61 protein-coding genes (1 of these 61 cut by a window edge) are annotated in these 55,081 nt (G+C 75.0%); 25 read left to right on the top strand and 36 right to left on the bottom strand.

The annotated features are described in order from the left end of the window. Window positions 1-37: 37 nt before the first annotated feature. Entirely contained in the window at window positions 38-787 is a 750-nt protein-coding gene (locus HOP40_RS19185; RefSeq protein WP_205347333.1) for an HAD-IIA family hydrolase, read from the top strand. Window positions 788-833: 46 nt separating this feature from the next. On the opposite strand, the gene HOP40_RS19180 is transcribed toward HOP40_RS19185, so the two are convergent. Then, entirely contained in the window at window positions 834-1,229 is a 396-nt protein-coding gene (locus HOP40_RS19180) for an STAS domain-containing protein (protein WP_172160521.1), read from the bottom strand. Between the two features lie 113 nt (window positions 1,230-1,342). Next, window positions 1,343-2,377 (bottom strand): NAD(P)-dependent alcohol dehydrogenase, encoded by a 1,035-nt coding sequence (locus HOP40_RS19175; protein ID WP_172160519.1) that lies wholly within the window; start codon window positions 2,375-2,377, stop codon window positions 1,343-1,345. 60 nt (window positions 2,378-2,437) lie between these two features. Between HOP40_RS19175 and HOP40_RS19170 the strand changes: the two genes are divergently transcribed. Both HOP40_RS19170 and HOP40_RS19165 read left to right on the top strand, forming a co-directional pair. Next, entirely contained in the window at window positions 2,438-3,007 is a 570-nt protein-coding gene (locus tag HOP40_RS19170; RefSeq protein WP_172160517.1) for a TetR family transcriptional regulator, read from the top strand. A gap of 98 nt (window positions 3,008-3,105) precedes the next feature. Then, on the top strand, window positions 3,106-4,944 hold the full coding sequence (locus HOP40_RS19165; protein WP_172160515.1) for an AAA-type ATPase lid domain-containing protein: 1,839 nt from the start codon (window positions 3,106-3,108) through the stop codon (window positions 4,942-4,944). A gap of 54 nt (window positions 4,945-4,998) precedes the next feature. On the opposite strand, the gene HOP40_RS19160 is transcribed toward HOP40_RS19165, so the two are convergent. Beyond that, window positions 4,999-6,042, bottom strand: coding sequence for an alcohol dehydrogenase catalytic domain-containing protein (locus tag HOP40_RS19160; RefSeq protein WP_172160513.1), 1,044 nt, complete (start codon window positions 6,040-6,042; stop codon window positions 4,999-5,001). Window positions 6,043-6,218: 176 nt separating this feature from the next. On the opposite strand from HOP40_RS19160, the gene HOP40_RS19155 reads away from it, so the two are divergent. From HOP40_RS19155 to HOP40_RS19145, 3 genes are all read left to right on the top strand, one after another. Then, window positions 6,219-6,947 carry a (Fe-S)-binding protein gene (locus HOP40_RS19155; protein WP_172160511.1) on the top strand — a complete coding sequence of 243 codons (729 nt, stop codon included), beginning with the start codon at window positions 6,219-6,221 and terminating at the stop codon, window positions 6,945-6,947. Between the two features lie 160 nt (window positions 6,948-7,107). Continuing rightward, the gene (locus HOP40_RS19150; RefSeq protein WP_205347332.1) at window positions 7,108-8,556 is read left to right on the top strand and encodes a lactate utilization protein B; all 1,449 of its coding nucleotides are present in this window, start codon (window positions 7,108-7,110) and stop codon (window positions 8,554-8,556) included. A gap of 82 nt (window positions 8,557-8,638) precedes the next feature. Continuing rightward, window positions 8,639-9,253: a LutC/YkgG family protein gene (locus HOP40_RS19145; RefSeq protein ID WP_172160507.1), complete on the top strand. Its 615-nt coding sequence runs from the start codon at window positions 8,639-8,641 to the stop codon at window positions 9,251-9,253. Window positions 9,254-9,256: 3 nt separating this feature from the next. On the opposite strand, the gene HOP40_RS19140 is transcribed toward HOP40_RS19145, so the two are convergent. Next, complete coding sequence (locus tag HOP40_RS19140; RefSeq protein ID WP_172168584.1) at window positions 9,257-10,594, bottom strand: MFS transporter; 1,338 nt, start codon at window positions 10,592-10,594, stop codon at window positions 9,257-9,259. Between the two features lie 165 nt (window positions 10,595-10,759). Here HOP40_RS19140 and HOP40_RS19135 point away from each other — a divergent pair, with 165 nt between their 5' ends. Next, window positions 10,760-11,233, top strand: coding sequence for a MarR family winged helix-turn-helix transcriptional regulator (locus HOP40_RS19135; protein ID WP_205346818.1), 474 nt, complete (start codon window positions 10,760-10,762; stop codon window positions 11,231-11,233). A 29-nt stretch (window positions 11,234-11,262) separates the two neighbouring features. Here the strand turns inward: HOP40_RS19135 and bluB are convergent, their stop codons facing one another. The 5 genes from bluB to HOP40_RS19110 are packed head-to-tail and all read right to left on the bottom strand — an operon-like array spanning window position 11,263 to window position 15,169. Beyond that, on the bottom strand, window positions 11,263-11,898 hold the full coding sequence (bluB, locus tag HOP40_RS19130) for a 5,6-dimethylbenzimidazole synthase (protein WP_172160505.1): 636 nt from the start codon (window positions 11,896-11,898) through the stop codon (window positions 11,263-11,265). Window positions 11,899-11,909: 11 nt separating this feature from the next. After that, window positions 11,910-13,085: an MFS transporter gene (locus HOP40_RS19125; RefSeq protein WP_172168580.1), complete on the bottom strand. Its 1,176-nt coding sequence runs from the start codon at window positions 13,083-13,085 to the stop codon at window positions 11,910-11,912. A gap of 20 nt (window positions 13,086-13,105) precedes the next feature. After that, window positions 13,106-13,867: a GntR family transcriptional regulator gene (locus HOP40_RS19120; protein ID WP_172160496.1), complete on the bottom strand. Its 762-nt coding sequence runs from the start codon at window positions 13,865-13,867 to the stop codon at window positions 13,106-13,108. Next, window positions 13,864-14,754 (bottom strand): SMP-30/gluconolactonase/LRE family protein, encoded by an 891-nt coding sequence (locus tag HOP40_RS19115; protein ID WP_172160494.1) that lies wholly within the window; start codon window positions 14,752-14,754, stop codon window positions 13,864-13,866. The genes HOP40_RS19120 and HOP40_RS19115 overlap by 4 nt, the downstream gene beginning before the upstream one ends. Before the next feature lie 10 nt (window positions 14,755-14,764). Next, complete coding sequence (locus HOP40_RS19110) at window positions 14,765-15,169, bottom strand: hypothetical protein (RefSeq protein WP_172153785.1); 405 nt, start codon at window positions 15,167-15,169, stop codon at window positions 14,765-14,767. A gap of 55 nt (window positions 15,170-15,224) precedes the next feature. Here HOP40_RS19110 and HOP40_RS19105 point away from each other — a divergent pair, with 55 nt between their 5' ends. Then, on the top strand, window positions 15,225-15,476 hold the full coding sequence (locus HOP40_RS19105) for a type B 50S ribosomal protein L31 (RefSeq protein WP_172160492.1): 252 nt from the start codon (window positions 15,225-15,227) through the stop codon (window positions 15,474-15,476). On the opposite strand, the gene HOP40_RS19100 is transcribed toward HOP40_RS19105, so the two are convergent. Together HOP40_RS19100 and HOP40_RS19095 are read right to left on the bottom strand one after the other, a co-directional pair. After that, entirely contained in the window at window positions 15,455-15,658 is a 204-nt protein-coding gene (locus HOP40_RS19100; protein WP_172160482.1) for a hypothetical protein, read from the bottom strand. The two genes, HOP40_RS19105 and HOP40_RS19100, sit on opposite strands and share 22 nt — an antisense overlap. 14 nt (window positions 15,659-15,672) lie before the next feature. Continuing rightward, window positions 15,673-16,566 (bottom strand): metallophosphoesterase family protein, encoded by an 894-nt coding sequence (locus HOP40_RS19095; protein ID WP_172160480.1) that lies wholly within the window; start codon window positions 16,564-16,566, stop codon window positions 15,673-15,675. A 94-nt stretch (window positions 16,567-16,660) separates the two neighbouring features. On the opposite strand from HOP40_RS19095, the gene HOP40_RS19090 reads away from it, so the two are divergent. Then, complete coding sequence (locus HOP40_RS19090) at window positions 16,661-17,965, top strand: cytochrome P450 (RefSeq protein WP_172160478.1); 1,305 nt, start codon at window positions 16,661-16,663, stop codon at window positions 17,963-17,965. Further along, window positions 17,962-18,339 (top strand): PPOX class F420-dependent oxidoreductase, encoded by a 378-nt coding sequence (locus HOP40_RS19085; protein ID WP_172160476.1) that lies wholly within the window; start codon window positions 17,962-17,964, stop codon window positions 18,337-18,339. Before HOP40_RS19090 ends, HOP40_RS19085 begins: the two co-directional genes overlap by 4 nt. A gap of 430 nt (window positions 18,340-18,769) precedes the next feature. On the opposite strand, the gene HOP40_RS19080 is transcribed toward HOP40_RS19085, so the two are convergent. Then, window positions 18,770-19,228, bottom strand: coding sequence for a MarR family winged helix-turn-helix transcriptional regulator (locus tag HOP40_RS19080; RefSeq protein WP_172168578.1), 459 nt, complete (start codon window positions 19,226-19,228; stop codon window positions 18,770-18,772). A 59-nt stretch (window positions 19,229-19,287) separates the two neighbouring features. On the opposite strand from HOP40_RS19080, the gene HOP40_RS19075 reads away from it, so the two are divergent. Then, window positions 19,288-19,659: a cupin domain-containing protein gene (locus HOP40_RS19075; RefSeq protein WP_172160474.1), complete on the top strand. Its 372-nt coding sequence runs from the start codon at window positions 19,288-19,290 to the stop codon at window positions 19,657-19,659. 4 nt (window positions 19,660-19,663) lie between these two features. Here HOP40_RS19075 and HOP40_RS19070 read toward each other — a convergent pair whose 3' ends face one another. Then, window positions 19,664-20,695 (bottom strand): phosphotransferase family protein, encoded by a 1,032-nt coding sequence (locus HOP40_RS19070; RefSeq protein ID WP_172160472.1) that lies wholly within the window; start codon window positions 20,693-20,695, stop codon window positions 19,664-19,666. A gap of 94 nt (window positions 20,696-20,789) precedes the next feature. On the opposite strand from HOP40_RS19070, the gene HOP40_RS19065 reads away from it, so the two are divergent. Next, complete coding sequence (locus HOP40_RS19065) at window positions 20,790-21,272, top strand: SRPBCC family protein (RefSeq protein WP_172160470.1); 483 nt, start codon at window positions 20,790-20,792, stop codon at window positions 21,270-21,272. An 897-nt stretch (window positions 21,273-22,169) separates the two neighbouring features. Here HOP40_RS19065 and HOP40_RS19060 read toward each other — a convergent pair. The 3 genes from HOP40_RS19060 to HOP40_RS35505 all read right to left on the bottom strand — a co-directional run bounded on the left by HOP40_RS19060 (window position 22,170) and on the right by HOP40_RS35505 (window position 24,168). Further along, window positions 22,170-22,574, bottom strand: a complete 405-nt coding sequence (locus tag HOP40_RS19060) for a DUF3037 domain-containing protein (RefSeq protein WP_172160468.1) — start codon at window positions 22,572-22,574, stop codon at window positions 22,170-22,172. Next, window positions 22,571-23,407, bottom strand: coding sequence for a HipA family kinase (locus tag HOP40_RS19055; RefSeq protein WP_240157148.1), 837 nt, complete (start codon window positions 23,405-23,407; stop codon window positions 22,571-22,573). Before HOP40_RS19055 ends, HOP40_RS19060 begins: the two co-directional genes overlap by 4 nt. Before the next feature lie 86 nt (window positions 23,408-23,493). After that, complete coding sequence (locus HOP40_RS35505) at window positions 23,494-24,168, bottom strand: DoxX family protein (protein ID WP_205346817.1); 675 nt, start codon at window positions 24,166-24,168, stop codon at window positions 23,494-23,496. Window positions 24,169-24,495: 327 nt separating this feature from the next. On the opposite strand from HOP40_RS35505, the gene HOP40_RS19045 reads away from it, so the two are divergent. Next, complete coding sequence (locus tag HOP40_RS19045; RefSeq protein ID WP_240157147.1) at window positions 24,496-25,707, top strand: threonine synthase; 1,212 nt, start codon at window positions 24,496-24,498, stop codon at window positions 25,705-25,707. Here HOP40_RS19045 and HOP40_RS19040 read toward each other — a convergent pair. Then, entirely contained in the window at window positions 25,704-26,093 is a 390-nt protein-coding gene (locus HOP40_RS19040; RefSeq protein ID WP_172160464.1) for a hypothetical protein, read from the bottom strand. The two genes, HOP40_RS19045 and HOP40_RS19040, sit on opposite strands and share 4 nt — an antisense overlap. A gap of 72 nt (window positions 26,094-26,165) precedes the next feature. Here HOP40_RS19040 and HOP40_RS19035 point away from each other — a divergent pair, with 72 nt between their 5' ends. From HOP40_RS19035 to HOP40_RS19025, 3 genes are all read left to right on the top strand, one after another. Continuing rightward, window positions 26,166-26,942: an ROK family protein gene (locus HOP40_RS19035; RefSeq protein ID WP_172160462.1), complete on the top strand. Its 777-nt coding sequence runs from the start codon at window positions 26,166-26,168 to the stop codon at window positions 26,940-26,942. Window positions 26,943-27,010: 68 nt separating this feature from the next. Next, entirely contained in the window at window positions 27,011-28,648 is a 1,638-nt protein-coding gene (pgi, locus tag HOP40_RS19030; protein ID WP_172160460.1) for a glucose-6-phosphate isomerase, read from the top strand. A 13-nt stretch (window positions 28,649-28,661) separates the two neighbouring features. Next, window positions 28,662-29,366, top strand: coding sequence for a phosphatase PAP2 family protein (locus HOP40_RS19025; protein WP_172160458.1), 705 nt, complete (start codon window positions 28,662-28,664; stop codon window positions 29,364-29,366). 50 nt (window positions 29,367-29,416) lie between these two features. Here HOP40_RS19025 and HOP40_RS19020 read toward each other — a convergent pair whose 3' ends face one another. Further along, the gene (locus HOP40_RS19020) at window positions 29,417-30,112 is read right to left on the bottom strand and encodes a DUF899 domain-containing protein (protein ID WP_172160456.1); all 696 of its coding nucleotides are present in this window, start codon (window positions 30,110-30,112) and stop codon (window positions 29,417-29,419) included. Between the two features lie 28 nt (window positions 30,113-30,140). Continuing rightward, complete coding sequence (locus tag HOP40_RS19015; protein ID WP_172160454.1) at window positions 30,141-30,665, bottom strand: TetR/AcrR family transcriptional regulator; 525 nt, start codon at window positions 30,663-30,665, stop codon at window positions 30,141-30,143. Window positions 30,666-30,711: 46 nt separating this feature from the next. Between HOP40_RS19015 and HOP40_RS19010 the strand changes: the two genes are divergently transcribed. Then, window positions 30,712-31,317, top strand: coding sequence for a pyridoxamine 5'-phosphate oxidase family protein (locus tag HOP40_RS19010; protein ID WP_172160452.1), 606 nt, complete (start codon window positions 30,712-30,714; stop codon window positions 31,315-31,317). Here HOP40_RS19010 and HOP40_RS19005 read toward each other — a convergent pair. Further along, entirely contained in the window at window positions 31,220-32,419 is a 1,200-nt protein-coding gene (locus HOP40_RS19005) for a LuxR C-terminal-related transcriptional regulator (RefSeq protein ID WP_205346816.1), read from the bottom strand. The two genes, HOP40_RS19010 and HOP40_RS19005, sit on opposite strands and share 98 nt — an antisense overlap. Before the next feature lie 89 nt (window positions 32,420-32,508). On the opposite strand from HOP40_RS19005, the gene HOP40_RS19000 reads away from it, so the two are divergent. Continuing rightward, window positions 32,509-32,991, top strand: a complete 483-nt coding sequence (locus tag HOP40_RS19000; RefSeq protein ID WP_172160450.1) for a cupin domain-containing protein — start codon at window positions 32,509-32,511, stop codon at window positions 32,989-32,991. On the opposite strand, the gene HOP40_RS18995 is transcribed toward HOP40_RS19000, so the two are convergent. Next, complete coding sequence (locus tag HOP40_RS18995) at window positions 32,988-33,782, bottom strand: Fpg/Nei family DNA glycosylase (RefSeq protein ID WP_172160448.1); 795 nt, start codon at window positions 33,780-33,782, stop codon at window positions 32,988-32,990. The two genes, HOP40_RS19000 and HOP40_RS18995, sit on opposite strands and share 4 nt — an antisense overlap. A 57-nt stretch (window positions 33,783-33,839) precedes the next feature. Between HOP40_RS18995 and HOP40_RS18990 the strand changes: the two genes are divergently transcribed. Further along, entirely contained in the window at window positions 33,840-35,627 is a 1,788-nt protein-coding gene (locus HOP40_RS18990; protein WP_172160446.1) for an NHL domain-containing thioredoxin family protein, read from the top strand. Window positions 35,628-35,631: 4 nt separating this feature from the next. Here the strand turns inward: HOP40_RS18990 and HOP40_RS36620 are convergent, their stop codons facing one another. The 3 genes from HOP40_RS36620 to HOP40_RS18975 form a co-directional block, all read right to left on the bottom strand. After that, window positions 35,632-36,858 carry an NlpC/P60 family protein gene (locus HOP40_RS36620; RefSeq protein ID WP_338053021.1) on the bottom strand — a complete coding sequence of 409 codons (1,227 nt, stop codon included), beginning with the start codon at window positions 36,856-36,858 and terminating at the stop codon, window positions 35,632-35,634. Between the two features lie 112 nt (window positions 36,859-36,970). Continuing rightward, on the bottom strand, window positions 36,971-37,612 hold the full coding sequence (locus HOP40_RS18980) for a response regulator transcription factor (RefSeq protein WP_172160444.1): 642 nt from the start codon (window positions 37,610-37,612) through the stop codon (window positions 36,971-36,973). Beyond that, on the bottom strand, window positions 37,609-38,853 hold the full coding sequence (locus HOP40_RS18975) for a sensor histidine kinase (protein ID WP_240157146.1): 1,245 nt from the start codon (window positions 38,851-38,853) through the stop codon (window positions 37,609-37,611). The genes HOP40_RS18980 and HOP40_RS18975 overlap by 4 nt, the downstream gene beginning before the upstream one ends. 190 nt (window positions 38,854-39,043) lie before the next feature. Between HOP40_RS18975 and HOP40_RS18970 the strand changes: the two genes are divergently transcribed. After that, window positions 39,044-39,448 carry a PASTA domain-containing protein gene (locus HOP40_RS18970; protein WP_172160440.1) on the top strand — a complete coding sequence of 135 codons (405 nt, stop codon included), beginning with the start codon at window positions 39,044-39,046 and terminating at the stop codon, window positions 39,446-39,448. Between the two features lie 50 nt (window positions 39,449-39,498). Here the strand turns inward: HOP40_RS18970 and HOP40_RS18965 are convergent, their stop codons facing one another. The 4 genes from HOP40_RS18965 to HOP40_RS18950 all read right to left on the bottom strand — a co-directional run bounded on the left by HOP40_RS18965 (window position 39,499) and on the right by HOP40_RS18950 (window position 41,739). Further along, entirely contained in the window at window positions 39,499-39,936 is a 438-nt protein-coding gene (locus tag HOP40_RS18965; protein WP_172160438.1) for a type II toxin-antitoxin system VapC family toxin, read from the bottom strand. Continuing rightward, window positions 39,933-40,223, bottom strand: a complete 291-nt coding sequence (locus HOP40_RS18960; RefSeq protein ID WP_172160436.1) for a FitA-like ribbon-helix-helix domain-containing protein — start codon at window positions 40,221-40,223, stop codon at window positions 39,933-39,935. The genes HOP40_RS18965 and HOP40_RS18960 overlap by 4 nt, the downstream gene beginning before the upstream one ends. Before the next feature lie 96 nt (window positions 40,224-40,319). Continuing rightward, window positions 40,320-41,105 (bottom strand): enoyl-CoA hydratase/isomerase family protein, encoded by a 786-nt coding sequence (locus tag HOP40_RS18955; protein WP_172160434.1) that lies wholly within the window; start codon window positions 41,103-41,105, stop codon window positions 40,320-40,322. Between the two features lie 10 nt (window positions 41,106-41,115). Then, window positions 41,116-41,739: a DUF1707 SHOCT-like domain-containing protein gene (locus tag HOP40_RS18950; protein ID WP_172160432.1), complete on the bottom strand. Its 624-nt coding sequence runs from the start codon at window positions 41,737-41,739 to the stop codon at window positions 41,116-41,118. Window positions 41,740-41,848: 109 nt separating this feature from the next. Between HOP40_RS18950 and HOP40_RS18945 the strand changes: the two genes are divergently transcribed. The 3 genes from HOP40_RS18945 to HOP40_RS18935 all read left to right on the top strand — a co-directional run bounded on the left by HOP40_RS18945 (window position 41,849) and on the right by HOP40_RS18935 (window position 44,815). Beyond that, the gene (locus HOP40_RS18945) at window positions 41,849-42,355 is read left to right on the top strand and encodes a hypothetical protein (RefSeq protein WP_172160430.1); all 507 of its coding nucleotides are present in this window, start codon (window positions 41,849-41,851) and stop codon (window positions 42,353-42,355) included. Window positions 42,356-42,365: 10 nt separating this feature from the next. Then, window positions 42,366-43,535: a CaiB/BaiF CoA transferase family protein gene (locus HOP40_RS18940; protein WP_172160428.1), complete on the top strand. Its 1,170-nt coding sequence runs from the start codon at window positions 42,366-42,368 to the stop codon at window positions 43,533-43,535. A gap of 122 nt (window positions 43,536-43,657) precedes the next feature. Continuing rightward, complete coding sequence (locus HOP40_RS18935) at window positions 43,658-44,815, top strand: acyl-CoA dehydrogenase family protein (protein ID WP_172160426.1); 1,158 nt, start codon at window positions 43,658-43,660, stop codon at window positions 44,813-44,815. On the opposite strand, the gene HOP40_RS18930 is transcribed toward HOP40_RS18935, so the two are convergent. From HOP40_RS18930 to ctaC, 5 genes are all read right to left on the bottom strand, one after another. After that, window positions 44,812-45,735 carry a PfkB family carbohydrate kinase gene (locus HOP40_RS18930; protein ID WP_338053020.1) on the bottom strand — a complete coding sequence of 308 codons (924 nt, stop codon included), beginning with the start codon at window positions 45,733-45,735 and terminating at the stop codon, window positions 44,812-44,814. The two genes, HOP40_RS18935 and HOP40_RS18930, sit on opposite strands and share 4 nt — an antisense overlap. 5 nt (window positions 45,736-45,740) lie before the next feature. Next, window positions 45,741-46,697, bottom strand: coding sequence for an ADP-ribosylglycohydrolase family protein (locus HOP40_RS18925; protein ID WP_240157145.1), 957 nt, complete (start codon window positions 46,695-46,697; stop codon window positions 45,741-45,743). Continuing rightward, a complete protein-coding gene (locus HOP40_RS18920; RefSeq protein ID WP_240157144.1) occupies window positions 46,694-47,212 on the bottom strand; it encodes a cysteine hydrolase family protein in 519 nt (172 codons plus the stop codon). Before HOP40_RS18920 ends, HOP40_RS18925 begins: the two co-directional genes overlap by 4 nt. A 236-nt stretch (window positions 47,213-47,448) precedes the next feature. Then, window positions 47,449-47,847, bottom strand: coding sequence for a cytochrome c oxidase subunit 4 (locus HOP40_RS18915; RefSeq protein ID WP_172160414.1), 399 nt, complete (start codon window positions 47,845-47,847; stop codon window positions 47,449-47,451). Between the two features lie 9 nt (window positions 47,848-47,856). Then, window positions 47,857-48,813: an aa3-type cytochrome oxidase subunit II gene (ctaC, locus tag HOP40_RS18910; RefSeq protein ID WP_240157143.1), complete on the bottom strand. Its 957-nt coding sequence runs from the start codon at window positions 48,811-48,813 to the stop codon at window positions 47,857-47,859. Between the two features lie 161 nt (window positions 48,814-48,974). Between ctaC and asnB the strand changes: the two genes are divergently transcribed. Together asnB and HOP40_RS18900 are read left to right on the top strand one after the other, a co-directional pair. After that, complete coding sequence (gene asnB / locus HOP40_RS18905; RefSeq protein WP_172160410.1) at window positions 48,975-50,894, top strand: asparagine synthase (glutamine-hydrolyzing); 1,920 nt, start codon at window positions 48,975-48,977, stop codon at window positions 50,892-50,894. Between the two features lie 52 nt (window positions 50,895-50,946). Further along, window positions 50,947-52,347, top strand: a complete 1,401-nt coding sequence (locus HOP40_RS18900; protein WP_172160408.1) for a carboxylesterase/lipase family protein — start codon at window positions 50,947-50,949, stop codon at window positions 52,345-52,347. On the opposite strand, the gene zwf is transcribed toward HOP40_RS18900, so the two are convergent. The 3 genes from zwf to HOP40_RS18885 form a co-directional block, all read right to left on the bottom strand. Continuing rightward, complete coding sequence (zwf, locus tag HOP40_RS18895; RefSeq protein WP_172160406.1) at window positions 52,344-53,864, bottom strand: glucose-6-phosphate dehydrogenase; 1,521 nt, start codon at window positions 53,862-53,864, stop codon at window positions 52,344-52,346. The two genes, HOP40_RS18900 and zwf, sit on opposite strands and share 4 nt — an antisense overlap. A gap of 46 nt (window positions 53,865-53,910) precedes the next feature. Then, a complete protein-coding gene (locus HOP40_RS18890) occupies window positions 53,911-54,837 on the bottom strand; it encodes a carbohydrate kinase family protein (protein WP_172168568.1) in 927 nt (308 codons plus the stop codon). A 128-nt stretch (window positions 54,838-54,965) separates the two neighbouring features. Further along, on the bottom strand, window positions 54,966-55,081 hold the end of the coding sequence (locus HOP40_RS18885; RefSeq protein WP_172160404.1) for a HesB/IscA family protein. 247 nt of this gene lie beyond the right edge of the window; only the last 116 of its 363 coding nucleotides appear in the window; the start codon falls outside the window, past its right edge; it ends in the stop codon at window positions 54,966-54,968.

Below are 55,081 nucleotides of genomic sequence, written 5' to 3'. Positions count from 1 at the left end.
CGGCGCCGTGCCCGAACCCAAGCCGGTTGAGTGCTGGATGACCGATATGGACGGTGTCCTCGTCCACGAGGGACGCCTCATCCCCGGCGCCGACGCGTTCATCGGCCGCCTCCGCGAGACCGGTCGGCCGTTCCTGGTCCTCACCAACAACTCGATCTTCACCCCGCGCGACCTCCAGTTCCGGCTGCGCAGCAGCGGCATCGACCTGCCGGTGGAGTCGATCTGGACCTCGGCGCTCGCCACCGCCGCCTTCCTCGACGACCAGCGCCCCGGCGGCAGCGCCTACGTCGTCGGCGAGGCCGGGCTCACCACGGCCCTGCACGAGATCGGCTACGTCCTCACCGACAACGCCCCCGACTACGTCGTCCTCGGCGAGACCCGCACCTACAGCTTCGAGGCGATCACCACCGCGATCCGGCTCATCCTCGGCGGCGCGCGGTTCGTCGCCACCAACCCCGACGCCACCGGCCCCTCCGGCGACGGCGTGCTGCCGGCCACCGGCTCGGTCGCCGCCCTGATGTCCCGGGCCACGGGCGTCGAGCCGTACTACGTCGGCAAGCCGAACCCGCTGATGATGCGGGCCGCGCTCAACCGCCTGCAGGCGCACTCCGAGACCACCGTGATGGTCGGCGACCGCATGGACACCGACATCGTCGCCGGCCTGGAGGCCGGGATGCGCACGGTGCTGGTGCTGACCGGGATCGTGCAGGCCGACGAGATCGACCGCTTCCCCTACCGCCCGCACCGGGTGGTCTCCTCGATCGCCGACCTGGTCGACGACGTCTGAGCCCGGTCAGGTCCCGGACGGCGCGGTCTAGTCCCGGACGGCGCGGTCAGGTCCCGGACAGCGCGTCGGCCAGGTCGGAGTACAGCCGCAGGTGGGACTCGAGCCCGCTCACCTGGATCGGGCGGAGCACCGGCCGGGTGTCGTCGACGACGATGCGGAACGGCTGCTGCGCCCCGGCCGTCGCCCACACCCCCGACAGCGCCTCCACGAGCACCGCGATGCCGGCGGAGCCGAAGAACTCGACGTGGGCGAGGTCCAGGACCAGGTGCCGGTCGCCGAGGTCGGCGACCGCGCGGTCCATCGCCTCGCGCAGGGAGTCGACGGTCGTGTTGTCGATCTCGCCCCCCACCACGAGCACCAGGGCGTCGGGCCGGTCGTCGACGTCCAGCCGCAGCGGAGCGGGATCGTCCTGCCGGAGGGAGTGGGTGTCCGGGTCGTGCACGGGAAGAGGTTATCGAGCGACGGCCCGGAGCGCTGGGCGGACCCGCCGGACCCCCTGCCCGCAGAGTTCGTCGCTACGACCACGGCGTGCCCGGCGGTGACCCCGGAGCCCGCTCAGCCCAGGTCGGACAGGTCCAGCACGAACCGGTAGCGCACGTCGTTGCGCGCGAGCCGGTCGAACGCCGTGGCCACCTCCTCCGACGGCAGCACCTCGACGTCGGCGACGATCCCGTGCCGGCCGCAGAAGTCGAGCATCTCCTGGGTGCCCGGGCGTCCGGCACTGCCGGCCGAGGCGAGGCTGCGGCGGGCGAGCAGCAGGTCCATCGTCTCGACGGTGACCGGGCCGAGGTGCCCGAGCGCGCAGAGCGTGCCGTCGAGGGCGACCGTGCGCAGGTAGGGCGCCAGGTCGTGGGACACCGGCGCGCAGTCCAGCACCAGGTCGATGCGGTCGGCCTGCGCGGCCATCGCCGGAGCGTCGGTGGAGTCGACGACGTGGTGCGCGCCGAGGCGGCGGGCGTCGTCGGCCTTGCCCGCGGACGTCGTGAACACCGTGACCTCGGCGCCCAGCGCGCGGGCGAGGCGCACGGCGAGGTGCCCGAGCCCGCCCAGCCCGACCACACCGACCGTCGTGCCGGGCCCGGCCGACCAGCGCCGCAGCGGCTCCCAGACCGTGGCCCCGGCGCACAGCAGCGGGGCCACGCCGGCCGGGTCGAGGTGCGCGGGGCGGTGGTAGGCGAACCGCTCGCGCACCACGTACTCCGCGGCGTACCCCCCGTAGGTCGGCGAGCCGTCGCGGCGGTCGGTGCCGCCGTAGGTGAGCGTCGGGAACTCCCGGCAGAAGTTCTCCTGGCCCGCGCGGCACATCGCGCAGGTGCCGCAGGAGTCGACGATGTTGCCCACGGCCACGGCGTCGCCGACCGCGAAGCCGGTGACCTCCTCCCCGACCGCGCTCACCTCCCCCACGAACTCGTGCCCCGGGACCAGCGGGAACGGGCCGTCGCCGTCGCGGGAGTGCAGGTCGGTGTGGCACACCCCGCAGTGCGTGACGCGCACGGCGAGGTCGTCGGGGCGCAGCGCGCGGCGCGGCACGTCCCCGCGCCGCGGCGGCGCGCCCCGCTCGGTCACCAGGTAGCCCGGTACTGCTCGCATGACGTCCCCTCCGTAGTAACCAACTGGTTTGTTTCTACCACGGGACGGTACGGTGCGGCGGTGCGGGACGCGGCGGCCACCAGGCGCAGGATCACGGCCGCGGCCACCGCCGAGTTCGCCGCGCACGGCATCGCCGGGGCGCGGGTCGACCGCATCGCGGCCGCGGCGGAGGCCAACAAGGCGCAGCTCTACGCCTACTTCGGCAACAAGGACGCCCTGTTCGACGCGGTGTTCACCGCGCACGTCGGCGCCAACGTCGACGCCGTGCCGCTCACCGTCGACGACCTCCCCGGCTACGCCGTCCGCCTCTACGACGCCTACCTCGACGACCCCGTGCTGGTGCGCCTGCTCAGCTGGGCCCGCCTGGAGCGCACGCCGACCGGGCCGCTGTTCGGGCATGTCCCCGACCACGACGCCGAGCTCGTCATGCGGATCACCGCCGCCCAGGGCATGGGGGTGCTCGTCGACGACGTCGACCCGGCCGACCTGTGGGCGATGCTCGTCGCGCTGGCCGGCACCTGGGCGCAGGGCGCGATCGTGCACACCGCGCGCCGCGACGACGACGCCGCCGAGCACGAGCGCCGCCGGGCCGCGCTGTCCGCGACCGTGCGGCGTGCGTTCTGCCGCTGACGTCCTCTGCCGCTGACGTCCTCTGCCACTGGCCGCACCGGTGACCCCCGTCTCATCGGGAGACGTCCGATGCGCACCGGCGCACCTATCCTCCAACGATGGGGTCGCGGTCGGTGGAGGTGGAGGCGGCTCGCCGCTCGTTCCTGGCCGGTGCGGAGCGGCCGCCGGACCCGGGCGTCGTCGGGCCGGCCGTGCTGGCCTCCTGGCAGCGGTCGCTGCGCCACGACGTCGACCCCGACCGGATCGGCGCGCGGTTCCTCGGCCACCACCACGACGTCCCGCGCGTGGTGGCCTGCGCCGACGAGGTCCTCGACGCCTTCACCACCGCCCACCCCGACGCCGGCTGCTCGTTCGTGCTGCTCGACCCGGCCGGCGTGGTCCGGGCCCGGCGCGACGCCGACCGCGCGCTGGCCGGGCTGCTCGACGCGCTGCTCCTCGTCCCCGGCTACGGCTACGGCGAGCGCACGGTCGGCACCACGGCGGCGTCGATCGCGCTGCACGACCAGGCCGACACCGCGATCAGCGGCGTCGAGCACTTCCACTCCCAGCTCACCTGCCTGGCCGAGGCGGCGGCCGTCGTCACCGACCCGCGCACCGGCGGCACGGCGGGCGCGCTGGTCGTCGTGTGCCACCACGCCGACCGCACCGCGCTGCAGCTGCCGCTGGCCCGGATGCTCGCCGACCGCGTCACCGAGCGGGCGGCCGGCGAGCCGCACCGCGCCACCCGCGCGATCCTCGACCGCTTCGCCGCCGAGCACGCGGGTGGCGGCGCGTGGGTGCTCGCCACCGACGGCGACTACGTCGTGACCAACGGCCCGGCCCGCCGGCTCCCCGCCGGTGACCAGCGCGTCCTGAGCGACCTGCTGCTGGCCAGCCTCGTGCTGGCCGACTTCACCACCAAGCACGTCGACCTGCCCTCGGGCCACTGCGCCGAGGTCGGGGTGCGCCCGGTGCACCTCGACGGGGCGTCGGTCGGCTGCGTCCTCACCGGTGCCCCCACCGGCGAGGGCACCGGGCGGCCGCCGGAGAGCGTGCGCCGGCAGGGCTCGCACGTCGCCCCGACCGCGCGCCGCGACTACGCGCGCGACCTCGTCGTCACCCGCCAGGAGCACGCCCAGGCGCGGATCCGGGCCAACCGGGAGCTGCTCTCGCCGTACCTGCGGGCGCGGCAGGAGGTCGTCGCGAGCGTCCGGCAGGGCCGCAACCACCTGCTCATCGGCGAGCCCGGCGTCGGCAAGCGGACGCTGCTCGTCGAGCAGTTCCGGGCGGCGCACCCGTCGGGGCGGGTCGTGCTCGTCGACGGGGAGCGCGGCGACGCCCCGGACCTCACCGGCGTCGCCGACGGCCGCCCGCACCTGCTGCTGCTGCGCGGGATGAACCTGCTGACGCCGGTCGCGGCGCGGCGCCTCGACGAGGTGCTGCGCCCGCTCGTCGCCCTGCCGGTGCCGCCGCTGGTGGTCGGCTGCGTCGACACCCCCGCCGTCGACGCCACCCGCCCCTACGGCCTGCTGCTGCGCCACTTCCACGAGATCACGCGCGTGCCGGCGCTGCGCTACCGCGCCGACGAGATCGGCGACATCGCGCTGGCGGTGCTGCGCAGGCTGTCCGGGCGGCGCTCGCTGCGGCTGAGCCTGCAGGTCGTGCGCGTGCTGGAGGGCTACGCGTGGCCGGGCAACATCAGCGAGCTGGAGGACGTGCTGCGCTACGTCGTGGCGCGCAAGCCCGTCGGGGAGATCCAGGCCCGCGACCTGCCGCAGCTGTGCTTCCAGGGCCGGAGCCGGAAGATGTCGATGCTGGAGGCGGCGCAGTGCGACGCCGTGATCCAGGCGCTCTACGAGTGCGGCGGCAACCGGTACAAGGCCGCGGCGATGCTGGGCATCGCCCGCTCCTCGCTCTACCGCAAGATCGACGCGTTCGGCATCAGCTACATCGCCTGACGCCCGTGCGCGGCGATCGTGGCCGGAGCCACGATCGCCGCGCACGAGGGTGGGTCACGGGGTGATGATGACCTTCAGCGCCGAGTTGGCCGCGGCGTTCTTGAACACGTCGTACGCCTCGTCCATCTGGTCGAAGGTGAACGTGTGCGTGCCCATCTTCTCGGCCGGGATCCGGCCGCTGCCGACCATCTTCAGCAGGGTCGGGATGGAGACGGTGTCGACCAGGCCCATCGTCATCGTGACGTTCTGGATCCACATGTCCTGCATCGGCAGCTCCACCGGCGTGCCGTGGACGCCGATGTTGGCGATCGTGCCGCCCGGGCGCACCAGCGACGCGGCCGTCAGCAGCGTCTCCGGGTAGCCGACCGCCTCGATCGAGACGTCGACGCCGAGGCCGTCGGTGAGCGCGATGACGTCGGCGACGGTGCCCGGCCCGACCTCGACCGCGTCGGTGGCGCCGAACTCCAGCGCCTTCTCCAGCCGGAACTTGTTGGAGTCGACCGCGATCACCTTCGACGCGCCCCACAGGCCGGTCGTGAGGATCGCCGAGAGGCCGACGGCGCCCGCGCCGACGACGGCGACGGTGTCACCGGGCCGGACGCCGCCCGCGAGCACGCCGACCTCGTAGCCGGTGGGCAGCGAGTCGGCGAGGAAGATCGCCTGCTCGTTGGTGACCGAGTCGGGCACCAGGTAGAGCGAGGTGTCGGCGTAGGGCACGCGGACGAGCTCGGCCTGCGTGCCGTCGATGAGGTGGCCGAAGATCCAGCCGATGCCGCCGACGGTCTGGCAGTGCGACGGGATGCCGCGCTGGCAGTACTCGCAGCGCCCGCACTTGGTGATCGCGGGTACGAGGACGCGGTCGCCGACGGAGAAGCCCTTGACCGCGTCGCCGATCGCGGTGACGGTGCCGACGGCCTCGTGGCCGAGGATGCGCCCGTCGGTGACGGCCGCGACGTCGCCCTGCAGGATGTGCAGGTCGGTGCCGCAGATCGTCGTGGTGTCCACCCGGACCACCACGTCGGTCGGGTCCTGGACAACGGCGTCCGGGACGTCCTCCCAGGCCTTGTTGCCCGGACCGTGGTAGACGAGTGCCTTCATGCGAACCTCCGTGGGTCGAATACGCTGCGTTCCGACCGTAGGGGCGCCCGCACGGGGGCACTGTCGCGTAATCGGACGATCGCGGGGCCGCCCGGGCGGCCCGGGCGCCGGGGTGTCCCGATCCCGGGACACCGCTCGGGCGGGCGCTCACGGGCGCTCCACGGGAGGATAGCGCCGTGCGCATCGCCCTGTTCGTCACGTGCCTCGCCGACGCCGTGTTCCCCGACGTCGGACGCGCCACCGTCACGCTGCTGGAGCGCCTCGGGCACGAGGCCGTGTTCCCGCCGACGCAGACCTGCTGCGGCCAGATGCACGTCAACACGGGGTACCAGCGCGAGGCGGTGCCGCTGGTGCGCCACCACGTGGAGGCGTTCGAGCCCTACGACGTCGTCGTCGCGCCGTCGGGGTCCTGCGTCGGGTCGGTGCGCCACCAGCACGCGATGGTGGCGCGCGGCGCGGGCGACGAGGCGCTCGCCGGCCGCGCGACGGCCGTCGCCGCCCGCACGTACGAGCTGTCCGAGCTGCTCGTCGACGTGCTGGGCGTCGAGGACGTCGGCGCCTACTTCCCGCACCGCGTCACCTACCACCCCACCTGCCACTCGCTGCGGATGCTGCGCGTCGACGACAAGCCGCTGCGGCTGCTGCGCCAGGTCCGCGGGATGACGCTGCTGGAGCTGCCCGACGCCGACCAGTGCTGCGGCTTCGGCGGCACGTTCGCGCTGAAGAACGCCGACACCTCCACGGCGATGCTGGCCGACAAGATGCGCAACGTCGTGGCCTCCGGCGCGGAGGTGGCCACGGCGGGCGACAGCTCCTGCCTGATGCACATCGGCGGCGGCCTCTCGCGGCTGCGCACCGGCACCCGGACCCTGCACCTCGCCGAGATCCTGGCGGCGACGGCGTGAGCGGCTCCGCCGCCCGTGAGCGGCGATCGTGGCCAGGACCACGATCGCCACTCACGACCGTGCCCGCGGCCACCGCGCCTCAACCCGACCAGGAGCGACGACCGTGAGCACCTTCCTCGGCCTGCCCGCCGCCCGCAGCGACGTCACCGCCCCCCGCGGCGTGGGCCACCTGCGCGGGGAGCAGTCCTTCCCCGACGCCGCCCGCGGCGCCCTGGCCGACTCACAGCTGCGGCGCAACCTCGGCCACGCCACCACCACGATCCGCGGCAAGCGCGCGGCCGTCGTCGCCGAGTGCGACGACTGGGAGGAGCTGCGCCTCGCCGGTGAGGCCCTCAAGTCGTCGACGATGGCGCGCCTCGACCAGCACCTCGTGGAGCTGGAGGAGAGGGTCACGGCGCGCGGCGGCGTCGTGCACTGGGCGCGCGACGCGCACGAGGCCAACGCGATCGTCACCCGGCTGGTGCGGGAGACGGGCGAGACCGAGGTCGTCAAGGTCAAGTCGATGGCCACGCAGGAGATCGGCCTCAACGACGCGCTCGCCGAGGCCGGCATCACCGCGCAGGAGACCGACCTCGCCGAGCTGATCGTCCAGCTGGGCGGCGACCTCGGCAGCCACATCCTGGTGCCCGCCATCCACCGCAACCGCGCCGAGATCCGCGAGATCTTCCTGCGCGAGATGCCCGGCGTCGACCCGGAGCTGACGGCCGAGCCGCGCCGCCTCGCCGAGGCCGCCCGCCTGTACCTGCGCGAGCGGTTCCTGCGGGCGAAGGTCGCGATCTCGGGGGCCAACTTCGGCGTCGCGGAGTCGGGGACGCTGCTCGTCGTCGAGTCCGAGGGCAACGGCCGGATGTGCCTGACGCTGCCCGAGACGCTGATCACCGTCATGGGGATCGAGAAGGTCGTGCCGACGTGGCAGGACCTCGAGGTGTTCCTGCAGCTGCTCCCCCGCTCCTCGACGGGCGAGCGGATGAACCCCTACACCTCGGCCTGGACGGGCGTCACCCCCGGCGACGGGCCGCAGGCCTTCCACCTGGTGCTGCTCGACAACGGCCGCACCGCCACCCTGGCCGACGAGGTCGGGCGCGCGGCGCTGCACTGCATCAAGTGCTCGGCGTGCCTCAACGTCTGCCCGGTCTACGAGCGCGCGGGCGGGCACGCGTACGGCTCGGTCTACCCGGGCCCGATCGGCGCGGTGCTCTCGCCGCAGCTGACGGGCGTCGAGGACAACGCGTCGCTCCCCTACGCCTCGTCGCTGTGCGGCGCCTGCTTCGACGCCTGCCCCGTGCGGATCGACATCCCGTCGCTCCTGGTGCGGCTGCGCGCCCAGCACGTCGACGCCAACCGGGGCGGCGTCCCCTCCCCCGAGGCCGCCGCGATGGCCGCGGCGTCCTGGGTGATGGCCGACCACCGCCGGTTCGCCGCCGCCGAGACCGCCTCGCGCCTGGGCCGCCTGCTCGGCCGCTCCACCGGCCGCATCGGCTCCCTGCCCCCGCCGCTGGACGCCTGGACGGGCAGCCGCGACCTCCCCCGCCCGCCCGCCGAGTCCTTCCGGCAGTGGTGGGCCCGCGAGCGGGGTCAGGGGCGGGCCCGCGAGCGGGGTCAGTCGTGACCCGGCTCGCACACACCTCCCGGGGCCCGCACACAGGGCCGGACCTGTGTGCGACCCCCGCAGCCTGTGTGCGGGCGAGCCGGTGAGCGCCCGCGACGAGGTGCTCGGCCGGATCCGCGCCGCCAACAGCGCCGCCGGGCACCCGCTCGCCCGGCCCGTCCCGCGCGAGTACGCCCGCACCGGCACGCACGCACCGGGCTCGGCCGCGGTGCTGGAGCTGCTGCGCGACCGGCTCGTCGACTACCGCGCCACCGTCGTCGACGCGGCCGGGGACGTGCCCGCCGCGATCGCCGTGGCGCTGGCCGGGGTCGACGGTCCCGCGCTCGTGCCCGCCGGCCTCCCCGACGGCTGGGTGCCCGGCGGCGTCGCCGACACCGGGTTCTCGCCCGCCGAGCTCGACGGGTTCGCCGCCGTCGTCACGGGGGCGGCGGCGGCCTGCGCCGTCACCGGCACGATCGCGCTCGACGCGGGCCCCGACCAGGGCCGGCGCGCGCTCACGCTGGTCCCCGACGTGCACGTGTGCGTGGTGCGGGCCGACCAGGTCGTCGAGACGGTCCCCGAGCTGCTCGCCCGGCTCGACCCCGTCCGCCCGACGACGTTCGTCAGCGGCCCGTCGGCCACCAGCGACATCGAGCTGCACCGCGTCGAGGGCGTGCACGGCCCGCGCACGCTCATCGTCGTGCTGGACGCCCCCTGACACCTACCCGACGGTGACGGGCTCCCGCTCCACCACCCGCGCCGGGATCAGGAACGTGACGGCGAGACCGGCGAGCGAGGCCCCGGCGGAGATCAGCAACGCCACCTGGATCCCGGCGGCCGACGGGAACACCGAACCCCCGACGCTGATCGTGAACCCGGCCAGCACCACCCCGGTGACGGCCGCGGACACCGAGGTGCCGACCGAGCGCATCAGCGAGTTGAGGCCGTTGCCCGCCGCCGACAGCTCGCGCGGCACGGCCCCCATGATCAGCGCGGGCATCGCGGCGTAGGAGATGCCGACGCCGCTGCTGATGATCACCGTGGCGAGCAGGACCGCGGGCACCGAGCCGGTGAGGAACGTCGTCGCCAGGTAGCCGGCGGCGATCACGGCGAGCCCGGCCATGAGCGTGGTGCGCGGGCCGCGCGCGGCCGTCAACCGGGCCGACAGCGGCGACATCACCATCATCATCAGCCCGCCCGGCGCCATCACCAGGCCGGCCTGCAGCATCGACAGGCCCAGCCCGTAGCCGGTCTCCGGCGGCGCCTGCAGCAGCTGCGGGAACACCAGCGAGGTCCCGAACATCGCGAACCCGGCCACGACCGACGCCAGGTTGGTGAACAGCACCGGGCGCCGCGCCGACACCCGCAGGTCGACGAGCGGGTCGCGCACGCGCAGCTGCAGGACGCCCCACAGCACGAGCACGACCACCGACGTCGTGAACGCGCCGATCGTCAGCGGGCTCCCCCAGCCCCACGTCCCGCCCTGGACGACACCGAGCAGCAGGCCGACCAGCCCGACCGCCAGCCCGAGCGCGCCGAGCACGTCGAACCTCCCCTGCGCCCGCACGTCGGACTCCGGCACGACGAGCGCCACCAGCAGCCCGCACAGCGCGCCGAGCACCGCGGAGAGCCAGAACAGCACCTGCCAGCTCGCGTTCTCCGCGACGATCGCCGACACCGGCAGCCCGATCGCCCCGCCGACGCCGAGCGTCGCGCTCATCAGCGCCATCGCCGAGCCGACCCGCTCGGGCGGCAGGACGTCGCGCATCATCGTGATCCCCAGCGGGATGATGCCCATCGCGGCGCCCTGCAGCCCGCGCCCGATGATCGCGGGCACGAGCGCGCTGCCCGCGGCCACCACCACCGAGCCGACGACGAGCGTCGCGAAGCAGCCCAGCATCACCAGGCGCTTGCCGTAGAGGTCACCGAGGCGCCCGGTCACCGGCATCATCACGGCCGCGACGAGCAGGGTGATCGTGACGACCCACGACGCGTCGGCCGGCGAGGCGTCGAGCAGCCGCGGCAGGGCCGGGACCAGCGGGATCACCAGCGTCTGCATGAACGACGCGATCAGCCCGCCCGAGCACAGGGCGGCGACGACCAGCCGGGGCGAGGCGGCGACCCGACGTGCGGCGGCCGGACGTCGGATCACGGAGGTCCCCCTGGGATTCGGTAGCACGGCTAACCTTGTGTACCGTACACACGCCGCGGCCGGGAGGTGCACGTGACGGAGGACCCAATCGACGCGCTCGCGCGCGAGTTCATGCTCGTCGGCCGCCACCACCTCTCCCCCGCCCGGATCCCCGGCGCGCTCGACCGCTCGGCCTACGTCGTCCTCAGCCGCCTCGAGGCCGGCGGCCCGCTCACCGCCCGCGGCATCGCCGACGCGCTCAACCTGGAGATCTCCACCGTCACCCGGCAGGTCGGGGCAATGCGCCGCGCCGGGCTGGTGGAGCGCACGCCCGACCCCGACGGCGGCCCGGCGCACCTGCTGCGCCCCACCGCCGCCGGCCTGCGCCGCCTCGCCGCCGACCGTGCGGCCTACCGCAGCGGGATCGGCACGGTCCTGGCCGACTGGTCCGACCACGACGTCGACGAGCTCAACCGCCTGCTCCGCCGCCTCAACGAGGACATCGAGCAGCGGCAGTCCGGGCTCTGGCCGCGCCCGCCCGCGCCGGACCGCGCCGCCTCACGCTGACCCCCCATCTCACGCCGACGGCGCCACCCTCACGCCGACGGCGACCCGAACCGCTCCCGGTGCACCGCCTCGGCGAGCGGCCTCCGGGCGCGCCAGCGGTGGCGCTCCAGGTCCGGCACCTCCTCGAGGTGGCTGACCGGGCCGACGCACAGCCACGCCACGGGCCGCACGCCCTCGGGCGCGCCGACCAGCTCGCGCAGGAACGGCTCCCGGTAGAACGACACCCAGCCGACGCCCAGCCCCTCGGCCGTCGCCGCGAGCCACAGGTTCTGCACGGCCAGGCACGTCGAGAACAGGACGGTGTCGGGCACGGTCGCGGCGCCCAGCACGTGCGGGCCGCCGCGGTCGGGGTCGCAGGTGACGACGATCCCGGCGGCCGCGCCGAGGATCCCCTGCACGGTGATCGGCCCGAAGGTGGCGGCGCGCTCGTCGTCCAGGCCGGCGGCGAACTCCCGCCGCTGCTCCTCGACGTGCGCGGCGAACCGGGCGCGCACGGCGCGGTCGCGCACGACCACGAAGTCCCAGGGCTGCGTCAGGCCGACGCTCGGGGCGCGGTGCGCGGCGTCGAGGACCCGCCACAGCACGTCCTCCTCCAGCGGGGCGTCGACGAACTCGGTGCGGACGTCGCGGCGGCGGGCGATCACGTCGTACAGGTCGCGGGACACGACGGCCAACGCTACCGGCGCGGCACGCTGCCCAGCGCGCACCCCGCGGCCACCAGCGCCACCGCCGCCAGGACGACGAACACCGCCGGGTAGCCGCCGAGCACGTCGGCCAGCGCGGCCCCGGCCCACGGCGCCAGCGCCGTCGCGAGCACCACCGGGGCCGAGAGGATCCCGCCCAGGCGCCCGTAGTGCGTGGCGCCCCAGCGGTCGCTGACGGCCGTCGCCTGGAACAGCGTGAGCACGCCGCGGGCCGTGCCGGCCAGCACCGCGACGGCCACGAGCAGCGCCGTCGGCCCGGGCACGACCGCCATGAGCGCGGTCGTCGCCGCCACCGCCAGCAGGATGACGACCCCGCGCCCGCGCACCGAGAACGAGCGGACGAGCCACCCGTAGCCCAGGCGTCCCGCGGTCTGCCCGAGCCCGCCCAGCCCCAGCGCCCACGCGGCCTCACCGGTGGTCAGCCCCCGCTCGACCAGCAGCGGCACCTGGTTGACGATCACCGCGAACGCCGTGAACGACCCCAGCCCGACGGCGAGGACCGCGAGCACGAACGGGCGGCTGCGGGCGATCGCGCCCGGGTCCGCGCCCGCCGACTCCTCCTCGGGGTCGGGGCGGGGCCAGGGCCCACGCAGCCCGAACAGGTGCGCCGGGACGGTCGTCACGGCGAGCACGACGGCCAGGACGAGGTAGGTCCGCCGCCAGTCCGACGCCTCGACGAGCGCGGCCGTGAGCGGTGCGAAGACCGCGCTGGCGAACCCCGCCAGCAGCGTGACGGCCGTCAGCGCGGTGACCCGGCGCGGCCCCCACCAGCGGGTCAGCGCCGCGAACGCGGGCGGGTAGAGCGTGCCGGCCATCGCCAGCCCGGCCAGTGCCCAGGACGCGAAGAACCACGGCAGCGTCGGCGCGGTCGCGATCCCGACCAGCGCGGGCACGCCGAGCAGCGAGCCCGTCGTCATCACGACGCGGGGGCCGTGCCGGTCGAGCACCCGCCCGGCCGGGATCCCGGCGAGCGCCGACACGACCAGGCCCGTCGAGAACGCCGCGGTGACCGTCGGGAGCGACCAGCCGGTGTCGGCCGTGATCGACGACGCCAGCACCGGGAAGGCGTAGTAGAGGATCCCCCAGCTCACGATCTCGGTGGCGCACAGCACGACGAGCACCCGGCGCAGGCCGGACGGGGAGAGCACGGTCACGGGGGCGGGCACGCTCAGCGGGCGAGGCCCAGCCGGTAGCCGCCGCGGGTGGAGAAGTCGGCGGTGACGGTGAAGCGGTCGCCCCGCACCAGCGTGTGCCGCCACTCCACGGCGTCGGGGCCGACGAGCCCGAGCCGCTCGATCGCGAACGCGGCGACGTCCGGGCCGACGGCGAGCAGGTCGCGCTCGGCCTCGCTGGGCACGACCGCGCGGATGTCCTCGCGCCCGGCGGTGAGCGTGACGCCGCAGGTCTGCGCGAGCTCGGTGTAGAGCGCGGTGTGGGTGAAGTCGACGTCGAGCAGGGGCGCGGCGATCGCGTGCGGCAGCCAGACGCGGTCGACGGCGAGCGGCGCGGTGCCGGCCATCCGCAGCCGCTCCAGGAACACCAGCGGCGTCGACTCCTCCAGCCCCAGCCGCGCCGCGATCACCCCGTCGGCGCGCACCTCGAGGGTCCGCACGACGCTGCGCTGGCTCAGCCCGGCCGCCTCGACCGAGGAGAACAGGCTGTAGAGCGCGCCGAGCGGCTGGCGGATCTCGGTCGGCGCGGCCAGCCGGGGCGAGCGCCCGCGCCCGGCGACGACCGTGCCCTCGTCGCGCAGGCGGCGCAGCGCCTCGCGCACGGTGTGCCGGCTGACGCCGTACTCGCCGACGAGCGCGAGCTCGCCGGGGAACGCGTCGGCGAACTCGCCGGCCTCCAGGCGGCGCCGCAGGTCGGCCAGGAGCTGGGACCACAACGGGTCGTGGCGGGCGCGGTCGAGGGAACGCGCTCCGGTCACGACCCCATCCCACCACGCCCGGCCGGTTCCCAGTACGAGGTGGGCAGCCCGCGCGCCCCCGGCCGGGCGACGTGCAGGCGCCCAGAGTCCGGGTGGGCGGCGAGCTCGGCGTCGGACATGCCCTGGCGGGCGGTCGTGATCACCAGCAGGTCGAGGTCGGGCCCGGCGAAGGCGACGCACGTCGGGTGCGGGGCGTCGAGCTCGACGTGACCGGTGACCTCCCCGTCCGGGGTGCGGCACTCGACCCGCCCGCCCTCGTAGAGCGCGATCCACAGCCGGCCGTCGGCGTCGACGCACATCCCGTCGGGCGAGCCCTCGACGGTGCACAGCACGCGCCGCTCCCCCACCGCGCCCGTCGCCGGGTCGTACTCGCGCTCCCAGATCGTCCCCGGGATCGTGTCGATGCTGTAGAGCCGGTCGCCCGCGGGGCTCCAGGCCAGGCCGTTGGACAGGTCGAGGTCGGTGTCGAGCGGGACGACCGCGTCGCCGTCGAGGCGGACGAGGACCTCCTCGCCGGTGCGGTCGTCCTGGGCGAGGCTGCCGACGAGGAACCGGCCGCCGGGGTCGACGGCGCCGTCGTTGAGCCGGCTGCGCCGCGCGGCGGGCAGGACGCGCGCGACCTCGGTGCGCCGCCCGTCGGGATCGACGGAGGTGAGCACCTGGCGCTCCGCGACGAGCAGCCCGCCGTCGGCGCGGACGGCGACCGCGCCGACCGTCGAGTCGAACGCGTGCCGGCCCGTGACGTGCACGGCGTTGCCGTCGATCCGGCCCTCCAGCACCGCGCCCTCGACGATGTCCACCCAGAGCAGCCGCTCGCGCGGCCCGTCCCAGACGGGGCCCTCACCCAGCGTGCAGACCTCGTCGGAGGCCGGAGTCGCGACGGTCACGCGGCCGAGGCTAGCCCGACACGCCCCTGCGGGCAGCGGCGCGCCGGGCCGCGGCGAGGAGCCGGCCCGACAGCAGGTGCGCGGGCAGCAGGCCCGGGTCGAGGTCGCCGGCGCGCAGCCAGGCCCCGAGCGCGGCGACGTCGGCGGTGGTGCGCAGCGGGCCGACGACGAGGGCGTGCGAGGTCGGGCGGCGCTCGTCGTCGCAGGGCTGGACGACGACCACGGGCGCCACCGGCCGCTCCGCGCACACCGCCCCGCCGAGCAGGCACCCGGTGCTCACCAGCACCCCCTGCTCGCTGCCGCGGACCACCGCGCGCAGCTCCGCGGCGACGGCGTCGCCGACGGTCGCGGTGTCGCCGGTGCCGCAGCGGCCGGCGACGCAGGACAGGGCCGTGTACCCGGAACAAGTGGCCATGGGGCTACGTTGATGCAAGCGACAATCGTTGTCAACTAGCGAGAAGAGGTTCGCCGTGCGACCGAACATCCACCCCACCTACGGTCCCGTCGTCTACCAGGACCAGTCGACCGGCGACCGCTTCCTCACCCGCTCGACCGCGACCTCCCGCGAGACGACGGTCTGGACCGACGGGAACACCTACCCGCTCGTCACGATCGACGTCACCGCGTACTCCCACCCGTTCTGGACGGGCGGCGCGCGCGTGCTCGACGCGGCGGGGCAGGTCGAGAAGTTCAACCGGCGCTACGGGAAGCGCCGCGCCTGAGGACCGGCCCGCCCCGATACTGGGCGGGTGCGCCGGAGCCGGGCGGTGGTCGTCACCGACATGCGGGAGCCGCTCGTCGTCGTCCACCGCCGGCTCATCCGGCGCCGCTCGGCGCTGATGGTGCTGTGGATCGCGGGCTGGGTCGCCACCGGCTTCGTCTCCGACACCGGCTGGCTGGCCATCGCGATCCTCGTCGTCACCGGGCCGGTCGCCTGGCTGGCGACGTGGTGGTGGTTCCGGGATCCGGGAGGGTCGCGGGTGCCGGCAGGACCTGGCGCGGCACCGGGTCCCCGTGCCCTCGGCGCTCGGCCCGGGCCCGCCACTCCCGGGGGTAGCCCAGGGACACCTCCCGGAACGGGACACCGTCCTCGACCGTGACGCGCGGGATGTGCAGGTGCCCGTATACGACGGCCTGCGCGCGGTAGCGGACGTGCCAGTCGGCGGTGGCGGTGGTGCCGCACCACAGCGCGAACTCGGGGTAGCGCAGCACGCGGGTCGGCAGGCGGGTCAGCGGCCAGTGGTTGACCAGCACCGTCGGCAGGGCCGGGTCGAGCGCGTCGAGCCGGCGCCGCGACTCCTCCACCCGCGCCGCGCACCACGCCTCCCGGCTCGGGTACGGGTCGGGGTGCAGCAGGTGCTCGTCGGTGCAGACCACCCCGGCCGCGTAGGCGATCTCCAGCCCCTCCGCCGACGTCGTCGCACCCTCGGGCAGGAACGAGTAGTCGAAGAGCAGGAACAGCGGGGCGACGACGACCGGCCCGTCCGGCCCCGTCCACACCGGGAACGGGTCCTCCGGCGTGTCGACGCCGAGCGCGCGGCACTCCGCGACCAGCCGCTCGTAGCGCGCGACCCCGCGCAGCGGCACCGGGTCCTTCGTCCGCGTCCAGAGCTCGTGGTTGCCCGGCACCCAGATCACGCGCGCGAAGCGGCGGCGCAGCACCGCGAGGGTGCGCACGACGTCGTCGACCTGCTCGGCGACGTCGCCGGCCACGACCAGCCAGTCGTCGGCGGACTCCGGCCGGATCTCCTCGGCGATCGCCCGGTTGTCCCGGTGGCGCACGTGCAGATCGCTGACCGCCCACAGCTTCACCGGTGCACTCCTACCACGGGAGCTGGCCGAACCGGGGTTACCGACGGTAGGTTCGGCAGCAGGTTACCGTCGGTAGGTTTCACGGGAGGTCGGCATGGTGGTCCGTCAGGCGATCCGCTGGGGGCTGCGTCACGGCATGATCCGCCGTGCCGTCGAGCAGCGCGTGAAGGCCGGTGACCCGACCGCGCGGCTGATGGTCGACCCGGCCGTGATCGCCGACCCCTTCGGCCACTACGACGAGCTGCGCACCCGCGGCGCGCTCGTCGACAACGGCATCGTGCTCAACACCGCGCGCCACGACGTCGCCACCGCGATCCTGCGCAGCCCCGACTGCGGGGTCGTCGGCGGGCCGAGCGGGCGCGCGCCGGCCGCGCTGCGGGCGCTGGTGCGCGCCGGGGGCCGGGGGCCGCTGGGGCCGGTCACGCCGCCGTCGATGCTGTCGGTCGACGCGCCCGACCACACCCGCTACCGCAAGCTCGTCACGCGCGCGTTCAGCGCGAAGGCCGTCGCCGCGCTGCGCAGCCGCACCGAGGAGATCGCTGCGGGCCTGCTCGACGACATGCACGGCCCGCACGCCGACCTGATCGACGACTACGCCGCCCTGCTGCCCGCCACCGTCATCGCCGAGATGCTCGGGGCGCCGGTCGAGATGCGCCGGCAGTTCCTGGAGTGGGGTGCGGGCGGGGCGCTCTCGCTCGACGCCGGGCTGTCGTGGTCGGAGTTCCGGCGCTCGGAGAGCGACCTCACCGCGCTCTCGGAGTGGATGCACGGCCACTTCGAGCACATCCGCCGCAACCCCGGCGACAACATTCTCTCCGCGCTCGTGCACGCGCACAGCGCGGAGGGCCGGCTCACCGACGACGAGCTGACCTCGATCGCGATGCTGCTGCTCGCCGCGGGCTTCGAGACCACCGTCAACCTGATCGGCAACGGCACCGCGCTGCTGACCGAGCACCCCGACCAGCTCGCCCGGCTGCAGGAGGACCCGTCACTGTGGCCCCGGGCCGTCGACGAGGTGCTGCGCCTGGACTCCCCCGTGCAGCGCACCGGCCGCATCGCCCTGCGCGACACCACCGTGGCCGGGGCGCCGCTGCGCACCGGGCAGGTCGTGGTGATCATGCTCGGCGGGGCCAACCGCGACCCGGCCGTCTTCGGTGACCCCGAGCGCTTCGACGTCGGCCGCGCCAACGCAGGCGACCACATCGCCTTCTCCAGCGGCATCCACTACTGCCTGGGTGCCGGCCTCGCGCGGATGGAGGGCGAGGTGGGGCTGCGGGCGCTGTTCGACCGCTTCCCCGGGCTCACCCCGACCGCCCCGCCGCACCGCCGACCCACCCGCGTGCTGCGCGGCTACGACGCGATGCCGGTGCGCCTGACCCCCGCTACCGTCGACGCATGACCTCCCCGGCGGCGCTCGCCGACGCGCAGTTCGTCCAGCTCACGACGTTCCGCCGCGACGGCACCGGCGTCCCGACCGCGGTCTGGGTCGTACCGCTGCCCGGCGGCGAGCTGGGGGTGTGGACGCCGTCGGGGAGCGGCAAGGTCAAGCGCATCCGGCGGTCCGGGGACGTGACGCTGGCGGTGTGCGACCGCCGGGGCACCCCCTCGGGCCCCGCGGTCCCCGCGACGGCCCGCATCCTCGACGCGGCCGGGGTGCGGACCGTGCGGGACGCGGTGCGGCGGAAGTACGGCCTGCTGGGGCGGGTGCTGACGGCCATCAGCCAGCGCCGGGGCGCCGGGCCCGCAGGCCTGGCGATCACCCTCACCGCCTGACGCACACTCCCCCCGCGAGTCGGGCCTTGGTTGCGAGCGAGTCGGGGCCTGACTGCGCGCGAGTCGGGCTCTCGTTGCGCGCGAGTCGGGCTCTCGTTGCGCGCGAGTCTGCCGCCTGACCCGGCGAGTTTGCCGCCGGCGCTCGGCGAGTTTGCCGCCGGAGCCCAGCGAGTTTGCCGCTGGCGCTCGGCGAGTTTGCCGCTGGCGCCCAGCGAGTTCGCCGGTCGCGCGCAGCGAGTTCGCGGCTGGCACCCGGCGAGTCGTGCGATCGCGCACGGGCACGGCCGGCCCCGTCGTCGTGCCGTCGCGACCAACTCGCCGCGCCGATCGGCGGACTCGCCGGGTTAGGCGGCAAACTCGCCGTGCCGACCGGGCAAACTCGCCGGTCGAGATCGGCCAACTCGGCGGGTCGGATCGGCGGACCCGGCGCTCAGAGCCCCAACCACCCCGGCACGTCCACCCGCAGCGGGGCGTCCGCGGTCACCACCCGCAGGTCGCGCTCCAGGTCGTCGACCCGGCCGGGACCCAGCGCGTCCGCCCACCCCGCCCGCAGGTCGTCGAGGATCCGGGCGGACCGCGCCAGGCAGTCCTCCCCCCGCTCCGTCCGCCGGACCGTGCGGGCGCGGGCGTCGCGGGGATCGGCCTCGCGCCGGACGTAGCCCAGCGCCTCCAGCGTCTCGACGTGCTTGGCCGCCGCCTGCTTCGTGACGCCGAGCCGCCGCCCGACCTCCACGGTCGAGCACCCGTCACCGACGGCCTGCAGCACGAACCCGTGCACCGGCCGCACGTCGGGGTGCCCCTGCCGGGCCAGCTCCGCGTGCAGCCCGTCGATCAGCACCCGGAACCCCTGCAGCAGCAGCAGCGGCAGCGCTCCCGGCTCACTTGACACGATGGACAACCCGGTTCACCATTTCGTCAACCACGTTGTCCATCATAGGGAGACCGCCCGTGCCCGTCGTCCGCCACACCGACGCCCGCCGCACCACCACCCCGAACGCCACGATGACCACCCACGCCTCCCCCACCCAGGGCGGCAGCGCCCAGCTCGCCGTGTGGACCGTCGAGATGACGCCCGGCGCCGCCGGCCCGCCGCACACCTTCGATGTCGAGCAGGTCTGGACCGTCCTCGACGGCCGCGCCCGCGCCGACGTCGACGACGAGCACCACGACCTCGGCCCCGGCGACGTGCTCGTCCTGCCGGCCGACTCCGTGCGGCGGGTGCACGCCGTCGACGCGTTCCGCGCGGTCGTCGCCGCTCCGGCCGGGGCCCGCGCGACCCCCGTCGACGGCGAGCCCGTGCTGCCGCCGTGGATCGCGTGACGCGTCAGCCGTCCAGCGCCTCGAGCGCGGCGGCCGCCTGCGTGCGGATGACCTGGAGGCGGACGGCGAGGTCGTCGCGGTGGTCGTCGCCCATGACGCCCCCGGCGTAGCGGCTGTACACGCCCGCGCCGATGCAGGCCGAGCGCCAGCGGGCGAAGGCGACGTAGAAGTCGAGATCCGAGACGTCCCGGCCGGAGCGCTCCGCGTAGCGGGCGACGAGCTCCTCGCGGTCGGCCCAGCCGTCGACCAGGCTCGGGCCCGACAGCGTCGCCGGGACGCGGTCGCCGGGCCGCCCCCAGGACGCGATGATCCAGCCGAGGTCGGCCAGCGGGTCGCCGAGCGTCGCGAGCTCCCAGTCGAAGACGGAGCGGACGGTGCCGTCCGGGCCGACGGCGAGGTTGCCCAGGCGGAAGTCGCCGTGGGCGATCCGCACGTCCGACGGCGGCAGGGCGGCGGCGCGCTCGGCGAGGCGGTCGTGCACGGCGTCGACGACGTCGAGGTCCGGCACCGCCGACGCGTGCACCTGCCGGTGCCAGCGCCGGAGCTGGCGCTCGAGGTAGCTGCCGGGGCGACGCAGGTCCGACAGCCCGACCTCGTCCGGGTCGACGGCGTGCAGGTCCGCGAGGACGTCGATCGCGTCCAGGCCCGCGGCGCGCCGGGCGTCGGGGGCGAGGCGGTGGCCGGACTCCTCGTCGCCGAGCACGTCACCCTCGACGAAGCCCATGACGTAGAACTCGGCGCCGATGACGTCGGCGTCCGTGCAGAGGGCGACGGGTTCGGCGACCGGCACGGGCGTCGGAGCGAGGGCGGTGATGAAGCGCCACTCGCGACCCATGTCGTGCGCCGTGGCGAGCACCATGCCGGTCGGCGGGCGGCGCAGCGCCCACGTCGAGCCCGCCTCGTCGGCGATGCGGTAGGTGAGGTTGGAGTGCCCGCCGGAGATCCGCGTGACCGTCAGCGGACCGTCGGCGACCCCCGGCACCGCGGTCCGGAACCACTCGGCGAGCGGGGCGGCGGGCACGGCGTCGATCGTCATCGCCCCATCCAAGTGCACGGCGCGCGTTGACGGCCACCGCGGCGCGTGGCTGGATGCACTTCGCACCGCACATCAGCGCCGATGGAGGACACCCATGAGCCAGGACCGCATCCTGCAGGTCAGCGGCACGATCGCCGCCCCTCCGGAGAAGGCGTTCGCGCTGCTCGCGGACCCGGCGAGGCACCCGGAGCTCGACGGTGCGGGCATGGTCCGCGGCCTCGACTCCGGCGGCCCGGTCACCGCGGTCGGCGACGAGTTCGTGATGAGGATGAACCAGGACGGCATCGGCGACTACGCGATGCGCAGTGAGGTCACCGACTACGAGCCCGGCCGCCGCATCGCGTGGGCGCCGTCGATCCACCCGCCCGGCTCGCTGGCCCACGTCATCGGTGAGATCGACCCGAGCGGCCACACCTACGGGTGGGAGCTCGAGCCCACCGCCGACGGCGGCACCCGCGTCACCCACACCTACGACTGGAGCGGCGTCGCCGACGAGGGTGCGCTCGGCCTGTACCCGCGGGTGACGGAGGAGCAGATGTCGGCGAGCATCGCGAAGCTGGGCGAGGCCGCCCGCTGACCCGCACCACTGACCCCCGCGATTCGGGGTCTCGTGGCGACCGAGTCGGGGTGGACGGCTCCCGGCTCGCGGCACGAGGGTCGCGGCGGTGCGATCACGCCGTCGTGTTCGCTCTTCCCGCCGCGCCTCACGGTCCTGGCGAGAACCGTTGAGGTGCGGCGACCGGTGATCAAGGCGAGATGGCGCGGCAGGGTCGGTGATCACCGAGAGTGCACCGTGGGGGCAGTCAGAGGGACCGTGGTGGCGCGGTTCCGGCGATCACCGCGTTCGTGATCGCGCCCCGCCGCACCTCACGGCTGTGACGACGACCGTGAGGTGCGACCGCCGGCGATCAAGGCCGGCAGGCGACACGCCTGGCGTGATCGTCGGAAGTGAGGCGCGGCGGTCGCTCGGGGGACCGTCAGGGTGCGGTCCCGGCGAACACGACGACACCCGCCGGCCCCACCCCCGCGGTCGCCTTCACCCCGACTCCGCGAGTCGGGGTCTCGGTGCGAATGAGCCGGGGCGGACGCCCCCTCGACACCCCGACTCGCGCGCAACCACACCCCGACTCGCGGGGCACTGACGGCCGACTCGCGTGGCTCGAACCGCAAACCACGCGGCGCCGGCGGCAACTCACGTGGCGCCGGCGACAACTCGCCGGGCCCGATCGGCAAACTCGCGCAGCTGCAGCCCGACTCGCACGCAGCCGCAGCCCGACTCGCGCGCAGCTACACCCCGACTCGCGCGCAACCACACCCCGACTCGCGCGCACTCACACCCCGACTCGCGGGGGGCGCCGGCGGCCAAACCACCGCGCCCGATCCGCACACTCGCCGGGCGCCACCGCACACTCGCCGGGCCATACCCGCACACTCGCCGGGCTGCTCCGCACACTCGCCGGGGTCTGCGGCGGGCTCAGGGGGTCGGCGGGTGGACCAGGAGGGCCAGGAGGCGGGTGAGGTCGGCCGCCGGGTCCTCCGTCAGTCCCGTGTGCACCGGCCCCGCCTGCACCACCGTGCTCTTCGGGGCCGTCAGCCGCCGGAACCGGCGGCCCCGGTCCTCCTCCCCCGCCGGCCCGGCGTACCGGGCGGCCTCCGTGTCGACCTCCGCGCACAGCGCCGCCACCGCGTCGAGCGAGCGGGCGATCGCGTCGGCGTCGGCGGCGGGATCCAGGGCGGCGAGGCGGGCGGGGTCGAGGTGCACGGCGGCGCCGAGGTGGTCCAGCGCCCGGCAGTACAGCAGCACCCCCGCGTTGATCGCCTCCCCGCGCTCCACCCGCGGCACGACCCGCAGCACCGCGTACTCGTAGGGGTGCCTCATGCCCCGCCCCGTCGGCGCGTGAGCCAGGCCGGCGGGTTCGCCGCCCGCGTCACCGGCCGGTCGACGCGCGACGCCACCGCCTCGCGCACCCCCGGCAACCACGCGTCCCGGGCCTCGAACCGCTCCCGCAGCTGCGCCACGTAGGCCTCCGGCCCGGGCCCGCCCTCGAGCCAGACCGACGGCACCGCACCGGCCGCCCGCGCCAGCAGCGCGTCGGTGACGAGCGGCGCGAGCTCGGCGTCGGCGGCGTCGACGTCGGGCGCCGCACCCAGCAGCACGTGGTCGGCCGCCGCGTAGGGCCGTCGCACCCACGCCTCCGCACCCGGCCAGTTGTGGTGGAACGTCAGCGACGCCCCGTGGTCGATGAGGTAGGGCCCGCCGTGCCAGAACAGCATGTTCGGGTTGCGCCACGAGCGGTCGACGTTGCCGATCAGCGCGTCGAACCACAGGACCCGCCCGGCGAACGCAGGGTCCAGCGCGAACGCGGCGGGGTCGAGGTCGAGCGCGCCGGGCAGGAAGTCGAGGCCGAGGTTGAGCCCCGGGCTCGCCCGGAGCAGCTCCTGGACCTCCTGGTCGGGCTCCGACGCCCCGAGCGCCGGGTCCAGCTCGACCGTGACGAGCTCCGGCACCGGCAGCCCGAGCCCGCGCGCCAGCTCCCCGGCGACGACCTCGGCCACCAGCACCCGCGGCCCCTGCCCCGCGCCGTGGAACTTCACGACGTAGGTGCCGAGGTCGTCGGCCTCCATCAGCCCCGGGAGCGACCCGCCCTCCCGGAGCGGAGTGACGTAGCGCAGCGCCGTGACGTGCCGCAGCGCGGTGACGGGGTCGTGCACCCCGCGACCGTACCGGGGCCACGACGCCGTCCGGGCCCCGCTCCGAGGAAGCGGGGCCCGGACGGGCGAGGGGTGGAGCTCCTGGGTCAGCGGCCGGTCGGCGCGTCCGTCGGGGCGGCGTGCAGGCGCGCTCCGCGGCGCGGCAACGGAGTGCCGCCGGTGAGGCCGCCGGGCGGGGTCCACAGGTCGGCCGGAGCGGGCTCGACGCGGCGGACGGCCGGGGCCGGGGCGTACGGGGCGGGCGCGTAGGCGGCAGGGGCGTAGGCCGGGCGCTCGGCCACGTACTGCGGCTCCGGAGCGGTCCGCGAGGACTGCGCCCGCGCCAGCGCCTCACGGTCGGCGCGCTGCCGGTTGGCGACCAGGTGGTCGACGCTGAACCGGCCCGGGCCGCACGCGGCCAGCATCAGGAACCCCGCACCGATGACGCCGACCAGCTCCCAGCCCCCGTCGGCGACGAAGATGCCGTTCTTGGCGTGCACGAAGAACGCGGCGCCGCCCATGATCACCAGGTTGCAGGCGCTGACGAACGGGGTGAGCGCGCCCAGGATCAGCAGGGCGCTCCCGGCGAACTCGACCATCGTCACGAACGACGCCGACATGATCGCGAGCGGGATGCTCAGGCTCTCGAAGCCCTCGGTGGTGCGGCCGATGCCGTTGATGATCATCTTCTGGTAGCCGTGGGCGAACATCACGACACCCAGCAGGACGCGGGCCACCAGCAGCGCGACGTCGCGGTACGGCGCGGGAAGGGGACGGTTCATAGGGGGAGCCTCCGGAACCCTCGGTGATCAGCTTGTCTCGTTCGGTGAGGGACGCTAACCCGATGGAGGTGCCCGGACACAGCCGGTCAGGGGATCGCGCGACGACCATTCGCCCCGGCGCGACGAGCAGTCGGCCCAGTGCCACGAGCGGGTGACCGTGCGTCCACCGACCGGTCGCCCCGCGTCACGAGCCGCTCGCCGTGATCGGCGACACAGGGTGCGCGGACACCCGTCCGCGCGACACTCGAACGAGTGATCAGGAGGCCGGGACCAGCACCGATGCGGTCGCCGAGGGTGAGATTCCGGGCCGTGCGGCAGGCTGGGGACGTGCCCCCGTACTCGACGCTCACGCACCTCGACTGCTCCCGCGACGGCTCCCGCCACGACGCCGACACCGTCCAGGGCACGTCCCCGCTCGGCGCTCCCCTGCTCGCCCGTTACGACCTGCAGCGCGCCGCCGACGCCGTCACCCCGGCCGGGATCGCCGGCCGCCGACCGGACCTGTGGCGCTACCACGAGCTGCTCCCGGTGCGCGACGAGCGGCACGTCGTCACCCTCGGCGAGGGCATGACGCCGCTGCTCGACCTCCCCCGCCACGGCGCCCGCCTCGGCGTCCCCGGCCTGCGGATGAAGGACGAGGGGCTGGTGCCGACGGGCGCGTTCAAGGCCCGGGGCGCGGCCGTCGGCGTCTCGCGCGCCGCCGAGCTGGGCGTCACCGGCATCGCGATGCCGACCAACGGCAACGCCGGCGCGGCCTGGGCCTGCTACGCCGCCCGCGCCGGGATCGACGCGCTCATCGCCATGCCCGTGGACGCCCCGGTGATCACGCGGCGCGAGTGCGTGGTCGCGGGCGCCGAGCTCTACCTCGTCGACGGCCTCATCGGCGACGCCGGGAGGATCGTCGCCGACGCCGTCACCCGCCGCCCCGGCTTCCAGGACACCTCGACGCTGCGCGAGCCCTACCGCCTCGAGGGCAAGAAGACGATGGGCTACGAGATCGTCGAGCAGCTCGGCTGGCGCTGCCCCGACGTGATCCTCTACCCCACCGGCGGCGGCGTCGGGATCATCGCGATCCACAAGGCCCTGCTCGAGATGCGCGAGCTCGGCTGGATCACCGGCGACCTCCCCCGGCTCGTCGCCGTGCAGGCCGCGGGCTGCGCGCCCATCGTCGACGCCTTCGAGGCCGGCCTCGACGAGAGCACCCCGCCCGCGGACCCGCGCACCGTCGCCTTCGGGATCACCGTGCCGAAGGCGCTGGGCGACTTCCTCGTCCTCGACGCCGTGCGCTCCACCGGCGGCACCGCGGTCGCCGTCACCGACGACGACCTGCTCGCCGCCCAGGGCGCGCTCGCCCGCGACGAGGGCACGTGGATCTGCCCCGAGGGCGCGGCGTGCGTGGCCGCGGTCGGGCAGCTGCGCGAGTCGGGATGGCTCGACGGCACCGAGGACGTCGTCGTGCTCAACACCGGCAGCGGGCTGATCTACCCCGACACCGTGCCCGTCGACGTCCCCACGCTCCCGAAGGGAGCCCGGATCTAGGAGGGCAGCGCCTCCTTCCACGCCTTCCCGGCCTTGCGCCCGTCGCGCACGTCGAACAGCCCGGTCACCGAGTGCGCGGGCACGGCGCCGAGGCTGAGCACGACGGCGAGCGAGTGCGTCGCCTCCAGCAGCGAGGGCCGCACCGGCTCCGCGCCGTTGGGCCGGACGAACGTGATCTTGTACTTCGTCCCCTCGACGGTGAGGACGCAGCCGCCGCCGAACCACCACCACGGCCAGCGGACGTCGGCCACCTCGGCGAGCGGGACGACGAACACCGGGCCGTCGTCGGTGACGAAGGCGAGCCGGCCCTCACCGGCGGCGAGGACTCCGGGGACGTTGCGCAGGCCGCCGGCCATCCACCAGGCCGGCGTGACGAGAGAGGTCATGCGCGTATTCCACTACGCGCGGGCCGCCGTGGGGAGGGTGCTGGCCACACCCGGCCTGTAGCGTTCGCACCCATGGACGGGCCACTCACCCTCGCGATCGACGTCGGCGGCTCCGGGCTCAAGGCCACGGTGCTCGATCCCGCCGGGGAGATGACCTCCGAGCGGATCCGCCGCGAGACCCCCTACCCCTGCACGCCGACGGTGCTGCTCGACGAGCTCACCGCGCTGGCCGCCACGCAGCCCGCCCACGACCGCGTCTCGGTCGGCTTCCCCGGCGCCATCCGCCGCGGCCGCGTCCGCGAGGTGCCCGCCTTCTCCCGGCGCGGCCCCGGGCAGGACCCCGACCCCGAGCTGGTCGGCCTGTGGCAGGGCTTCGAGCTGGAGACTGCGCTGCGCGAGCGGTTCGACCGCCCGGTGCGGGTGGCCAACGACGCCGACGTCCAGGGCTCGGCCGTCGTGTCCGGGCAGGGCCTGGAGCTGGTCATCACCCTCGGCACGGGCGTCGGCTGCGCGATCTTCTTCGACGGGGTGCTGCTGCCGCACATGGAGCTCTCGCACGGGCGCTTCGGCGAGGGGCTCTCCATCGAGGTCGCGTGCGGCGACAACCAGCGCGAGGAGATCGGCAAGCACGCCTGGCGCGCCCGCGTCCTCGACGCGCTGGAGGCGTTCGAGGCGATGGTGCTGCCCGACCACCTCTACATCGGTGGGGGCAACGCCAAGAAGCTCGACCCCGACACCCTCGGCCCGAACCGCACGCTGGTCCCCAACATCTCCGGGCTCCTGGGCGGCATCGCGCTGTGGGAGCGCACGGCCGACGTCGGCCCGGCCCCGGCACCGGCCCGCCCCTGATCCCCGCGCCCCGATCCCGGCCCGGCCCTGATCCCGCAGGGCGGCCCGCCTGACGGCAGGATGGCGGCGTGGACATCGCCGCTACCCCCGAGTGGGCCGCCCTCACCGAGCACCACGCCGCCGTCTCCGGGCTGCACCTGCGTGAGCTGTTCGACGCCGACCCCGAGCGCGCCGCCGCTCTCACCACGACCGGGGCCGACCTCGTCCTGGACTGGTCGAAGAACCGCGTCACGCGCGACACGCTGCCGCTGCTGGCCGCGCTGGCGCGCGCCGCGGGGCTGCCCGAGCGCACCGACGCGATGTTCGCGGGCGAGCACATCAACACCAGCGAGGACCGTGCGGTGCTGCACACCGCCCTGCGCGCACCGCGGGCCACGGCGCTCGCCGTCGACGGCCAGGACGTCGTCGACGACGTGCACGCCGTCCTCGACCGCATGGGCGAGTTCACCGACGCCGTCCGCTCCGGGGCGTGGACCGGGCACACCGGCGAGCGCATCCGGGCCGTCGTCAACATCGGGATCGGCGGTTCCGACCTCGGTCCGGTGATGGCCTACGAGGCGCTGCGCGACTACGCCGACCGGTCGATCGAGATGCGGTTCGTCTCCAACATCGACCCCACCGACGTCGCCGAGGCCACCCGCGACCTCGACCCGGCCAGCACGCTGTTCGTCGTCTCCTCCAAGACGTTCACCACCCTGGAGACGCTGACGAACGCGCGCGTCGCCCGCGCGTGGCTGCTCACCGGCCTGGGCGACGACGCCGACGTGGCCAAGCACTTCGTCGCCGTCTCGACGAACGCCAAGGAGGCCACGGCCTTCGGCATCGACGAGGCCAACATGTTCGGCTTCTGGGACTGGGTGGGCGGGCGCTACAGCCTCGACTCCGCCATCGGCCTGTCGCTGATGATCGCGATCGGCAAGGAGCGGTTCGCGGAGTTCCTCGCCGGCATGCACGCGATGGACCGCCACTTCCGCGACGCCCCGCTCGAGCAGAACCTGCCGGTGATCGCGGGACTGCTCGGCGTCTGGTACGTCAACTTCTTCGGCGCCGAGACCCACGCCGTGCTCCCCTACAGCCAGTACCTGCACCGGCTGCCCGCCTACCTGCAGCAGCTGACGATGGAGAGCAACGGCAAGTCCGTCCGCGGCGACGGCACCCCGGTCACCACCGCCACCGGCGAGATCTACTGGGGCGAGCCGGGCACCAACGGCCAGCACGCGTTCTACCAGCTGATCCACCAGGGCACGCGGCTCGTGCCGTGCGACTTCATCGGGTTCGCCGAGCCCAACCACGTCCTCCCCGTCGACGACGACACCGACATGCACGACCTGTTCATGTCGAACCTGTTCGCGCAGACCTCCGCGCTGGCGTTCGGCAAGACCGCCGGGGAGATCGCCGCCGAGGGCACGCCGGACGACGTCGTGCCGCACAAGGTCATGCCCGGCAACCGGCCGAGCTCGACGATCCTCGCGCGCAAGCTCACCCCGTCGGTGCTGGGCCAGCTGATCGCGTTCTACGAGCACGTCACGTTCGTCGAGGGGACGATCTGGGGCATCGACTCGTTCGACCAGTGGGGCGTCGAGCTCGGCAAGGTCCTGGCCAAGCAGCTCGGGCCGACGCTGACCGACGCCTCCCCCGACACCTCGGGGCTCGACTCCTCCACCGCGGCCCTCGTGGGCCGCTACCGCGCCTGGCGCGGCCGCTGACCGGAAGGCACCGATGACCGACCACGACGGCGCGGCACCCGCCGGGCTCGATCGCCACCTGCCCGAGCCCGGGCCGCGCCACGTGCGCACCGCGCTCACCGCCGTGCTCCTGCTGCTGGCGGCCGGGGCGGCGATGTGGGCGGCGCTCGACGGGGTCGGCCCGGCGCGGTTCGACGCCCGGCTGCTCGGCGAGGCGGTCGAGACCCGCACCGGCGGGCTGAACACCGCCGCGGTCACGCTGACGACGGTCGGCAACACGTTCGCGATGGCCGTGCTCGCCACGCTCACCGGGATCTGGTGCTGGACGCGCGGACGGCGGTCGGACGCGGTGTTCGTCGTCACCGCGATGGCCGGGGCGGTCCTGCTGTTCCGCGGGGTCAAGGTGCTGGTCGACCGGCCGCGGCCGCCGGCCGTCACGCAGGTGGTCCGGGAGACGAACGAGTCGCTGCCCTCGGGGCACGCCACGATGTCGACGGTCGTGATCGGCTCGCTCGTCGTGCTCGCGTGGGCCGGGCGCAGCGCGCTCGCCCGGGTCGCGATGGTGGCGGCCGCCGCCCTGTGGGTCGGGGCGGTCGGCGCCACCCGGGTTTACCTGGGCGTGCACTGGTTCAGCGACGTCGTCAGCGGCTGGCTGCTCGGCGCGGCCTGGCTGGTCGCGTGCGTGGCGGTCTGGCGGTGGTGGCGCCGGCGCACCCACCCGACAGCCGCGCCCGCCTGACAGCTGCGCCCCCCCCTGACAGCTGCGCCCGCCTGTCGGGGTCCGGGGCCTCAGTACTCGTCGCGCAGCCGGAACCACGGCCCGCCGGGGTCGTCGCGGCGCCCGAGCGGCGTGCGGTCGAGCCACTGGTACATCGACCACAGGCCGTCGCCGCCGCGGGCGTAGGCGGAGTAGGTGTGGAACACCTCGTCGCCCTCGCGGGCGAACGCGCTGATGCCCGGGAAGTCGCGGGGCCAGTGACCCAGCTCGTCGGCCGGCACAGAGGGCAGCGGCGCGAAGTTGTACTCCGCCCCGTCGCGGAGCTGCTCGTCGGTGACCGAGACGCCGAAGTCGTGGTTGAAGGAGCTGTCCGCCGAGGACGCGAACGGGATGCGCCACCCCATCCGCTCGCGGAACGCGGTCAGCTCGTCGATCGGCGAGCGGCAGACCGCGACCACCGCGACGTCGTGGTTCTCCAGGTGCACCGTGCTGGCGTCGACGCCGTCGACCAGTGACGCGCAGCTCGGGCAGCCGGGGAACATGAAGTGGTAGACGAGCAGCTGCGACCGGCCGCCGAAGAGGTCGGCCAGGTTCGCGGTGCCCGCGCCGGTGGTGAAGGCGTACTCCTGCTCCACGCGCACCCACGGCAGCTCCCGGCGCCGGGCGGCGAGCTCGTCGCCGCGGCGGGTGTGCTCCTTCTCGGCCTCCAGCAGCTCCCTCCTCTCGGCGAGCCACTCGTCCCGGGTACCGGTGCGGTGATCGACCATGCGGTGGGCGCTCCCTCCAGAGGCGGTCTCAGAGGTCGGCCAGCCTGGCAGCGATCTCCGCCGCCCGCCGGACGGGAGCGCCGCCGGGCTCGCGCAGGGCCGTGACCAGGGCACCGTCGACGAGGAGCAGCACCTGCCGCGCGCGCTCCTCGTCACCGGCCAGCGGGGTCAGCCACGCCACCAGCGCCTCCTTGTGCGCCGCGCCGAGCGCGTGCGTGGCGCTGCCGGCGTCGGCCGCCTCGATGATCGCGTTGATCGCGGGGCAGCCGCGGAAGCCCGGCGCGACGACCTGGTCGGCGAGCTCCTCGAACACCGCGGCCACCCCGCCGCCGCGGGACTCGACGGAGGCCGCGAAGGCCGAGCGCCAGCGGGCCAGGCGCCGCTCCAGCACCGCGACGACCAGGTCGTCCTTGCCCGGGAAGTGCCGGTAGAACGACGCCCGGCCGACGCCGGACTCCGCGAGCAGCCGCTCCACCCCGACCGCGCGGGCCCCCTCGGCGTGGAACAGGCGGTCGGCGGCGTCGAGCAGGCGCTCGCGGGCGGCGGTCGGCATGGACCGACACTAGCGCAAAACGGAACCGATCGGTACCGTTTCTTCCATGAGTCGATTCGCGCAGCTGGCGTTCACCGGTACCGTCCGCGAGGTCCAGGCGGAGCAGGGCAGCGCCACCGCCATGGCGCGGATGCTCGGGCCGGCCGACGCCGGGCCCGACGCGCTCGGCCCGTCGGAGGCGGCGTTCCTGGCCGAGCGCGACGGCGTCTACCTCGCGACGGTCGGCGAGACCGGCTGGCCCTACGTCCAGCACCGCGGCGGCCCGCCCGGGTTCCTGCACGTCCTCGACGAGCACACGCTCGGCTTCGTCGACGTCCGCGGCAACCGCCAGTACGTCTCGGCCGGCAACCTGCGCCACGACGACCGCGTCGCCGTCTTCGCCATGGACTACGCGGGGCAGCGGCGGCTCAAGCTGCTCGGGCGCGCGGAGGTCGTCGCCCTGGACGCCGACCCGGAGCTGACCGCGCGCCTGTCGGACGTCGCCGCCGACGGCACGCCCGAGCGGGTCGTGCTGATCCACGTGGAGGGCGTGCAGCGCAACTGCCCCCAGCACATCACCCCGCGGTGGTCGGAGGCCGAGCTGGTCGACGCGCTGGCCCCGATGCGGGAGCGGATCGCGCAGCTGGAGGCGGAGGTGGCGCGGCTGCGCTGACCGGCCCGCCGCGCACCGGCCGGCCCCGCACGACGCGGTCCTCGTTGTCGCGGAAGCGCGGGGCGTAGTGGGTGAAGAAGACGGTCGCGACGAGGTCGCGGCGGGTCCGCACGCCGGTCTTGTCGAACACCGACTTCAGGTGCTGCTGCACGGTGTGCGCCGAGACCACCAGCTCGCGGGCGATGCGGTCGGTCGACCGGCCGCGCAGGACCAGGCCGGTCACGTCGCGCTCCCGATCGGTGAGGCCGTAGGCCGCCATCAGCAGCGGCAGGATCCGGGCGGGGTGGGCCGCCTCGACGATCACCGCCACCTGCCGGTCGGCGGGCGGCCCGAGCGGCGCCCCGTGCAGCACCAGCCACGACCCGCCGCGCGAGAGCACCCGCGCCATCGCCGTCGTCCCGCCGCCGCGCAGCGCCCGCGCGGCCACCGACAGGACCGCGGTGGGCAGGCGTCCGGCGCCGGGGTCGCCGTCGGGGAGCTCGGCGAGCCAGCGGTCGACCGCCGGGGTCGTCGAGCGCACCTCGAGGCGCTCGTCGAGCACCACCAGCCCGGGCGCCTCCGGCCCCTCAGGGTCGACGGCCTCACCGACCAGCAGCGCCCGCCTCGCCCCCTCCGCGAGGCGCGGCGCCACCGCCGTCAGGAACTCCTTCTCGGCGCGGTCGAACACCGGCGCGCCGGGCGCGCGGTAGAGGCCGAGCGCGCCCCACACCTCGCCGCCGCGGGTGCGCAGGCCCAGGATCAGCTCCTGGTCGCCGCCCATCTCCATGTTGGCGTGCCAGCGCGGGCTGCTGCTCGGGTCGCCGCCGGTGGCCTCGTGCAGCGTCGAGATGCCGGTCGCGCTGCGGGTCACGTCGGCGAGGCGGTGCACGTCGTCGCCCAGGTACTCCGCGTGCAGCCACTCCGCGGGGAACTCCGGCATCCCGTCGTGGACGTGGCTGGTCATCAGCAGCGACGCCGGGTCGAGGGTGTACCAGCACGGCGCCCAGAAGTGCGGGACCGCACCGGCCAGGACGTCGGTCGCCTCGTGCCAGAGCGTCGCGAGGTCGTGCGGCCCGGCGGTGAGCCGCGCGATGCGCTCGGCGGCGCGCTCCAGGTCGGGCACGCCCGGGGACGCTACGCCGGGACGGGACCGCGCGGAACACCATCTTCCTGGTATGGGACGCCGCCACCGCCGGACCTAGCGTCGCCGCCATGACGACGCCTCGCGTACTCGGACCGCACGACGGGGACATCACGTCTCTCGCCGGCGTGCGGGACCGCTTCATGATCGACGGCAAGGACACGGGCGGCCGCTTCGCCCTGGTCCAGCACCTGTTCGAGCCCCGTGCCCTGGCGGCGCCGATGCACCGCCACCGCGACGAGGACGAGTACACCTACGTGCTCACCGGCCGGATCGGGGCGGTGCTGGACGGGCAGGAGGTCGTCGCGGAGCCCGGTGACCTGCTGTTCAAGCCGCGCGACCAGTGGCACACGTTCTGGAACGCGGGCGACGAGCCGGCGAGCGTCCTGGAGCTGATCTCCCCCGCGGGCCTCGAGGAGCTGTTCCGCTCGTTCGCCGACCTCACCGCGGAGCCCTCGCCCGACGAGCTCGCGGCGCTGGCCGAGCGGTTCGGGTGCGACCTCGACTTCGCCGCCACCGGTCCGGTCATGGAGCGGCACGGGCTCGTGTTCTAGCGCTGCTCCTGCGCGCACCACCACGTCGACCGGCCGCCGACGGTGCCGTGCAGCATGTGCGAGCCGCAGCGCGGGCAGGCGGCGTCGGCGTTGCGGTACGGGATGACCTCGCCGGTGTGCACGCCGCCGTGCGCGATGGCCGCCTTCAACGACGACTCCAGCGCGTCGTAGAGCCGGTCGAGGTCCTTCGGGCGCAGCTCGTCGGCCGGGCGCGCCGGGTTCGTCGAGGCCTGCCAGAGCGTCTCGTCGGCGAGCAGGTTGCCGACGCCGGCGAGCACCGACTGGTCGAGCAGCCGCGCCTTCACCGCCGCGTGCCCGCGCCCGACGCGGGTGCGGAACTCCTCGCGGGAGATCGTCTCGGCGTCCGGGCCCAGCGCGTCGAGGTTCGGGTCGAGGCGGACGCGGCCCAGGCGGCGCTTGTCGAACAGGCGCAGCACGCCGCCGTCGGCGAAGTTCACCGTGAACCGGTCCCACTCGGGCTTGCGGTTGCCCGGGTTGCGGTGCTCGGGCCCGGTCGGCCCGACCTTCCCGTCGACGACGATCTGCCCGCCCATGCCCAGGTGGATGCCCAGGTCGGGCCCGGCCTCCCCGCCGACGCGCGTCTCGCACCACATCGTCTTGCCCCGCCGGTGCGCCGCCGTCAGCGCGCCGCCGACCAGCGCCCGCGCGATCTCGCCGGGCGGGTGCGGGCGGCAGACCCAGTCGTCGTTGTCGTCGACGGAGGCGATCTCGCGGTCCAGCGCGTCCTCCAACACGGTGCGGGCCAGCTCCACCTCGGGAAGTTCGGGCATGGCGCCATCCTCTCCGGCGCCGGGAACACGCGCGCGGCGAGCGGGGTTGGGGCGCACGTGGACCGCACCCGGGTACGCGCGCCGCAGCTGCGCGGGCGTCGCTGGCTGAACACCGGCGGGGTGGACCTCTCGCTCGCCGACCTGCGCGGCAAGATCGTCCTGCTCGACTTCTGGACGTTCTGCTGCGTTAACTGCCTGCACGTCCTCGACGAGCTCCGCGAGCTGGAGGAGCGCTTCGCCGACGTCCTCGTGGTCGTCGGGGTGCACTCGCCGAAGTTCGTGCACGAGGCCGACCCGGCCGCCGTCGAGGCCGCCGTGGAGCGCTACGGCGTCACGCACCCGGTGCTCGACGACCCCGACCTCGCGATGTGGGACGCCTACGCCGCCCGCGCCTGGCCGACGCTCGTCGTGATCGACCCGGCGGGGTACGTCGTCGCGCAGATGGCGGGCGAGGGGCACGCGCACGGGCTGGCGGTGCTCGTCGAGGAGCTGGTCGCGACCCACGGCGAGGCGCTGCGCCGCGGCGACGGACCGTACGTCCCGCCGCCCGAGCCGGAGACGGCGCTGCGCTTCCCCGGCAAGGTCGTCGCGCTCGACGGCACGTTCCTCGTGTCGGACACCGCGCACCACCAGCTCGTGGAGCTGGAGCCCGACCTCGTCACCGAGCGGCGGCGGATCGGCACGGGCGAGCGCGGGTTCGTCGACGGGACGAGCCCGCGGTTCTCCGAGCCCCAGGGCCTGCTCCGGCTCCCCGACGGCGACGTGCTGGTGGCCGACGCGGTGAACCACGCGGTCCGCCGGGTGCGCCTCGCCGACGGCGCGGTGTCGACGGTGGCGGGCACGGGTGCGCAGCTGCGCACGCGGGTGGAGGTCGGGGAGGGCTCCGCCGAGCTGTCGACGCCCTGGGACCTCGCGTGGTGGGACGGGCGCGTCGTCGTCGCGATGGCGGGCACGCACCAGCTGTGGGAGCTCGACCCGGCCACCGGCGACGCGCGGGTGCTGGCGGGCACCACGAACGAGGGGCTGCGCGACGGCCCGCCGTCGGACGCGTTCTTCGCGCAGCCCTCGGGCCTGGCGGTCGACCTCGACGGCACGCTCTGGGTCGCCGACTCCGAGACCTCCGCGCTGCGGTCGGTCACCGCGCGGCCCGCCGTCGGCGCGGCCGTGAGCACGGCCGTCGGCCTCGGGCTGTTCGACTTCGGCCACCGCGACGGCGACGCCGGGCAGGCGCTGCTGCAGCACCCGCTCGGGGTGGCGGTGCTGCCCGACGGGTCGGTCGTCGTCGCCGACACCTACAACGGGGCGCTGCGCCGCTACGACCCCGCCGCCCGCACCGTGTCGACCCTCGCGCGCGACCTGCGGGAGCCCTCGGACGTGCTGGTCGACGGCGACACCCTCGTCGTCGTGGAGTCCGCCGCGCACCGGCTCGTGCGGGTGCCGGTGCCGGCGAGCACCCGCGTCGACGGGGCCGCGCACCGCGTGCGGCGCGCCCGCACCGATCTCGCCCCCGGCGCGCTCACGCTGCACGTCGACTTCGTCCCGCCGACCGGTCAGCACCTCGACGCGCGGTTCGGCGACCCGACCTCGCTCACCGTCGCCGCGTCCCCGCCCGAGCTGCTGGTCTCGGGCGGCGGCACCTCCCCCGGGCTCACGCGCGAGCTCGTCCTCGCCGCCGACGGGGAGGGCGTGCTGCAGGTGAGCGTGGCCGCGGCGGCCTGCGACGACGGCGACGGCGTGTTCGCCGCCTGCCACCGCTACCAGCAGGACTGGGGCATCCCGCTGCGGCTGGTGCCGGACGCGCCGCGGGTGCTGACGCTGCCGCTGCGCAGCACCTCGGTCCCGTAGGCGGTCAGCCGAGCAGGAGCACGGTCCAGCGGCCGTCGGCGGCCGGGGCGAGCAGGGCGGGGCCGTCGGTGTCGCCGGCCTCCTCGGCGTCGAGAATGCGGCGCTCCACGACCACCAGGTCATCGGTGACGTCCTCTTCCGTGACCTCCACGGTGTCGCCGACCCGCAGCCCGTCGACGACCTCGGCCGGCACCCGCAGCAGCGTCCCGACCCGCCCGACAACTGGCGGCAGGCCGTCGGGGTCGGCGTCGACCGGGCCCAGGGCGACGAGGTGGTCGCGGGTGGCGACGGTGGTGTCGGGCTGCTCCCGCTCGTCCCCGTCGACCTCGTCCTGGTCCTCGTCCTGGTCGTCCTGGTCGGCCGGCGCCCGCAGCGCCCCGAACCCGGCGACCGGCGGGGCGGCGCGCAGCACGGCCGCGGCGGCGGAGACGTCGAGCGGGACCTCGACCGGGACCTCGACCGGCAGCTCGACCGGCACCGCCGGCACCTCGACCGGAGCCGGGAGCACCGCCGCCACCGCCGCCGGGGCGGGGGCCGTCACCGGCCCGAGGGCGGCGCTCCGGTCGCGCGGCGCCACCCCCTCCACCCGGTCGCGCAGGCCGTCGGGTAGCGCGGCGGGCGGGGCGTCGAACGACTCCGGCACCGGGACCGGGGCGGGAGCGGGCGCGGGGCGCGGCGGCAGGAGCGCGGGGTCGCCGAGGGAGGCGGGACGCGTGGCGCCCAGGTACTCGTCGCCGGGGTAGCGGTACTGCGCCACCTGCACCGGCTTCCCGCGCGAGGGCGCGTTCACCATCGTCCCGTCGCCCAGGTAGAGCCCGACGTGGTAGACGCGCTCGGGGACGCCGTAGAAGACCAGGTCACCGGGCTGCAGCGGCATCCCGTCCGGCACGCCGGCCCCGGCGTAGTACTGCGTGTGCGCGGTGCGCGGGATCGCGACGCCCGCGACGGCGTAGGCGTGGTGGGTGAGGCCGGAGCAGTCGAAGCCGGTGTCGCCCGCGGCCGGCCCGTCGCCGCCCCACTCGTAGGGTGTGCCGAGCTGGTCCAGCGCCGCCCCGACCGCCGACGCCGCGACCTCGGCGGCACGGTCGGCCGAGAACACCGCGGCCTCCGGCGCGGGGTCGGCGACCAGCGGCACCGAGCCCGGCACGATCCCCGCGGGCCCCGCCGCCGGGACCCCGCCGACGACGACGGCCAGCACCAGCGCGCCGAACGCCGCCCGCAGGAACGGCACGGGCGGGGCGGGACGGCGGTGGCGTCCTCGGCGGGGTCGTGCGGACCGCGGCGGCATGCCGGGAAGCCTCCCCCGTCACCCCGGTCCGCCACATCACACGGACGGTGACGAGTCAGACCCCCAACCAGGTGAGAACGGCCATGACCCGTCGGTGGTCGTCGCCCGAGGGCGGCAGCCCGAGCTTCCCGAAGATCGACGAGATGTGCTTCTCCACGGCCCCCTGCCCGACGACGAGCGCCCGCCCGATCGCGGCGTTCGTCCGCCCCTCCGCCATCAGCCCGAGCACCTCGCGCTCGCGGGGCGAGAGCGTCTCCAGCGGGTCGCGGCGCCGGCGCCGGGCGAACAGCGCGGACACCACCTCGGGGTCGAGGACGGTGCCGCCGTCGACGACGCGGCGCAGGGCGTCGGCCAGGTCGTCGAGGCGCGCGACGCGGTCTTTCAGCAGGTAGCCCACTCCCCCGCCGCCGCCGAGCAGGTCGGCGGCGTAGGTCTCCTCGACGTACTGCGACAGCACCAGGATCGCCGTCCCGGGCACGCGCTCCCGCACGGTCAGGGCGGCGCGCAGGCCCTCGTCGGTGAACGTCGGCGGCATCCGGACGTCGACGACGGCGACGTCGGGCCGGTGCTCGACCACGGCCTCGACCAGGGCGTCCCCGTCGCCGACCGCGGCCACGACCGTCGCCCCGGCCTCGTCGAGCAGCCGGACCAGCCCCTCCCGCAGGAGCAGGGAGTCCTCCGCCAGCACGACCCTCATCCCACCCCCACCAGCGGGATCTCCGCCGTCAGCACCGTGGGCCCGCCGGCCGGGCTCACGAGGTCGAGCGCACCCTCCACGGCGGCGAGCCGGTCGGCCAGCCCGGCGAGCCCGTGGCCCTTGCCGGGGTGCGCGCCGCCGCGCCCGTCGTCGCGGACCTGCACCAGCACGCGGTCGCCGTCGACGCCCACGACGACCACGCACTGCGACGCCCCCGCGTGCTTCGCCACGTTCGTGAGCGCCTCGGTGACGACGAAGTAGGCCGTGCTCTCGACCGCCTCGGGCATGCGGAGGCCGTCGGGGAGGTCGACGTCGAGCACCACCGGCGTCGGGCAGCGGGCGGCCGCGGCGGCCAGCGCCGGGCCCAGCCCGCGGTCGGCGAGGATCGGCGGCGCGATGCCGCGCGAGAGCGCCCGGAGCTCCGCGAGCGCCTCGCGGCTCTGCACGAGCGCCCCGGCGACGAGCGGGCGGGCGCGCTCGGGGTCGTCGTCGAGGCGGCGGGCGACGGCCTCCAGGTCCATGGTCAGGCGGACGAGCCGCTGCTGCGGGCCGTCGTGCAGGTCGCGCTCGACGCGCCGCAGGGTCTGCGCCTCCGCCTGCACCGCCGAGCGCCGGCTCGACTCCAGCGCCGCCGCGCGCTCCCGCAGCGCCACCGCCTCGTTCGTCAGCAGGGCCCGGGCGAGCCCCGCCTGCGCGGCGACCAGCACGCGCAGGACCAGCGGCAGCGTGACCAGCAGGAGCACGCCCGCGAGGGTCGTGGAGGCGATCTCCGCGGCGAGGGAGGAGATGCCGGTGACCAGCCCGAACAGCCCGGAGACGCCGTCGTCGCGCGGGATCGACCACAGCCACGCGGCCGACGTCACCCCGCCCACCGCGCCGACGCCCCACGCGAGCGCCACCGAGAACGTGACGACGTGCAGGGGGAAGGCGACGACGGCGTGCAGCAGGTCGCGCCAGGACTGGGCGTCGGCAAGGCGCGACCACAGCCGCCCGATCCCCCGCCCCCGCGGCTCCCGGTGGTGGTGGGCGGGCAGGGCGATCCCGGCGGCGCGGACCAGCGCGCGCTCGGCAGCGGCGAACCCGCGCGCCGCGGCCAGCACGGCGACCAGCACCGGCAGCCCGACCCACACGACGAGCGTGCCCGCCCCGGCCGCCGTGCCCGTCACGACCACGACGAACGCCGCGATCCCCAGCGGGAACCCGGCGAGGAGGTAGGCGTAGCTGCGTGCGATGCGATCCATGCCCACCACCCTCGCTCCCCCGCGCCGCAGGCCCCAGCCTGCGCCCCTCCGGGCGGAGGGTAGGGCGAACCCCACCCCCGCGGCCATGATCACCGGTTGCGGTGCGGGGAGGTCACCGGTGACCTCTCCGCACACTCCCGACGATCATGGTGCGATGTAACGGGACGGGCCGCCGCAGCGGTACCGGTGGGTGACCCTCCGATCGCTCCCCGTCCTCCTCGGCGTCCTGCTCGCGGCTGCCGCCTGCGCGGCGCCCTCCCCCGCCCCGGCCCCCGCGCCCTCCCCGGCCACGGTCGCCCCCGTCCCTGCCCCGGCTGCGACCGCGGCCGCACCCGCCGCCGCAGAGCCGGCGGCGACGAGCTGGGTGATGCCCGACCTCGTCGGCGCGAACCTGCAGGACGCCCAGAACGCGATCCAGTCCCTGACCGACTTCGCCATCCCCGTCACCACATCCACCGACGCGACCGGCGCGGGGCGTCAGCAGGTGCTCGACCGCAACTGGACGGTCTGCGCCCAGAGCGTCTCCCCCGGCGAGACCATCACGAGCAGCACGGCCATCGACTTCGCGGCGGTGAAGGAGGAGGAGAACTGCTGAACCACCCGTGAGTGGAAACCGGTGCTGGAGCACCGGTTTCCACTCACGACTCAGCGCACCGCGAGGCCCAGCTCCGTCGCCGCCGGCACCTGCCGCACGTCACGACTGAGCAGGACCACCTCGTCGGCCAGCGCCGCCCCCGCGGTGAGCGCGGCCGCGAGGTGCAGGGCGTCGAGGGTGCGCAGGCGGTGCTCGACAACGAGGCGCCGGGCGAGCGGCAGCACCTGTGCCGCGTCGAGCCCCAGCATCAGCAGGGGGCCGTCGTCGCGGCAGTCGGCGTCGAACCGGTCGAGCAGCGCCGTGCCCTCCCGCAGCCGGCCCGCCCGCACGGCGGCCGTGACGGCGCCGGCGAACTCGACGCGGGTCAGCTCGCTCGTCACGACCGGGTCGGCGCCGTCGAACAGGGTCGCGGCGAGCTCGTCGTGCCCGGGCTCGTCCGCCAGGTAGGCGCCGACCACGGCGCTCGTGTCGGCGTACAGCACGATCACGACGCGTCGCGCTCCGCAGCCAACGCCTCGCCGACCGAGGTGCCGGCACCGCGCGTCGACGCGATGACCCGGTCCCGCGGCTCGGGGCGCGCGGGCACGGGCGGGGTGACGACCAGACCGGCCTCCCGTGCGCGCTGCCGCACCGCCGCGCGGGCGTCGACCGGCGCACCCGTGACGCGTTCCAGCGCCTCGACCACCAGCGCGTTCACCGACCGGCCCTCGGCCTGCGCCCGGGCCTTGAGCCGGGCGTGCAGGTCGTCGTCGAGGCGGGTGATGAGCTGGCGCACGAGACCATGCTATCACTCGGACGGCGAGTGATAGCAGTTGCGTAGAGCCACCCGTGAGTGGAAACCGGTGCTGGAGCACCGGTTTCCACTCACGGCTCAGCCGAAGTCCGGCGCCCGCTTCTCCCGGTGGGCCGCCACACCCTCCCGCACGTCGTCCAGGCCGAAGCCGTAGAACTCCAGCGCCAGCGACGCGTCGAAGGACGGGCCGGCGGCGCGGTACCAGTTGTTCAGCGCCTGCTTGGTGAACTGCACCGCGCTCGGCGAGGCCGCCGCCAGCTTCCGCGCCACCTCCAGCGCGCGGGCGTGCACCTGGTCGTCGTCGACGCACAGCGAGACCAGGCCGATCCGCTCGGCCTCCTCGCCGGTGAGGACGTCGCAGGTCAGGAGGTAGTACTTGGCCTTGGCCATGCCGCACAGCAGCGGCCAGTTGATCACCGCGTGGTCGCCGGCCGCGACGCCGAGGCGCGTGTGGCCGTCGACGATCTTCGCGTTCCGTCCGGCGACGGAAATGTCGGCCAGCATCGCCACCGCGAGCCCCGCTCCGACGGCGGGCCCGTGGATCGCCGACACGACGGGCTTGGAGCAGTTGACGACGTTGTAGACGAGATCGCGGGCCTCGCGCATGACGCGGGTGCGCACGGCGGTGTCGGCGACCATCGACTCGATCAGGTCGAACGACCCGCCCGCCGAGAACCCCTTGCCGGCGCCGCGGACGAGGACGGCGCGGACGGAGTCGTCGCGGTCGATCGCGGTCCAGATGTCGGCGAGCTGGCCGTGGGCGTCGGCGCCGACGGCGTTCAGGTTGGGGCCGTCGAGGACGATCTCCAGGATCGCCTCCTCGGGCCGCTCGACGCGCAGGGCGGGGAAACGGTCGTAGTCCACCCCCGGGACCCTAGGGTCTGAGCTCCTTGCGCGTCCGGTCCAGCTCGGGCGCCGCCCGCTTCACCTCGACGCCGCCCCAGAACGCCAGGCCGGTGATCCGCACCCGCGGCCCGCCGGACCGCGCACCGGCACCCCGGCCGTCGAACCCGCCCATGAGGCCGAACCCGTCGACCACGACGTCGAGGTGCTCGGGGACGGTGATCTCGATGCCGCCCATGATCGCCACCGCGGTGATGGTGACCTCCGGGCCGGCGAACCGCGCGTGGGTCAGGTCGAGCTCGATGCCGCCCATCAGCGCGACGGCGTGGTGGCGCTCCGGCACGATCCACTCGCCGGAGCGGTGGCAACCGCTCATGATCGCGACCGAGGTCGACGGCCCGGTGGCGCCCGCGGGCACCGGCGCCGGTGCGACGCGCCGCCCGGTGACCTCGACGGGCAGGTCGCGCGTCAGCGGGACGAGCTCGCCGTAGGTGCGCGCGGCGTAGAGGGTCCCGAGGCGCTCGCCGAGCTCGTCGAGGCTGATGCGCCCCTCGGCCGCGGCGGCGTGGAGCTGTTCGGCGACGCGGTGCCGGTCCTGGTCCGACGCCCGCAGGTGATCGTCCGGCTGGTGGTCGTCCGGCTGGGGTGGGGCCACGTCCGCAGGGTAGGACCGGCCGCGGGACCGTGGCAGCAGGGTTGCGCCGATCGGCCCAGCGGTTGCACCCCGGCTCCGACCGCGCCGGGCCGCGGGGAGGATGCGGGTCGTGCTCCCCACACACCCCACCCGCCTCCTCGCCGCGGCCGCGCTCCTCGCGCTGGCGGCCTGCGGCGCCCCCACCGAGCCCGCGCCCGCTCCCGCTCCCGCCGCCGCGGCGCAGGGCGGGCACGCCGCCCACTCCTCCGCCGCCGCCGGCCTGTACGCCGTGCAGAGCGGCCCGCTCGGCGTCGTCGCGACCGACTCCGAGGGCCACCTCCTCTACCGCTCCGACGCCGACTCCGCCGCCCCGCCGACGTCGGCCTGCACCGGTGCGTGCACGCAGACCTGGCTGCCGCTGACCGTCGCCGACGGTGCCGAGCCGGAGCTGCTCGGCGTCGACGCGGCGCTGGTCGGGCGCCTGGAACGGGCCGACGGCGACGACCAGCTCACCCTCGCCGGCTGGCCGCTCTACCGCCACCGCGACGACACCGGCGGCCTCGCCGACACCGGGCAGAACGGCGCCGACGGCTCCTGGTTCGCGATCACGCCGACCGGGGGGAAGGCTGCGGCGTAACGTCCGCCCCGTGAGCGCACCCCTGGCCGGGATCACCGTCGTCGCGCTGGAGCAGGCGGTGTCGGCCCCGCTGGCCAGCCGCACGCTCGGCGACCTCGGGGCCCGCGTGATCAAGGTCGAGAACCCCCGCGGCGGCGACTTCGCCCGCCACTACGACGACGTCGTCCGCGGCTCGGCGGCGCACTTCGTCTGGGTCAACCGGGGGAAGGAGTCGGTCACGCTCGACCTCAAGGACCCGCGCGGGCTCGACCTGCTGCACCGCCTGCTCGACCGCGCCGACGCGCTCGTCTCCAACCTCGCCCCCGGCGCCGCCGACCGCCTCGGCGTCGGCCCCGACCAGCTCGCCCAGCGCCACCCGCACCTCGTCGCCGTCGAGATCTCGGGGTACGGGCCAGGCGGGCCGCTGTCGGACAAGCGCGCCTACGACCTGCTGGTGCAGGCCGAGTCGGGCGCCTGCTCGATCACCGGCACGGAGGGCGCGCCCGCGAAGGCCGGGCCACCGTTCGCCGACACCTCCAGCGGCCTCTACGCCGCGATCGCCGTGCTCGCGGGCCTGTTCCGGAGGCAGGCGGGCGGCGGGCCCGGCGGCTCCACGCACGTCGCCATGTTCGACGTCATGGCGGAGCTGATGGGGTACGCGCTGACGTTCACGCGCCACAGCGGCGTCGAGCAGCAGCCGCGCGGGATGGGCTCGCCCGCGGTCGTCCCGTACGGCGCCTACGCCACGGCCGACGGCCACACCGTCGTCCTCGGCACGACCAACGACGCCGAGTGGCGGCGCCTGGCCCGCGACCTGCTCGCCCGCCCCGACCTCGCCGACGACCCCCGCTACGCCACCGCCGCCGGCCGCGTGGAGCACCGGGACGCGCTCGACGCGCTCGTCGGCGAGTGGTGCGCCCGCACCGACCTCGCCGCGATCCAGGCCGCCGCCGACGCCGCGGCCATCGGCAACTCCCGCTACAACACCACCTCCGACGTCCTGGAGCACCCGCACCTGGCCGCCCGCGGGCGCTGGGGCGAGGTCGAGACGCCGGGCGGGCCGGTCCCGGCGCTCCTGCCGCCGCTGGGCGAGCGCCTCGACCCGGTCCCCGCGCTGGGCGCGCACACCGACGCGGTGCTGCGCGAGCTCGGCGTCGCCGACGCGGAGATCGCGGTGCTGCGGGCCGAGGGCGTCGTCTGAAGACCCGCGAGTCGGGCTCTCGCTGCGAGCGAGTCGGGCTCTCACTGCGCACGAGTCGCGCTCTCGCTGCGCTCCCTACCGCCGGGTAGCGTGCGGACCGTACCCCGATCGAGGAGCTGGACGTGGACGCTGCCGACCTGACCGACGTGCTCTCCGCCGTGCGCACCTTCGTCCGCGCGGAGGTCGTGCCGATCGAGGAGCAGATCGACGCGAACGACGAGATCCCCGCGTCCGTCATCGCGGCCTGCAAGGACATGGGCCTGTACGGCTTCGCCATCCCCGAGTCCTACGGCGGCCTCGGCCTGACGATGCACGAGGAGGCCCAGCTCGCGTTCGAGCTGGGCTGGACGACGCCCGCGCTGCGCTCTCTGTTCGGCACCAACAACGGCATCGCCGGGCAGGTGCTGATCAAGGGCGGCTCCGAGGAGCAGAAGGCGTCGTGGCTGCCGCGGCTGGCGTCGGGCGAGGTCACGGCGTCGTTCGGGCTCACCGAGGCCGACGCGGGCTCCGACCCGTCGACGCTCGCCACCACCGCCCGCCGCGACGGCTCCGACTGGGTCCTCAACGGCTCCAAGCGCTACATCACCAACGCGCTCGTCGCCGACGTCGTCATGGTGTTCGCGCGCACCAACCCCGACGCCGTCGGCAACCGCGGCATCTCGACGTTCCTCGTGCCCGCCGGCACACCCGGCATGACGTTCGGCGCGCGCGACCACAAGATGGGCCAGATGGGCACGTGGACCTCCGACGTCTACCTCGACGACGTCCGCGTCCCGGCCGAGGCGCTCGTCGGTGGTGAGGACGGGCTCGACGTCGGGTTCCAGATCGCGGCGAAGTGCCTCGCGCACGGCCGCGCGCACATCGCGGCGCTCTGCGTCGGCATGGCGGGGCGGCTGGTGCACGAGTCGGTGGAGTTCGCGAAGACCCGCGAGCAGGGCGGCAAGCCGATCGCGTCGTTCCAGCTGATCCAGGGCCTGATCGCCGACTCGGTCACCGACCACTACGCCGGCCGGGCGCTGATCCTCGACGTCGCCCGCGCCTACGACGCCGGCACCGACACCGTGCAGGGGCCCTCGGCCGCGAAGTACTTCTGCTCGGAGATGGTCGGCCGCGTCGCCGACCGGGCGGTGCAGGTGCACGGCGGCGCGGGCTACATCCGCGGCGTGGCGGTCGAGCGCTTCTACCGCGACGCCCGGCTGTTCCGGATCTACGAGGGCACCAGCCAGATCCAGCAGGTGATCATCGCGCGCCAGTCGCTGGGGAAGGCCGCGCGGGCCTAGTCACCGAGGAACCCCGTCACCTCAATGGTGGTCGGGGACGTCGCCGGGCCGCGGCGCGTCACCGACAGTGCCGCGGCCGCGTTGGCCGTGCGCGCGGCCGCCACCGGATCGGCGCCGCGCAGGAGGCCGGCGAGGAAGACGCCGGTGTGGGTGTCGCCGGCGCCGGTGGTGTCGACGGGCTCGACCGGGAAGCCGGGGACGGTCACCGGCTCCGCACCCGGGGCGACGACGACGCAGCCCGCGGCGCCGGCGCGCAGCACGACGCCGCGGTCCGTCCGCACCGCCAGGTGCGCGGCCGCCTCGGCCGGGGACCCCGACACGGTCGCAGCGAGACCCCGACTCGCGAGGATGGCGGCCACCTCCCCCGCCGCCGCGCTGCACCAGTCGGCCCGCGCCAGCACCGCGTCCAGGGCGTCGGGCGCTGCCGACGGGGCCAGCGGACCGGGATCGCACGCCACCACGACATCCGGCGGGAGCGCCGTCACCCACGCCACCAGCGCGTCGCGGGAGGCCGGGTGCAGCAGCCCGTAGCCCGAGACCGAGACGACGTCGCCGGGCGCGGGCAGCACGCGCGCGAGGTCGTCGGCGGTGACCCCGACGGCCGCCTCCGGCGAGGTCACGAACGTCCGCTCGCCGGTGGCGTCGACGAGCGTGACGACCAGCCCGGTGTCGACGGCCCGCGGCACGCCCACCACGGTCACGCCCTCGGCGGCCAGCGCGGCGCGGACGAGGTCGCCGAACGGGCCCGTCCCGTGCGGCCCCGCGTACACCGCCTCGACGCCTTGGCGCGCCACCGCCGCGAGCAGGTTGAACCCGCCGCCGGGCGTCGGCCGCAGCGCGGTGGCCAGGACGTCGCCGCCGGGCGGGGGCAGCGCCGGCACGTCCGCCACGAGGTCGACGACGACGGACCCGACGTGCACGACCCTCACCGCAGCGCCACCAGAGCGGCGGCCAGCGCGTCCAGGTCGAGGTCGTTGATCCTTCGCACGAGTGCCACCGCCTCCGCCGGCACCTCGCCCCCGCACGCCCCGCCGACGGCGCCGGCCATCGCGGCGATCGTGTCGGTGTCGCCGCCCAGCGACGCGGCGGTCCGGCACGCGAGCCACGGGTCGCCGCCGGCCGCGGCGAGCACGGCGAACGCGGCGGGCACCGACTCCTGCGTCGCGAGGCTCGTCCCGACCAGCGTGCCGATCCGCTCCGGGGGCACCTGCGCGACGGCCCACGCGATCCGCTCCCCCACGTCGGCCGCCGCGACCCAGCGCCCGCGCGCCGCCGCCCGCCCCGCCGCCTCGACGGCCACCGGCACGGCCTCGGCGAAGCCCGCCCCGTCGATCCCGGCGCTCACCGCGGCCGCGACCGCCGCCGCCCCGGCCAGCGCCACTCCCGTGCCGTGGGTGAGCGCGCTGGCCTCGACGACGCGGTCGACGAGCGCGTCGAGATCGTCGGACGCGACCGCCAGCCCGACCGGCGCGATGCGCATGGCCGCGCCGTTGGTGGTGCCCTCGCGGCCCGACTCCTCCGGCGGCACCCCCTCGGCCAGTGCCGCCAGCGCGCGCCGGGTGGACGGACCGAGCAGGTCGAGCGACCCGCGCGCCCGCATCCCGTCCTCCCACGCGACGAGCCGCCGGGCGAGATCCGCCGCGTCGACATGCCCGCGCCCCTCGACGACGAGCCGCCCGAGCAGCACCGCCTGCTCGGTGTCGTCGGTGACGGTCCCGGCGGGCAGCCCGGCGGCGAGCGGGTGGTCGGGCGGCCCGGGGTGGAAGCCGTCGACCAGCGGGCCGTGGCGCTCCACGATCAGCGCGCGCGGCAGCGACTGCGTCGGCATCCCGAGCGCGTCGCCCACCGCGAGCCCCCACAGGGCCGCGGCGCCCCGGTTCACCGCAGCGAGGCGGCGTCGACGACCTCGATCAGCGGCGCGTAGAGGCCCAGGACGTGCAGCGCCGCGCGGTGGCTCTCCTCGTCGACGCCCGCGCACGCGTCGGCCACGACCTGCACCGGCACCCCGGCGTCGGCCGCGGCGACGGCCGTCGAGAGGACGCAGCAGTCGGTGGACACCCCGGCCAGCACGAGGGTCGACCCGCCCACCCGCGCCGCCAGCTCCGGCCCCCACTTGGAGAACGTGGTGGCGTCGACGGTGGAGTCGGCGACGAACGGCGCCGCGAGCCGGTACAGCTCGGCGTCCGGCGAGGCCAGCGCGAACGGCCACTGCGCGTAGTACGCCCGCCAGGCCCCGGCCGGGGCGGCGGGGGCGACGAAGCGGGTGAAGGTCACGTCGTCGCCGAACGCCGCCACCAGCGCCGACACCGGTTCCACGATCGCCGCGAACCCCGGCGTGGCCCACGGGCTGTCCGGGTCGGCGAAGACCCGCTGCATGTCGATGACGGCCAGGTGCACGGCGGACAGTCAACCAGCCCGCGCCCGGACCGTGGAGCGGACGGGGTGCGCGCCGACCGCCCGCGGCCGCCCGCCGGCCTGTGGCCGCCCGATCGCGTTCCGCGGAACGCAGATTCCGCTGCCCCCGCCGCCGACGCTCCCGCGCCGCCCACCGCGTTCCGCGGAACGCGACCCAACCCCCCGCACACACCGACGGCCCCACCCCCAGGAGGGGCAGGGCCGTCGGCAGGAACGATCTAGTGCTCGGCCGGGCGGATGTGGTACTCGAACACCAGCCCACCCACCGCCATGATCAGCATGACGCCGGCGATGACCAGGGCCCAGATGTAGAAGAACGCCAGCGAGATGCCGACGAGCGCGGCGCAGGCCGCGACCGTGATCGGCCAGTAGCTGCCGGGCGAGAAGAAGCCGACGTCACCCGCGCCGTCGGAGATCTCGGCCTCCGGGTTGTCCTCCGGACGCTCCTCCAGCCGCCGCGAGACGAACCGGAAGTAGGTGCCGACGATCAGCGTGAGGCCGCCGGTGAGGAACAGCCCCGCGACGCCGACCGGCTCCTGCGCGAGCACCGCGTACACGATGCCCATGATGAAGACGGCGACGGTGACGATCTCGAAGAGTCGCGATTCGACCTTCATGTCCGGACCTCAGTTCCCGGCGGCGACGGTGCCGGACGCGGTGCGCGCGGCGCGGTCGGTGTTGTACGGAACGGTCGTGGTGGCGGCGGGTGCGCAGTCGACGCCGCAGCCCAGCTCGCCGAGCGCCTCGCCCGCGGTGTAGCCCTCGCCGGTGGCCGGGTTCACCTGGCCGCGCAGGTCGAGCCAGCGGTCGAACAGGTCCTGCGGCAGCGCGCGGACCTCGAAGTTCATCTGCGAGTGGTACGTGCCGCAGAGCTCGGCGCAGCGGCCGACGAAGCTGCCCTGGCGGTCGATGCCGTCGATCTGCCAGACGTTGTCCTGGTTGTTCTTCTCCGGCAGCGGGAAGACGTCGCGCTTGAAGAGGAACTCCGGCACGAAGAAGCTGTGGATGACGTCGCTGGAGGCCTGCGTGAACTGGATGCGCGACTCGGTCGGCAGCACCAGCAGCGGGATCGTCGAGCTGTCACCCAGCGTGCTTACCGGCTGCCCGTCGGGCCCCTGCGAGTCGGGGTAGGTGAACTCCCAGTTCCACTGGAACCCGCGGATGTCGACGGCGAGGTCGGGGTCGGCCGTGTCGTCGTCGACGTAGTTCTGCACGTTGACGGTGAAGCCGAACAGCACCGCCACGATGATCGTCGGGATCACGGTGAACGCGATCTCCACGGGCAGGTTGTACTGCGTCTGCCGCGGCGGGGAGTCGTCGTCGCCCTTCTTCTTGCGGTGGAACGCCACCGCCCAGAACATCGCGCCCCAGGTGACGGCACCGACGACGAGGGCCGCGATCGCGGACCAGGTCCACAGCTCGCGCATCGCCTCGGCCTGCGGCGTGACCCCGCTCGGCCACCCGAAACGGAGAGCGTCCTCCACCGTGCACCCGGTGGTCAGCGGCACGACCAGCGCGGCCAGGAGGGCCAGCTTGACCGCCCGTGCCCGGCCGCGGTGCGCCCCGTGCTGTGCTCGGCCCACTGCTCGCCGCCTCCCCTGCTTCTCGCTCGTGCCGACTGCCCGTCGAGGCGATGCTGGATCCGCCTTCGACCGCGCGTAGAGACTAGCCGAGCGGGGACGATCCGCGCCTGTCGGGTGCGTCGCTCGGACCGCGGCGGGCCCCCTGGGCATACTGACTCGCTGTGTGCGGACTCCTCGGACTCCTGACCGCCGACCGCGACGCCCCGGACAGGGTGGACGCCGTCGGCGCGGCCATGACCTGTGCGCGGCACCGCGGCCCCGACGAGACGGGCACGTGGCACGACGCCGACGTCGCCTTCGGGTTCAACCGGCTGGCGATCATCGACATCGACCACTCGCACCAGCCGCTGCACTACGCGGGCGGCCGGTACACGATCGTCTTCAACGGCGAGGTCTACAACTACCTCGAGCTGCGGGCCGAGCTGGCCGCCGAGTTCGGTGCCGAGTTCGCCACCGACGGCGACACCGAGGCCGTCGTCGCCGCGTACCACCACTGGGGCCCCGACGCCGTGCGCCGGCTGCGCGGGATGTTCGCGTTCCTGATCTGGGACAGCGAGGAGCGCGTGCTGTTCGGCGCCCGCGACCCGTTCGGCATCAAGCCGCTGTTCGTCGCGAGCGGCCCGGCCGGCGTCGCGTTCGGCAGCGAGAAGAAGAGCCTGCTGGAGCTGGGGCCGGTGCTCGGGCTGTCCGGCGCCGGGGGCGTCGCCGCCGACATCGACGTCACCGCGCTGCAGCACTACGTCACCCTGCAGTACGTCCCCGAGCCCGCCACGCTGCACCGCTCCGTGCGCCGCGTCGAGTCCGGCAGCCACGTCACGGTCCGTCCCGGCGGGGAGGTCGAGCAGGAGCGCTACTTCACCCCCGTCCTCACCGCCGACGGCCCGACCGGCGCGCCGCTGCACCACCGCATCGCCGACGTCCTGCGCGGCTCGGTGGCCAAGCACATGCGCGCCGACGTCACGGTGGGCGCGTTCCTCTCCGGCGGCGTCGACTCCACCGCGATCGCCGTGCTCGCCAAGGAGCACAACCCCGACCTCGTCACGTTCACCACGGGGTTCGAGCGCGAGGGCTTCTCCGAGGTCGACGTGGCCTCGGAGACGGCGGCCGCGATCGGCGTCAAGCACGTCGTCCGCACTGTCTCCCCCGGCGAGATGATGGACGTCCTGCCGCTCATCGTCTGGTACCTCGACGACCCGGTGGCCGACCCCGCGCTCGTGCCGCTGTGGTTCATCGCGCGGGAGGCGCGCAACCACGTCAAGGTCGTGCTGTCGGGCGAGGGCGCCGACGAGCTGTTCGGCGGCTACACGATCTACCACGAGCCGATCTCGCTGGCGCCGTTCGAGAAGGTCCCCGGGTTCCTGCGACGCCTGCTGGGCCGCGCCTCGACCCGGCTGCCGGAGGGCACGCGCGGCAAGGACCTGCTGCGCCGCGGCGCGATCCCGCTGGAGCAGCGCTACTACGGCAACGCCCGCATCTTCCGCGACGACCAGCTCGCCGGCGTCCTGCGCCGCTACGACCCCCGCCGCTCGCACACCGACGTCACCGAGGCGCACTACGCCGCGTCCCGCGACTGGGACCCGGTCGCCCGCATGCAGCACGTCGACCTCTTCACCTGGCTGCGCGGCGACATCCTGGTCAAGGCCGACAAGATGACGATGGCCAACTCCCTCGAGCTGCGGGTGCCGTTCCTCGACCCCGAGGTCTTCGAGATCGCGCGCCACCTGCCGCGCTCGGAGAAGGTCTCCAACGGCACCACGAAGTACGCGCTGCGCCGGGCGATGGAGGGCATCGTCCCCGGGCACGTCATCAACCGCCGCAAGCTCGGCTTCCCGGTGCCGATCCGGCACTGGCTGCGCGACGAGATGTACGACTGGGCGCGCGACATCATCCGCGACTCCCAGGCCGACCACCTCGTCGACCTGGGCGCCGTGCAGCGCCTGCTCGACGCCCACCGCGCCGGCCCCGTCGACCACAGCCGCCGCGTCTGGACCCTGCTCGTGTTCCTGCTGTGGCACGGGATCTTCGTGGAGGACCGGATCCACCCGGTGGTCCCGGAGCCGGTCTTCCCGGTCCGCCTCTAGACCCCCGGAAACCTCGAGGGGCTCGCGCGCCCCGTCCCGCTAGCCTCCGCCCGTGGCCGAGGTCCGGACGACGGCGGGGCGCGTGCGCGGCTCCACCGCGGCCGGCGTCCCGGACGTCACGGTCTTCCGCGGCATCCCCTACGCCGCCCCGCCGGTCGGCGGGCTGCGCTTCGCCGCACCGGCCCCTCCCCCGCACTGGGACGGGGTGCGCGACGCGCTCGCGTTCGGGCCGCCGCCCCCGCAGGGCGGCGGCGGGGACCAGCCGGCCGACGCGGACTGGCTCACGCTCAACGTCTGGACGCCCGACCCGGGCCGCGACGCCGGCCTGCCGGTCCTGGTCTGGATCCACGGCGGCGCCTACACGATCGGCTCGTCCGCCCTGCCCGAGTACGACGGCGCCCGACTCGCGCGCGGGGGCGTCGTGCTGGTGACGCTGAACTACCGCGTCGGCATCGAGGGGTTCGCCCAGCTCGACGGGGCGCCGGCGAACCGCGGGCTGCTCGACCAGGTCGCGGCGCTGGAGTGGGTGCGCGAGAACGTCCGCGGCTTCGGCGGCGATCCCGCGCGGGTCACGGTGTTCGGGCAGTCGGCGGGCGGCGGGTCCGTCGCCGCGCTCCGCGCGATGCCGCGGGCGGCCGGGCTGTTCCGGCGCGCCGTCGCCCAGAGCGTCCAGGGCACCACCTTCACCCCGGCGCTCGCGCGCGACATCGCCGCCGCCTGCGCCGGCGAGCTCGGGCTCCGGCCCGCCGCCGCCGACCTGGCCGACGTCGACCCCGACCTGCTGCCCGCCGCGGGTGACGAGGTCACCGCGCACCTCGACCGGCACGTCGGGCGGTGGGGCCGGGCCGTGCACCGGTCCCTGCTGTTCGCGCCGGTCGTCGACGGCGACGTCCTGCCGGTCTGCCCGTGGGAGGCGCCGAGCGGGAGCGATCTCCTCGTCGGCCACACCCGCGACGAGCACCGCCTGTTCAGCGCGTTCGTCGAGGTCACCGCGGAGCAGCTCGCGACCGCCGTGGAGGTCTTCGCGCCGGGACCGTACCCGCCCGACGAGCCCGCCCGGCTCCACGATCGCGTCCTCTCGGACTGGCTGTTCCGCATGCCCTCACTGCACCTGGCCGAGCGGGCCACCGGGCGGACGCACGTCTACGAGCTGACGTGGGCCGGCGTCCTGGGCGCCTGCCACGGCCTCGACGTGCCGCTGGTGTTCGGCACCCTGACCAGCGGGGCGCCCGCGTCGCTCATCGACGACCTCGAGGCCGCCGAGGCGGTGTCGGCCCGCATGCGCGCGGCCTGGATCGCCTACGCCACCACCGGCGACCCCGGCTGGCCCGCCTTCGACGACGACGGGCTCGTGCAGCTGTTCGACACCGAGCCGGCCGTCGTGCCCTACCCGGAGGAGGAGTCGCGCCGCATCTGGCGCGACCACGTGTTCTCCCCGCTGGACCTGCTCTAGGACGAGCGCAGCTTCTCCCGCCACACCCGCTCGAACGGCAGCCGCCACGCGTGCGGGGTGATCAGCTGGTGGATCGCGTTCGGCCCCCAGCTGCCCTCGCCGTAGTGGCGCACCGGCGGCGGGTCGTTGAGCAGCGGCTGCGACCGCTCCCACAGGCTCTCGATGCCCTCGGCCGTGGTGAACAGCGTGTGGTCGCCGCGCATCGCGTCGAGGATCAGCCGCTCGTAGGCCTCCAGCGTGTCGCCGGAGTGCTCGCCCTCCTGCGAGGAGAACTGCATGGAGAGCTTGTCGAGCTTCATGCCCGGCCCGGGCCGCTTGCCGTAGTAGGACAGCGACACCTTCGACTCGTCGGCCAGGTCGAACGTCAGGTGGTCCGGGCCCGCGGAGCCCACGCCGGAGTTGGCCGGGAACATCGTCCGCGGCGCCTCCTTGAACGCGATCGAGATGATCCGCTGCCCCTCGGCCATCTTCTTGCCCGTGCGCAGGTAGAACGGCACGCCGGCCCAGCGCCAGTTGTCGAGCTGGGCGTGCAGGGCGATGAAGGTCTCGGTGTCGGAGTCGCGGGCGACGCCGGGCAGCTCGCGGTAGCCGGTGAACTGCCCGCGCACGACGTGGCTGGGCAGGATCGGCAGCAGCGAGCGGAAGACCTTGTTCTTCTCCTCGCTGATCGGGCGCGGCTCCAGCGCCGTCGGCGGCTCCATCGCCACGAACGCCATCACCTGGAACAGGTGCGTGACGACCATGTCCTTGTACGCGCCGGTCGACTCGTAGAAGTTGGCGCGCTCGTCGAGACCGAGGGTCTCGGGCACGTCGATCTGGACGTGGTCGATGAAGTTGCGGTTCCAGATCGGCTCGAACAGCCCGTTGGCGAAGCGCAGCGCGAGGATGTTCTGCGCCGCCTCCTTGCCCAGGAAGTGGTCGATGCGGAAGATCTGGTCCTCGACGAACGTCTCGTGCACCTCGTTGTTGAGGGCGACGGCACTGGCCAGGTCGGTGCCGAACGGCTTCTCCATGACCACGCGCGAGCGCTCGACGAGCTTGGCCTGGTCGAGCATCGTGATGACGTCGAGCGCGGCCTTGGGCGGCACGCTCAGGTAGTGCAGCCGCCGCGAGGTCTCGTCGAGCTGCTCCTCCGCCTCCGCGACGGCCTGCGCGAGCGCCTCGGGCCCCGCCGTCACCGGGACGTAGCGCAGGTTGCCGGCGAAGGCGTCCCACTGCTCGGGCGTCGGCTTGTGCGTGCCGAACTCGAAGACGGCCTGGCGGGCGAACGCGCGGAAGTCCTCGTCGCTCATCTCCTCCAGCGACGAGCCGACCACGCGGATCGACGGGGCCAGCGCCGACGCCGCGAGGTGGGTGAGGCCCGGCAGCAGCTTGCGCCGCGCCAGGTCGCCCGTGGCGCCGAACAGCACGACGACGTGCGGCGCGATCAGCTCCGAGCCGGGCCCGTAGGGCCGCGAACCGGTGGCGGGGTACGCGATCGTCTGGGGGCGGTGAGCGGACACGCGGTCATCCGGCATGCGGGCATCCTGCCACTCCGCAGCACCCCGGAGAACGTCCGGCAGTTTACGCGGGGAGCACCGTTTCGATGTCGGCCGCGGCGTCGGGGCCGTAGGCGTCGCGCAGGCGCTCGAGGCCGTGCGCGCGGTCCCACGTCCACTCCTGGCCGCCGTCGTTCTCCAGCACCTGCACCGCGATCAGCGAGCCGAGCTGAGCGGCCCGCTCCAGCGACAGCCCGCCCTCGGTGGCCGCGAGGAAGCCGGCGCGGAAGGCGTCGCCGACGCCGGTGGGGTCGACCTTCCCGGTCTCGGGCACGACACCGACCTTGAGCTCGCCGACGTCGCGGCCGGAGATCTGCACGCCGTGCTCGCCGAGGGTGGTGATGCGGATGTCGATGCGCTCGGCGACCTGGGCCTCGGTCCAGCCGGTCTTCTGTTGGAGCAGCTCCCACTCGTAGTCGTTCGTCATGAGGTAGCGGGCGCCCTCGACGAGCTGCCGGATGCCGTCGCCGTCCATGCGCGCGACCTGCTGCGAGACGTCCGCGGCGAACGGCTTGCCCGCGTCGCGGCACTCGCCGGTGAGCTGCACCATCGCGCCCGGGTCGCTGGCGCCGATGAGGACGAGGTCGACGCGGTCGGTGAACGAGTCGAGGTGGATCTGCCCGGAGCGGGCCATCGCGCCGGTGTAGAACGAGCCGATCTGGCGCATGTCGTCGTCGGTGGTGCAGACGAAGCGCGCGGTGTGCACGTCGTCGAAGACGAGGATCGCGGAGCAGTCGACGCCGTGGTTCTCCAGCCACTCGCGGTACTCGGCGAAGTCGGCGCCGACGGCGCCCACGAGCAGCGGCGACTGGCCGAGCACGCCCAGCCCGAACGCGATGTTGCCCGCCGAGCCGCCCTTCTTGATGACGAGCTCGTCGACCAGGAAGCTCAGCGACATCCGGTCGAGCTGGTCGACGACCATCTGGTCGGCGAACCGCCCCGGGAAGTGCATGAGGTGGTCGGTGGCGATGGATCCGGTCACGGCGATGGGCACGAGAGGGCACCCTACCTGCCCCGGACGCACGGGACCCGGTCGCGCGGAGCGACCGGGTCCCGGGTGGTGCGGTGTACGACCAGGCGTCAGTTGAACGAGTCGCCGCAGGCGCAGGAGCCGCCGGCGTTCGGGTTGTCGATCGTGAAACCCTGCTTCTCGATGCTGTCGACGAAGTCGATGACGGCGCCCTCGAGGTACGGCG

Origin of the sequence: Pseudonocardia broussonetiae (assembly GCF_013155125.1) — a bacterium.
Lineage (GTDB): Bacteria > Actinomycetota > Actinomycetes > Mycobacteriales > Pseudonocardiaceae > Pseudonocardia > Pseudonocardia broussonetiae.
This window is presented reverse-complemented; position numbering and strand designations above follow the sequence as displayed.

Bases quoted from the DNA above. Each gene is read 5' to 3' on its own strand.
- HOP40_RS19065 (WP_172160470.1), top strand. From the start codon at position 20,790: ATGAGCCAGGACCGCATCCTGCAGGTCAGCGGCACGATCGCCGCCCCT.
- HOP40_RS19000 (WP_172160450.1), top strand. From the start codon at position 32,509: ATGACGACGCCTCGCGTACTCGGACCGCACGACGGGGACATCACGTCT.
- HOP40_RS19025 (WP_172160458.1), top strand. From the start codon at position 28,662: ATGACCGACCACGACGGCGCGGCACCCGCCGGGCTCGATCGCCACCTG.
- HOP40_RS19020 (WP_172160456.1), bottom strand. From the start codon at position 30,112: ATGGTCGATCACCGCACCGGTACCCGGGACGAGTGGCTCGCCGAGAGG.
- HOP40_RS19010 (WP_172160452.1), top strand. From the start codon at position 30,712: ATGAGTCGATTCGCGCAGCTGGCGTTCACCGGTACCGTCCGCGAGGTC.
- zwf (WP_172160406.1), bottom strand. From the start codon at position 53,864: ATGCCGGATGACCGCGTGTCCGCTCACCGCCCCCAGACGATCGCGTAC.
- HOP40_RS35505 (WP_205346817.1), bottom strand. From the start codon at position 24,168: ATGAACCGTCCCCTTCCCGCGCCGTACCGCGACGTCGCGCTGCTGGTG.
- HOP40_RS19060 (WP_172160468.1), bottom strand. From the start codon at position 22,574: ATGAGGCACCCCTACGAGTACGCGGTGCTGCGGGTCGTGCCGCGGGTG.
- HOP40_RS19070 (WP_172160472.1), bottom strand. From the start codon at position 20,695: ATGACGATCGACGCCGTGCCCGCCGCCCCGCTCGCCGAGTGGTTCCGG.
- HOP40_RS18980 (WP_172160444.1), bottom strand. From the start codon at position 37,612: ATGAGGGTCGTGCTGGCGGAGGACTCCCTGCTCCTGCGGGAGGGGCTG.
- HOP40_RS19085 (WP_172160476.1), top strand. From the start codon at position 17,962: ATGACCTCCCCGGCGGCGCTCGCCGACGCGCAGTTCGTCCAGCTCACG.
- HOP40_RS19035 (WP_172160462.1), top strand. From the start codon at position 26,166: ATGGACGGGCCACTCACCCTCGCGATCGACGTCGGCGGCTCCGGGCTC.
- HOP40_RS19090 (WP_172160478.1), top strand. From the start codon at position 16,661: ATGGTGGTCCGTCAGGCGATCCGCTGGGGGCTGCGTCACGGCATGATC.
- HOP40_RS18915 (WP_172160414.1), bottom strand. From the start codon at position 47,847: ATGAAGGTCGAATCGCGACTCTTCGAGATCGTCACCGTCGCCGTCTTC.
- HOP40_RS18995 (WP_172160448.1), bottom strand. From the start codon at position 33,782: ATGCCCGAACTTCCCGAGGTGGAGCTGGCCCGCACCGTGTTGGAGGAC.
- HOP40_RS19015 (WP_172160454.1), bottom strand. From the start codon at position 30,665: ATGCCGACCGCCGCCCGCGAGCGCCTGCTCGACGCCGCCGACCGCCTG.
- HOP40_RS18890 (WP_172168568.1), bottom strand. From the start codon at position 54,837: ATGCACTTCCCGGGGCGGTTCGCCGACCAGATGGTCGTCGACCAGCTC.
- HOP40_RS19110 (WP_172153785.1), bottom strand. From the start codon at position 15,169: ATGGCCACTTGTTCCGGGTACACGGCCCTGTCCTGCGTCGCCGGCCGC.
- HOP40_RS19175 (WP_172160519.1), bottom strand. From the start codon at position 2,377: ATGCGAGCAGTACCGGGCTACCTGGTGACCGAGCGGGGCGCGCCGCCG.
- HOP40_RS18975 (WP_240157146.1), bottom strand. From the start codon at position 38,853: ATGGATCGCATCGCACGCAGCTACGCCTACCTCCTCGCCGGGTTCCCG.
- HOP40_RS19040 (WP_172160464.1), bottom strand. From the start codon at position 26,093: ATGACCTCTCTCGTCACGCCGGCCTGGTGGATGGCCGGCGGCCTGCGC.
- HOP40_RS19140 (WP_172168584.1), bottom strand. From the start codon at position 10,594: ATGCAGACGCTGGTGATCCCGCTGGTCCCGGCCCTGCCGCGGCTGCTC.
- HOP40_RS19160 (WP_172160513.1), bottom strand. From the start codon at position 6,042: ATGAAGGCACTCGTCTACCACGGTCCGGGCAACAAGGCCTGGGAGGAC.
- HOP40_RS19100 (WP_172160482.1), bottom strand. From the start codon at position 15,658: ATGGCCAGCCAGCCGGTGTCGGAGACGAAGCCGGTGGCGACCCAGCCC.
- HOP40_RS19185 (WP_205347333.1), top strand. From the start codon at position 38: ATGACCGATATGGACGGTGTCCTCGTCCACGAGGGACGCCTCATCCCC.
- HOP40_RS19165 (WP_172160515.1), top strand. From the start codon at position 3,106: ATGGGGTCGCGGTCGGTGGAGGTGGAGGCGGCTCGCCGCTCGTTCCTG.